Below are 46,821 nucleotides of genomic sequence, written 5' to 3' on the forward strand. Positions count from 1 at the left end.
CTGAGCGTCGCACGACGCCGACCCGAGTCGCGGCCGCGGTGTGCCAGGCACCGGCGTCGTCCAGATGATGCGGCCCTCACCCACGTCGACGGCCCACTGGTTCAGCGTGCCGCCCGCAGCGCCGGTCCAGATCAGGCCGGAGACCTCGCGAGTGTCAGGTACGGCGACCAGGTCACCGACCCACGTGGCCGGGTCCAGCTCGGCGCTCAGGTCGAACCGAGTCCCCAGGTCGACCTCCCACCGCTGGTCGCCGTTCTTCATGTCCAGACCGCGTACGACGGCACTGTTGCCCCCACACGCATCGACGACCACTGCCTGGTCGCCCATCAGCTCGCCCTGCGTCACGCCGCAGCGCAGTTGGGTCCGCCAATGCGTCGGGCTGCTCACGCCATGCGCCACGACGTAGTTGTCCTCCGCCACCAGCAACTGGTCCGCGTCGACCGCGAGTGCCGTGCCGTCGGTGTGCACCTCGGTGAGCACCTTCCCGCTCACCGCATCCAGTACGGCGTACGTCGGCAGGTCGATCCCACTCGGTGCACGGGTGCCGCCGTACGGAAGGTGTGCGGCCAGTGTGCGGCCGTCGCTGGAGACCAGGAGGCCCCGCGAACCGCTGGAGGCCGCGTCGTCGACGTCGGCGCGGGAGTACCGCCACCGGATCTGGCCGGTGTTCGCGTCGGACATCACCACGCCGTCCGGACGCAGTTCGGCGACGCCACCCGCCGTACCGGCGATGGCACCGGTGGCCGGCACCTCGCGGCTCCAGGCGAGGGCGCCGTCGAGCTGAACAGGCTGCTGCTCGGGCTTGGTGGTCGTAGTGGTGCTGACCGTGTTGGCCGTCTCCAGCCGGGCCTGCACGAACGGCTCACCGGCGGACACCACGATCCACGCCAGCAGTGACCCGCACACCACGGTCACAGCGAGGCCCAGCAGGCGCGGTGGTGCTTGTGCGTACGCCGGTGCCAGCCGCAGTCGCCGAGCCAACGCCAAGAGCGCGCCGGCGAGCACTAGCGAGACGGAGGCGAGCAGCAGGTAGGGCCAGCGCTCCGACATCGCCGCACCGGGCTGTGCAGCCGGCCAGCGCCACCAGCACAGGCCGACCGCGATCACACCGACCACTGCGAAGGTCAGCGCGGGGATGCTCACGAGTCGCGGCTGCGCCCGGCGGAACCATGCACACGTCAGGCCGGCAGACAACGCCGTACCGGCGATGGGGGCCCAGACCGGGAAGCCGGTGACCTGGTCCGGGTCGGCCGGCCACTTCGCCGCCGCGCCGAGACCACGGCCGAGCAGGACGGACGCAGCCACGACCGCACCGAGGGCCGCGCCGAGGTAAACGATCGGGATCAGCCCGCCGATCGGCCGGGCCGCCTCAGGGACCCAGGACTCGACCTCCCGGGTGAGGTTGTCCCGGGCTGCCTGTTCCCACGCGTCGTGGCCGCGCTGGGTCGCGTACAGCCGGGTCTCGGCCAGGCCTTGCAGGAACGACATCCGGCCGCGGGCGAAGTCCCGGTCGCCGATGTGCGCGTACTCCTGCCGGATGCCCTCGGCGTACTCGTCGTACCGCTCGGGGGGCATGCCGAGGATGCGCAGGTCGGCGTCGCACAGCACCGCGCCGTTCGCGTCGTCCGGCTCGCAGTCGTGCTTGGCGGTCAGCCGGACCAGCCGGCCGATCTCCTCGACCCGCTCGGCGTCGACGCCGTACGCGGCGAGCTCGAGCTCGGCCAGCTGGGCCGAGACCTCCTCGTTCTCGCCGGGGTCGGCCTTCGGGTCGTAGATCGCGTCGTGGAACCAGGCGGCCAGCCGGACCGTGTCGGCGTCGTCGGCCTGGTCGGCGAGCTCGTCGATGGTGGTCAGCACCTCGGTCAGGTGCCGCTGGTCGTGATAGTGGCGATGTTGCTCTGCGTAACGAGCCAGCAGGTCGTCGCCCAACGGCTGCGCGTGCGGCAGCAGGCGATTCCACTGGTCGCGCAGGTCCATGGCTGGGAGTCTCGCACCCGGCGGGAGCCTGCACCGACCGATCCGGCGCTGACGGATAGTCTCGTGGCCAAAGCGATATCGGCTCGTCACCTGACCACCGCGATGGGTGCGTCCGGCATCGAGTCCCACCGGTGCAACTGCGGTCCAGGTCATGTCTATACCGGCTGGTAAGGACGATCAGGTGGCCCGGCAACGAGATGGAGGACGGATGCGATTCGGCCTGGTAGGCACCGGCCCGTGGGCGAAGCTGACGCACGGGCCCGGGCTGCGCGCCGCCGCGGACGCCGAGTTGGTCGGCGTCTGGGGCCGCGACCGCGGCAAAACCGCCGCGATCGCCGCCGACCTCGAGGTCGCGCCGTACGGCGACTACGCGGAGTTACTGGAGTCCGTCGACGCGGTCGCGTTCGCCGTACCGCCGAAGGTGCAGGCGTCGATGGCGCTGGAGGCCGCCGCGATCGGCAAGCACCTGCTGCTGGACAAGCCGGTCGCGGACTCGCTCGACGACGCCCGGGCGCTGGCCGCCGAGGCCGCCGACGAGGGGATCGCGTCGGTCGTGTTCTTCACCCACCGGTTCGAGCCGCCGATCCGGAAGTTCTTCGCCGACGTGCAGGCCAAGGGCGGGTGGAAGGGCGGCTGGTCGCGGATCCTGGCCGCGCTCGACGAGCCGGGCAACCCGTTCACGGACTCGCCCTGGCGGCGCGAGCAGCGTGGGGCGCTGTGGGACGTCGGTCCGCACGCGCTGTCCAACCTGACCGCGATGCTCGGCCCGATCACCGACCTGACCGCTGTCGGCGGCGAGGGCGATCTGGTCCACCTGGTCGTGGTCCACGAGTCGGGTGCCACCAGCACCGCCAGCCTGTCCCTCTTCGCCCCGCCGGCCGGCAGCAACTTCGAGACCGGCATCTGGGGACAGACAGGTACGGCGCTCATGCCGGAGAGCGACACGGACCCGGTGGACTCGTTCGCGCTGGCCGTGCAGGAGCTGGTCGCCGCAGCCGAGTCCGGCGAGTCGCACCCGGTCGATGTGGCCTTCGGCGCCCGGGTGGTCGAGCTGCTGGCCGCGGCGGAGGAGCAGCTCAACGCAGCGCGATGACGGTGTCGGCGCCAGAGGTCAGGACCAGGTTGCCGATCGCACGGACGTCGCGGCTGCAGGAGATGCCGGTGGGGAGGCGGACCTGGCGGTAGCCGGTGCGGCTGATCACGTTGGCCCAGCAGGCGTCGGAGCCGCGGCTGAGTGAGATCACCCGGCCGTCGGCGGTGACCGTGACCTTCGCGCGCGGGTTGACCGGTGCGGCGGTCTGCCACGCGGTCTCACCGGTGCTCGCGTCGATCGCAGTGACCAGCGTTTGGCCGTTCTCCAGCTTCCGGGTCGCTGGACAGTCCACGACGATCAGGTAGCGGCCGGCTGCGTTCATCAGCGTGCGACAGGCCCACGTCCGTGGCACCGACCACCGCCACTTCGTCTCACCGGTCCGTGGGTCGATCGCGGTCAGCGCATCAGGTAGGTCGGAGTCGCCGCCGGGCTCGGCCACGACCACCAGACCGGCCACGACGACCGGCCGCCGGTACGTGTCACCGGACTGCTTGGTCCACAGCTTCTTGCCGGACTTCAGGTCGAGGCCGACCATCTCGTCGTCCTCATCACCGCAGCTGCGGCCGAGGAAGGTGACCACGGTGTCGGTGGTGGCGACCGCGCCGATCCCGGTGCAGCGGCCGGGCTCGAACGTCCACCGGTCCCGGCCGTCCGGGTCGACGCCGCGCAGCTTGTCGGAGCCGCGGGCGACGCGCTCGCCGGTCAGCAGCGGCTCGGCCTGCTGGATGACGTGGTCCCTGGTCCGACCCGGCCAGGCTGCCTTGCGTTCGCCGGTGTTGGCGTCGAGCAGCAGGTAGCCGACGTCCGCGAACTGGGCGAGCACGTAGTCGCCGTTCCCGGTCGCCACGATGTCCGGCTTCTCGTCGGAGTCGGACCGGCTGTAGCGCCAGCGCAATACGCCGGTGGCCGCGTCGAGCATCTCCACCACACCGGACTGCCTGGGTACGGCGATGCCGTAGCGGGTGCCGATCGCTTCCTCAGCGCCGGAGCCGAGCATTGACTTGCTGATCCATGCCACCGTGCCGTCCAGCGTGGAGGCGGTGGCCTTGCCGGCTGGGCGGTCGGTGTCCTCGACCCGCTCGTTGGAGCTCAGCACGTAGTTGCGAGCGAGCGGCTGGATGATCAGGAGCAGGGCCAGTCCGACCACGACTGGGATTACCAGCCAGGCGAGTTGTTGGCCGACGTTCCTGGGCGGGAGGAAGCGCGCGGATCGGGTGCGGAGGAGTGAGCCGACCAGTGCGGATGCGCCGGCTGCGAGCAGTAGGAGCAGGGCCGAGATGAGCAGGGGGACGCGGAGGCCGACGCCGACTGCTGGGTTGACTCTGGGCATCTGCGCCCAGGCGATGAGCAGTCCGGTGACTGCGGTGGCTACGACGGCGCCTGCGATGAGTAGGGCACGCTGAGTGGCGCTGCGGGCGCAGCGGAACAGCACTGGTGCGCTGAAGAAGGCGGCGATGGCCAGTACGACGGGCGGCCAGCCGATCGCGTCCTCGGCCGCCGGAACCTGCCAGGAGGCGCCGGACGCGGCGATGGCGACGACGGCGGAGGCGATCGCGCAGAAGGTGGCGGTCGCGGTGAGTGCGGCTTGCTGCCAACCACGCCAGGGTGCGGGGAGCTCACTGTCCAGGCTGGCCAGCTCAGTCTCCAGGTTGATGCGTGCGACCGGGCTGAGGCGTTGGCGGGCCAGTTGGGTGCGGTAGAGGTGGCCGTCGAGCAGTTGGCGCACCTCGTCGTACCGGTGCTCGAGTGCGGACCCGCGGTCGGCGGCGTCTCGCCGTACCTCTGCGGTGTGGACGGCGTAGCGGCTGGGGTCGGCGGCGAGGATGGCGTTGACGGCGTCGAGCAGTACGTCGCCGTTCGCGTCGCGGCGGGGTGGTGCGTAGGAGTCAGGTGGGGGTGCGGCCAGGTCGCCGGTGAGGCGGATCAGGCGGGCTACCTCGGCGATCCGGATGGGTGGTACGCCGTACTGCGGGAGGAGCTCCTCGGCGAGTCGGGCGGAGGCCTCGGCGTCCTCGGCGGGGGTGCCGCCGGGCTCGTGGACGGCGCGGTGCAGCCAGGCGGCCAGTCGCACGGAGGTGGGGTCGGTGGCGAGCTGGACGAGTGAGTCCAGCGCGGTGAGGACGATGTCGAGGTAGTAGTCGCGGTAGGCGCGGCGGTTGCGGTCGACGTACCGGGCGACCAGCTCGTCAGCCAGCTGGTCCGAGCCGGGCACCAGCTGGTCCCACCTCGCACGCAGCTCCACCACTGCAACAGTCTGCCAGCCACACCCCCACGACAAACGCTCGATCTCCCCACCGAGACCTTGCAGGCGCCGCTCAGTTGCCCGTTGGTGCGCCTACTGGCGGGCGGTGAGGATGCCGGTGAGGAGGCCGGGGTAGAGGGTGTCGAGGTCTTCGCGGCGGAGGGTGCTGATCCGGCGGGTGCCTTCGGTGTGGGTGGTGAGGACGCCGGCTTCGCGGAGGATGCGGAGGTGGTGGGCCCGGGTGGAGGCGGTGACGGGCAGCTCGATCTCGCCGCAGGCGATGCCCTCGGGGGCGTCGGCCAGGGCCCGGATGATCTGCAGGCGGACGGGCTCGCCGAGCGCCTGCAGGACCGACTCGACCCGGATCTCCTCCCGGTCCGGCTGCGGTAACGCCTTCCTTGTCATGTCCCCATAATACGACGCCTGTCGAACTTCGATGAACTTCGTAGTACGATCTTCATCGAACTAATCGTCCTCGTCCGGAAGGTCCTCGATGTCCGCACGGATCTACCTGCTCGGCGCCGGCGCGTTCGCGGTCGGCACCAGCGCGTACGTCGTGTCCGGTGTGCTGCCCGACGTCAGCTCCGAGCTGCACGTCTCACTGACGGCCGCGGGTCAGCTCGCCACCGCGTTCTCCCTGTCGTACGCCATCGGCGCCCCGATCCTGTCCACGCTGACCGGCCGCTGGGAGCGCCGTACCCTGCTGATCGCCGCGCTCGTGCTCGCCGCGCTGGGCAACTTGATCGCTGCCGTCGCCACCAACTACCCCGTGCTGATCGTCGGCCGGGTCGTGGCCGCCTTCGGCGCCGCGGTCTACACGCCGGCGGCGACCCTGTTCGCGACCGGACTGCTGCCACCGGAGGAGCGAGGTAGGGCAGTCGCGATCGTCTTCGGCGGCCTCACCTTCGCGCTAGTCCTCGGCGTCCCCGCCGGCACGCTGCTCGGCCCGACCCTCGGCTACAAGGGCGTGTTCGCCCTGATCACCGTCGTCGCCGTACTGGTCGCCATCGCCGAGCGCGCCGCCTTGCCCAAGGTGGCCGCGCCACCCGTGGTCAGTCTGCGCGAGCGATTCGCCGGTGTGACCGACCGCCGGGTGCAGACCGTTCTCGCGATGTCGGTCCTTGGAGTCCTCGCCGCGTTCAGCGTCTACATCTACGTCGTCCCGCTGCTCAAGCAGACCGTGCACCTCGGCGGCAGCGCAGTCGGCATCCTGCTGCTCGTCTACGGGCTGGGCGCCGTCCTCGGCAACCTGCTCGGCGGCCGGGCCACCGACCGCTTCGGCAGCCTCCGGACCCTGTACGGCGTCCTGATCGGCAGCATCGTGATGGTCGGAACACTCGACCTGACCGCCACGACCGTGGTCGGCGCGGCCACAGCGCTGTTCCTGTGGGGCATGTTCACCTGGGCGTTCAACCCGCCGATCCAGAACCTGCTGCTCGAGTTGGGTGGCGGCCTGCTGATCTCGCTGAACGCGTCGGCGATCTACCTCGGCGCCGGCCTGTCCGCAGTCGTCGGCGGCCTGGTCATCCAGCTGGCCGGAATCACCTACCTGCCTCTGGTCGCCGCCGTACTGGACATCGCAGTGCTCGGCCTGCTCGTCACCCTGCGGCGTGACCCGGCGCTCCAGCGGGTCGAGCATCTGGACGAAGAAGAAGCCCTCGTCGTTGTTGCCGACCAGTAGGTCTTGACAGCGCTGTCACGCTGACGCAGTGTTTCACCGATCCGCCCGATCGGTGAATGGATGATTCACGTGCGCGACCCCGCCCCTCCGCAGCCGCCGGCTGACATCGCCGACCGTGTCCGGGCGACGTTGCCGCGGCTGACCGGTGCGCTTCGCCTGGTCGCCGACACTGTGCTCGCCGAGCCGGAGCTGGTGGCCGAGCTGTCCACCGCGGCGCTGGCGGAGCGGGCCGGGGTCTCCCAGGCGAGCGTCACCCGGTTCGCGCAGGCGATCGGGCTGGCCAGTCACCAGCAGCTGCGGATCGCCGTCGCGACGCAGCTGGGCCGCGCGACCATCCCTGGCTGGAGCACGGACCTCGGCCCGGTGATCACCGATGACGACTCGGTCGCCCGGGTCGCCACGGTGGTCGCGAACGCCGACATCCGGGCCATCACCCAGACCGTCGACCAGCTCGACCTGGAAGCCCTCGACCGGGCCGCGCGCGCCCTCGCCGCGGCCCGGCGGATCGACGTGTACGGCGTCGGCGGCAGCTCGACCATCGCCGCCGAGCTCGAGATGCGGCTGTTCCGGATCGGCGCGCAGGTCCGGGCCTGGGCCGAGATCCACGGCGCCGCCACCTCCGCGGCCCTGCTCACCGCCGACGACGCCGTCGTCGCGATCTCCCACTCCGGTACGACGGCCGAGGTCCTCGAGCCCGTCGAACTGGCGCGGGAGCGCGGCGCGACCACGATCGGCATCACCAGTGACCCGCGGTCCCCGCTGGCCGGCGTGGTCGACGAGGTGCTGACCACCGCCGTACTCGAGACGTCGTTCCGCAGCGGTGGTCTGGCCGCGCGGCACTCCCAGCTCGTCGTCACCGACTGCCTCTACATCCGGGTCGCACAGCTGACCTCGGACCGGGCCGGTACGGCGATCGACCTCACCGCAGACATCAGCTCCAAACACTCCGTCCGCACTCGCCGCTCCCGAGGAGACAGACGATGAAGTCCCGCCTGATCGCGGGTGTGCTGGGCACGGTCCTGCTTGCCGCAGGCCTGGTCAGCACCCCGGCGACCGCCCAACCCGTGACCCCGAAGACCGTCCCCGCCCTGACCGGTTGGCAGTCTGCCGCCGGCACGTTCGAGCTCACCCGGCAGAGCCGCGTCCTGGTGGAGCCTCACCAGACGGCGGTGCACGACGATGCCGCCACCTTCACCGCCGACGCGAAGGAGTTGACCGGTCGCCTGCTCCCGGTGGTCCGCAGTACGTCGGCCGGTCGTGCCGGAGACCTGCTCGTGCGTCTCGACCCGGCCCGGGCGGATCTCGGCGCTGAGGGCTACGAGCTGACCGTCGGCAAGACCATCCACATCACCGCGAAGACCGACGCCGGCGCCTTCTACGGGACCCGCACGGTTCTTCAACTCCTGAAAGCGAAGACGATCCCGGCCGGCCGCGTCGTCGACGTACCGAAGTACGCCGAACGCGGCGTCGGCGTCTGCGCCTGCCTGATCAACGTCTCGACGGCGTGGTTCGAGCGGCTGGTGAAGGATGCGGCGTACCTGAAGCTGAACCAGTTGTGGGTCGAGCTGAAGGTGAAGAGCGACACGCATCCCGAGTCCGTCGAGTGGGGCTACTACACCAAGCCGCAGCTCGCCGCCCTGCAACGGCTGGCCGACAAGAACCACGTGACGATCGTGCCGGAGGTCAACTCGCCCGGTCACATCGAGCCGTGGATCCGCAACCGGCCCGATCTGCAGCTGACCGACAGCTCCGGCCAGAAGCAGGTCAGCCGGCTCGACATCACCAAGCCCGAGGCGTTCGACTTCCTCACCGACATCATCGACGAGAACCTGAGCGTGTTCCGGACGCCGTACTGGCACATGGGCGCGGACGAGTACATGCTCGGCTCCGACTACGCCCGCTACCCGCAGCTGCTCGCCTACGCGCAGCAGAAGTTCGGGCCGGACGCCGTGCCGCAGGATGCGTTCGTCGACTTCATCAACCGGATCAACGCCTACGTGAAGGCCAAGGGCAAGACGCTGCGGATCTGGAACGACGGCATCACCACCGCGGCCACGGTCCCGCTGGACCGCGACATCGTCGTCGAGCACTGGCTGGGCAGCGGCGTGAAGCCGAGTGCGCTGCTGGCCGACGGCCGCAAGGTGATGAACGCCGCCTACGCGCTCTACAACGTGCGCGGCGGGTTCAAGACCAACCCGCAGCAGCTCTACACGTCGGGCTGGTCGCCGTTGAAGTTCGACGGCGAGACGGTCGCCGACCGCACCGGGATCACCGGCGCCAAGATCACCCTCTGGCCGGACAACGGCTCCGGGAACACCGAGAACGAGATCGAGGCCGAGGTCCGGATGCCGCTGCGCTTCATCGCGCAGGCGACCTGGGGCACGCCGCAACCGGACCCGGACTACGCCACCTTCGCCACCCGCGCGGACGCGGTCGGACGCGCGCCCGGCTTCGAGAACGTCGACCGCACACCAGTTGCAGCAGGCACCTATTCGTTGACCTTCGGCGGCGAGTACCTGGGCGCCGACGGCGAAGGCGAGCAACTCACTCTGAGTGGAGTGGAGTCCGCCTGGGACGTGACGCCGACCACTGACGGCTACTACACGCTGACCAACCTGGCGTCCGGCCGCTGCGCCGAGTCCCGCCTCGGTACCCGCTACCTCAACACCCCACTGGAGCCCGGTACGGCGATCACCGCGCAGACCTGTGACGCGACCAACCGCCTGCAACGCTGGCAACTCGCCAAGTCGGGCGACCGCATAACGCTGGTCAACGCGATCACCCGGATGGTGGCGACGTTCGACGGCAACGGCCTGGTCCAGCAGCTCCCGGACGGTCACAGCTCGGCTCCGCTCACCCTGACCCCGGTGATCCGGTCGACGGCCGTCGTCGACCGCCAGACGATCACGCCGGGCACTCCCGCGACGCTGACCGTCACCGTCGCCAACACCACCGAGTCGACCGCCACCGGTATCACCGTGACGCCATCGGTGCCCGCCGGCTGGACCGTTGCGCCGAGCAAGCAGTCTGTGCCGGCGCTGGATCCGGGTGCCTCGAAGGACCTGGCGTTCACCGCGATCCCGCCCGCCGATGCCCCGGCGTCCACGGTCGCGCTCGGCGCAGTCACGTCGTACGTCCAAGGGCGTGAGCACCAGCTCGCGACTACGGCTGGTGTCCGGTTGAGTTGTGTGCCGGAGGCGAGTAGTCCGGTGGCGGTCACGTACGTCGACAGCGAGGAGACGGCCGGGGAGGACGGCCGGGCGGTGAACGCGATCGACGGAAACCCGGCGACGTTCTGGCACACCGAGTGGTCCGCGAAGCAGCCGCCGCCACCGCACGAGATCCAGCTCGACCTGGGCGCGGCGAAGTCGGTCTGCGCGGTGACGTACCAGACCCGGCTGAACGCGACCAACGGCCGGATCGCGGACTACGAGATCTACCTCAGCAGCGACGGGACGAACTGGGGCGAGCCGGTGGCCAAGGGCACGTTCGCGAACAGCCCGGACGCCAAGTGGGTGCCGATCGCGGCGACCACCGCCCGCTACCTGCGGCTGGTCCAGCTGTCCGAGGCGAGCGGGAACCCGTTCGGCACCGCCGCTGAGATCACCGTCGACGCGAAGTGAGGACGATGACATGCGAGCCGCAGTCGCCCTGCTCGCCGCTGCGCTGGTGGCGAGTGCGTTGACCACTGTCCAGGCCCGGGCGGCCGATCCCGACGTACTGGACGTCTCGTTCGGTGGATCGTTCTCGAGCGGCAACACGTACACGGCCGCGACCGGTGAGGTGATGGGTGGCACGGTCACCCGCCGGTCGGGCGGGGAGTCGCTCGACCCTGCCCGTGGTGTCGTCCTCGGTGGCGGTGCCGACGGCATCCGCTTCCGGCCGAGTACGGCGCTCAGCGGCGGCGCCATCCAGCGGTCGTTCCTGATCGAGACCGCCTTCACGCCGGACGCGGCGCAAGGATCGCTGGCCACGATCACCGCGATCGGCGGCGCGATCTTCGGCCGGTACAACGGCACGAACCTGCAGTACGGCTTCAGTGTCGAGAGCGGTGGGGAGTGGCGGGACGTCGTACAGACCGTGCCAGTGCCGTCCGCTGGAGAGCAGCATGTGCTCGCGCTCGCCTACGAGGTGACCAGCGGCGGTGCGACATTGCATGCGTTCCTCGACGGGCAGCAGTTGCCGGCCGCGGTCAGCACCGACGGCACCGCAACCTGGCATCCGGACGCAGGTGCGGACATCGGGATCGGCAACGAGGTGCACCCATCCGCTCTGCAGCGTGGGCTCGACGGCTCGATCCGGCAGGTACGGCTCGCGACGTTCAGCGGCGCCTTCAACCCGGCGGACCTTCGGCTGGCGAAGCCGGTGGTCTCGACGTCCAAGGTCGCGGTCGGGTTCGAGGGTGCGATCGGGGCCGACGGCAACTACCAGCCGGCGCTGGGGGAGAAGGCCGATCCGGTCCCGGTGGTCACCGGCGGTGTGGTGACCGAGCCCGGTCGGCTGCGGCTGTCCGGCAAGGGTGGTATCAGCTGGCAGGGATCTCAGCTGGACGGCGGGGTGCTGGCGGAGACCGTGGTGTCGCCGGATGTGCTTCGCCCGGGTGTCGGGCTGATCGACCTGCTGGGACTTGCCCAGTTGGTCGTCGGCACCAACGACATCGAGCTGAAGGCAGGCGGCGAGTCCATTCCGCTCGAGCTCGGAGCACCTGCGGTCAAGGAAGGCGTGCGCTACCACCGGTTCGGCCTGGCGATCGAGAACGGCGACACCGTGACGGCGCTGGTCAACGGGACTCCGGTGAGCAGGACGATTGCCGGTGAGTCGACCGGCCAAGTGCGCTGGCTGGACGGTGCGCGCGGTATGGCGTACGGCATCGGTGTCAGCACCTTCCTGGGTAAGCCGCCTGTGGAGGCACAGGCGCTGCAAGCACTCCCGTGTGTGGTCGGCAAGCTCAGCCCCGCCCGGACGATGCCCGTTGCGGAGGGGGAGTGCGCCACCTCGCTGGTGGCCAAGGCTGCGGCGATCCGCCCGGACGCCCGGCAGGTCGCGTGGCAGCGGATGGAGCAGACGGCGTTCCTGCACTTCGGGGTGAACACGTTCACCGGCCTGGAGTGGGGCCACGGCGACGAGGACCCGAACCTCTTCCAGCCGACCGGTCTCGACACCGACCAGTGGGCCCGCACCCTGCGTGACTCCGGCTTCAAGCTGGCCATCCTCACCGTGAAGCACCATGACGGCTTCCTGCTGTACCCGTCCCGCTACAGCAAGCACACTGTCGCCTCCAGCTCGTGGCAGGACGGCCAGGGTGACGTGGTCCGGGCGTTCGTCACGTCGATGCGCAAGTACGGCGTCAAGGTCGGCTTCTACCTGTCGCCAGCAGACGAGAACCAGTACCTGGACGGCGTCTACGCCAACGGCAGCGCGCACACCCCACGCACCATCCCGACCCTGGTCCCGGACGACGACCGGGCCGGCCAGGAGCTACCGCAATACACGCTGACTGCCTCCGACTACGGCGCCTACATGCTCAACCAGCTGTACGAGCTGCTGACCGAGTACGGGCCGGTGGACGAGGTGTGGTTCGACGGTGCGCAGGGCCGGATCCCGCCGGACAAGGTGGAGACGTACGACTTCCCCAGCTGGTACACCCTGATCCGGGAGCTCGCGCCGCAGGCGACGATCGCGGTCAGCGGACCGGACGTGCGCTGGGTCGGCAACGAGTCGGGCCTGGCGCGCCCGGACGAGTACAGCGTCGTACCGACGATCACCAAGCCGAACGGCGCTCCGGAGTACGCACTCGGGTACGCCGCCGCCGACCAGGGCAGCCGCAAGGCGCTGCTGGCCGGGCGGGACGCGGATGCGACCGAGCTGGCGTGGTGGCCGGCGGAGTCGGACGTGTCGATCCGCGAGGGCTGGTTCCACCATCCCGAGCAGGAGCCGAAGACGGTCGCGCAGCTGATCGACATCTACTACAAGTCGGTCGGCCGGAACTCGGTGCTGCTGCTCAACATCCCGCCCGACCGTCAGGGCCGGTTCGACGAGCGTGACGTGACCAGACTGGCCGAGTGGCGGGCGCAGCTGGCCGCGGACATGCCGGAGGACCTCGCCCGGCAGGCACGGGCGACCGGCGATGGCGTGAGCCCGCAGGCGGCGATCGACGGCAACCCGGACACCTCCTGGCGGAACCCGGGGACCGGCGCGCTCACGCTGACACTGCCCGAGCCGGCCACTGTGCGCAGGGTGTCGCTCGGCGAGGACATCCGGTATGGCCAGCAGATCGAGGCCGGGGTGGTCGAGGTGCGGACCGGCGAAGGCTGGCAGCAGGTGGCCACCTTCGGCGCGGTCGGGCAGCGCCGGATCCTGGCCCTGGAGACGCCGGTGGAGACCGGCGCAGTCCGCGTCCGGATCACCGGGTCCAGGGCGAAAGTGAGGCTTGCAACAGTCTCCGTTTTCTGACTGGCACCCCCGTTGAGGCAGGCTTAGCGGCATGCGTTTCCTGGCCGCGCTGATGCTGCTGACCTCGACGATGACGAGCGCCGGCGACCCCAACTCCGTGGTCGAGGGCTGGAAGACCTCACCGGTGTACGTCGACCCGACACAAGGCGTGCTCGTCTCCGACGAGGAGGCGGCGAAGCTGGCCGAGCGGGTCGAGGACTACGACCCGGCCATCCGGATCGCCGTACTGCCGGAGGAGGCGCTCGACGACGGGCGCCGGGACAAGCAGATGTCCGCGGAGGCGTTCGTGGACACGGTCGCTTACAAGCAGGCGTCGGACGGGATCTACCTGATCGTGTTCGGCGACCGGATCACCTGGGCGAAGGCGGTCGGTGTCACCTCACCGATCGACGGCGTGCTGGCCGAGGAGCTGCGCGAGCACGGCCGGTCCGACCCGGTCGGGACGCTCAACGGGGTGCTGGACCAGCTCGACGTACCCAAGTCGTCCAGTGGGGTGCCGGGCTGGTTGGTGGCGTTCCTGATCACTCTGGGCCTGCTTGCGGGAGGCGGCGCGGCGGTGTGGTGGTGGCGGTTGCGTCAGGAGACTGAGGAGGAGCCTGAGCCAGAGGAGGATCCGCAGCCGGACACGCTGGAGGAGCGGAGAGCCCTGGCGCGGGAGGAGGTCGCCCGGTTCGGTGCGGAGCTCGACTCCGCCGGCCTGACCAAGGACGGCCTCGGCGAGGAGGCGGCGACGGATCTGCAGGCGGCCCAGGCCGCGTACGCCGCCGCCACCCGAGTGATCGACGGCAAGCCCGACGACGACCAGCTGCGCGGGGTCCGCGCGACCGTCGGGTACGGCCGCTGGCGGCTGGCCTGTGCACAGGCCAGGGTCGAGGGTCGACCGGTGCCGCCGTTCCGGGCGCTCCGGCCGGTGCGGCGGTCAGGCGGCCTGTAGGACTGCGGGCAGGTCCTCGCTGTGCAGGACGGCCAGCGACGTGACAGCACGGGTCAGGCAGACGTAGAGGCGGCGGAGCCCGGTGCGCTCGTCGGCCTCACCGGCGACGATGCCGGCCGGCTCGACCAGGACCACGTGGTCGAACTCCAGACCCTTGGCCAGTGACGCCGGTACGACGTCCAGGTGCGCGTCGACGTCGTCCTCGTCACCGAGCACGGAGAACGGGATTCCCTTGTCCTGCAAGGCCTTCCGGGTCGCCGTGACCAGGGCGTCCGGGACGATCAGCCCGATCGATCCGAGCCGCGACGACACCTCGTGGACGGTAGACACGGCCGCGGTGAGGCTGTCCGGTACGCGCGTGATGGCCAGCTCACCGCGCGAGCGCCGTACTGCGGTGGGCGGGGTGAGGTGTGGGGCGATCGACGGCAGCAGGCGGGCGGCGTACTCGATCACTTGACCGGGCACGCGGAAGCCAGCGGTCAGCTCCTCGGTGTGGGCGCCGGTCTTGCCCAGATGCCCCAGCGCCTCGTCCCACGACGGTGTCGCCCACGGTGTGGTGCCCTGCGCGATGTCACCGAGCACAGTCATCGAGCCGGTCGAGCATCGCCGCCCGACTGCCCGCAGCTGCATCGCCGACAGGTCCTGCGCCTCGTCCAGGACAACGTGCCCGAGTGACGGCGTACGGTCGACCAGATCGGCGACCTCGTCGATCAGAGTGGCATCGGCGACGGACCACTTCGCCGCGCCGACCGACCGGGGCGCCTTGTCCCACTGCAGCAGCTCCTGCTCCTCAGGGGTCAGGATCCCGTCGGCGTGCTCGGCCAGCAACTCCGGGTCGGTGAACAGCCGGAACACCAGCTTCGCCGGGTCCACAGCCGGCCAGAGCGCCTCGGCGTACTGCTTGACCGGACGGCTGCGCGCGACCGCGTCCTGCACTCGGTCGTCGGGGGAGTCACCGGCCGCCTCCATCCGGAGCAGCACGGCGTGGGCCAGCCGCTGCGGCAACATCGCCCGACCGGCGCCGTACCGAATGCCTCGGGTCCGCAGCTCGCTGACCAGCTCCTCCGCCTGGTACGCCGCAACCCGCCAGCGATGCGCCCCACGCGGCACGACCAGCGCCTCCTTCGGCAGCTGCACCTGCGACCACACGGCCCGGTGCAACACCTCCGCCATCCGGGCGTCACCCTTCAGTACGTCGACCGCCGCCGGCCCCGGCCCGGTCACGCGGACCCGCGCGACCAGCTCCTCGACAGTCGTCTGCTTCGCCTCGATCTCACCCAGCGCGGGGAGGACGTCACCGATGTAGCGCAGGAAGCTGGCGTTCGGCCCGACCACGAGGACGCCGGCCCGGCTGAGCTGGTCCCGATACGCGTAGAGCAGGTACGCAGCGCGGTGCAGGCCGACCGCGGTCTTCCCGGTCCCGGGCGCTCCCTGGACGCAGATGGTGTCGTCGACGCCGGCCCGGACGATCACGTCCTGCTCGGGCTGGATGGTCGCCACGATGTCGCGCATCGGGCCGGAGCGCGGGCGCTCGATCTCGGCGTCCAGGATGTCGCTGTGCTCGTCGGTCGGCGCCGCGGCCGTCAGGTCCTCGTCCTCGAAGGCGGTCATCTCGCCGTGCGTGAAGCCGAACCGCCGCCGGATCCCGACGCCCATCGGCTCGGTCCGGCTGGCCCGGTAGAACGGCACCGAGATGTCTGCTCGCCAGTCCACCACCAGCGGCTCGCCCAGCGCGTCGTTCACGTGCCGGCGGCCGATGTGGAACGTCTCGGTGGTCGGCTCGAGGTAGTCCAGCCGGCCGAAGAACAGCGGCACCTCGGGGTCGTCCTCGAGCTCCTTCATCCGCCGCCAGATCGCGGCTTTCAGGAACTCCTGGTTGACCCGGTCGGCGCTGTGGATCTCCAGCGCGCCGGTCTTCTCCCGCATCACCGCCAGCGCGGCACGGGACGTCTTCAGGTAGTCCTTCTCGGCCTGGAGGGTGTCGGACGTATCAGGGGGCACAGCGAACCTCCGGCAAGGGGTGGGGGAAGCCCAGCTACGTTACTTGAGCACCCTGCTCGGGGAAACCGAATTTCGGGCTCGCAGGTCGTCGTGCAGGCCGGGACGGAGCAGCAGTGGGAGGCTGACCGCGAGCAGCAGCAGGGCGACGATCCCGTCCAGCCAGTAGTGGTTGGCGGTCACGACGACGACTCCGAACGTGATGATCGGGTGCAGCAGCCACAGCCAGCGCCAGCGCGTGCGGGTGATCAGGATCATCGACAGCGCGATCAGGGCGGCCCAGCCGACATGCAGGCTCGGCATCGCGGCGAACTGGTTGGCCACGCCGCCGGACCGCTCGGCGCCGTACACCGACAGGCCGAACTGCAGGCCGGTGTCGACGAACCCCGGCATCATCCGCGGCGGTGCGAGCGGGAACACGATGTGCCCGATCAGGGCCAGTCCGGTCAACGACACGATCGTCCAGCGGACGTGGGTGTAGGCCCGCGGTCGCCAGATGCTGAGCCAGAGCAACACGCACGCGGTCAGCGGGGCGTGCACGCTCGCGTAGTAGACGTTCGCTCCCTCGACCAGTTGCGGGAGCTTCAGCGCCGCGTGCTGGATCGATGCCTCGTTCGGCAGGTGCAGCCAGTTCTGTAGCGCGAGGATCTCCCGGGCATGGTCGAACGCCGACCCGGTGTGCTTCGCGGCGATCTGCCGGCCCGCGCTGTAGACCAGAAACAGCGTGGCCAGCAGGATCGCTTCCCGTACCACCCGCCAGACGACCGGCGCGGGCCGCCTGCCGGCGTCCCGCCCCTCGTCTTCCCCATCGATCCCCACCCGTTCGAGCGCCTGCGTCCCCATAACTTTCGACGGTACCTGGCGTTCGGTCGGGATTTGCCCAGGCGAAACCCTGGCGTTGCCCCTGGGCAATCCCCCGGGCGACAGTTCGTGACGCACCCGTCACCCGGTTGGGATCAACCCTTGACGGCCCCCGTCAGCACGCCCTTGGCGAAGTGCCGTTGCAGGAACGGGTAGATCAGCAGGATCGGGACGATCGAGACGACCAGGATGGCCATCTGGATCGACGCCTGCGGCGGCAGCAACTCGGTGCCGAGCTCGGCGCTGCCCAGCTGGGTGTCGTTGATGACGTACGTCCGCAATACCAGCTGCAACGGCCACAGCTTGCTGTCGTTCAGGTACAGCAGGGCGCTGAAGAACGCGTTCCAGTACGCCACTGCGTAGAACAGGCCGATCACCGACAGCACCGCCTTGGACAGCGGCAGCACGATGTAGCCGAAGATCTTCAGCTCGCCGGCGCCGTCCATCCTTGCGCTCTCGGTGAGCTCGCCCGGCAGGTTCATGAAGAACGCCCGCAGCACGATCACGTTGAACGCGCTGACCATCGTCGGCACGATCAGCGCCCAGATGCTGTCCAGCAGCCCGACCCCCTTGACCACCAGGTACGTCGGGATGATGCCGGGGGAGAACAACATGCTGAACAGGATCACCAGCAGGATCGGCCGCCCGGCCACGAACGACGGCCGGGACAGCGCGTAGGCGAGCAGGCAGGACACGGTGAGGCTGAGCAGCGTCCCGACCACGGTGACGAAGACGCTGATGAACAGCGCCTGCGTCACCACGCCGCCGGCGAACAGCGACTCGTACGCCGCGAAGCTGATCGACTCCGGCAGCAGCACCAGCCCGCCCGACTCGTTGATCTGCTTGTTCGGCGCCACGCTGGTCGAGATCACCCCGACGAACGGGAGGATCACCGCCGCGCAGAACACCAGCAGCACCAGGCCCTTGAAGATCCGCATCGGCCAGGACGGCATCGGCACGCCCTGCACGATCTTGCGTGTCATCGCTGGTACACCCCTTGCTCGCCGAAGATGTGCGCCACCTTGTTCGCGGCCAGCACCAGGGCCACGCCGACCAGGCCCTTCACCAGGCCGACCGCGGCGGCCACGCCCCAGGCGCCGCCGATCACGCCGTTGTTGTAGACGTAGGTGTCCAGGACCTCACTGACGTCCCGGCCGACCGCCTGCTGCTGCAGGATGATCTGCTCGAAGCCGACGGTCAGCGAGTCGCCGAGCCGCAGGATGAACAGCAGGATGATGATCCCGCGCAGCCCCGGCAGCGTGACGTGCCACAGCTGCCGCATCCGGCTCGCGCCGTCCACGCTGGACGCCTCGTACAGCTGGGAGTCGATCTGGGACAGCGCGGCCAGGAACAGGATCGTCGCCCAGCCGGTGTCCTTCCAGATGATCTGCGACGTCAGCAGCACGTGGAACAACTCGGAGTTCCCGATGATGTTGATCGTCGCCAGGTCATGCGATCGCAGGTAGTTGTTCAGCAACCCGCTGCCACCGAGCATCTGCTGGAACAGCGCGACCACGATCACCCACGACATGAAGTGCGGCAGGTAGAGGATGCTCTGCGCGATCCGCTTGATCCGCTCCGAGAACAGCGAGTTCAGCAGCAGGGCCAGCAGGATCGGCGCCGGGAACACGAAGACCGACTGCAGGCAGGTCAGGATCAGGGTGTTCTTCAACGCCCGCAGGAACGCCGGGTCGCCGTTGAAGATCACGCCGAAGTTCGACCAGCCGGACCAGTCGCTGCCGCTGATGCCTAGGAACGGCTGGTAGTCCTTGAACGCGATCACGTTCCCCAGCAGCGGCACGTAGTGGAACGCGATGATCAGCGCGGTCCCGGGCACCGCGAACAGCAGCAGCACCTTGTCCCGGAGCAGTCGCTGCCCCAGACCGAGCCGCTGCTGTCGCGTGGTGGATCGCTGGAGCATCTACTTCCCTGCCGCCTCGGAGAAGGCCTTCTCGAGCTCGCCGCGCATGGTGTCGCCGCCGGACGACTTCCAGGTCTGCACCGCCGCGGTCCAGTCCGACACCGGCTTCTTGCCCTGCACGATCTGCGACTCCAGGTCGGTCATCGTCTTGGCCAGCTGGGTCTGCTTCTTCGACTGGGTGTCGGAGTACAGGCCGTACGACGCGTCGTACACGAGCCGGTCCGCCACCTTCTGCTGGATGGCGTGCTGGTTCTGCGGCACGTCGGGCTTGCCGGCCCAGTACAGCGCCAGCGCGGAGTCGCTGATGTACTGCAGGCCGATGCCGGTCTCGACCACACCGGTCTTGGTCGGCACCGGGTCCGTGCCCTGCAACGCGTAGTGGCGGCCGGCGACGCCGTACTTGCGGAACAGGTACTCCTCGGTGCCGAACGGTGCGGCCATCCAGTTCGCGATCTTCAGCAGCGTGTCGGCCGAGTGCTTGCTGTCCTTGCTGAAAGACGTGATGTTGTTCAGCGCCGAGCCCATCCACGGCGCGCCCTGACCGCCGTCGAAGCCCGGTACGTCGAGCATGTTCACCGAGAACGCGTCACCGGCGGTGTTGTCGGAGTAGTACTGGTTCCAGGCGACGAAGCTGTCGTAGTCGAACGCCGCGATACCGCCGTTGAACCACTGCTTGCGGGCACTGGCCTTGTCGTTGAACGCGTCCGGGTTGATCACCCCGGCCTCGACCATCTTGCGGCCGGCCTCGAGCGCCTCGAGCTGCGCCTCGTGCTCGTACATCGAGGTGAACTTGCCGCCCTCCTCCTTCCAGATGTTGGGGATCATCAGCATCTGGCGGATGGTCGACAGCGGCACCCGGGTCCAGGCCCACTTGTTCTGCTTGGCCGCGGTCATCTCCTTGGCCAGGTCGAGGAACTCCTGGAAGTTCTTCGGCGCCGGGTCCTTGATGCCCTTCGCGGCCAGCAGGTCCGCGCGGTACAGCGGCAGCGACGTCCGGGACATGCCGCGCGGCACCGGGACGCCGTAGATCGCGCCGTTGAAGACACAGCCCTTCCAGTACTCGGTCGGGATGTTCGCCAGGAACGGGTACTTCTTCACCGCGTCACCGGACAGCTGCTCGGTCAGGTCCATGCACTTGGCCTTGACCAGGCCCGGGATCTGCACGGTGTCGACCGGGATGTTCAGGATGTCCGGCAGGTCGCCGCCGGCGATCCGGGTGGCGAACTTGTCCTTGTACTCGTCGTTCGAGGCCATGCTGATCTGCAGCTCGGAGCCGAGCCGCTGGTTGACCGCCTGCCAGAACTGGTTCTTGTCCGCCGCCGGCGGGATCGCGCCGGGGATGTTCGTCATGAACGTGATCGGCTTGCCGTCGCCGGGCGCCTCGGCGATCGCGCGGACCGGGTTCGCCGGGTACTTCAGGAACCCGTCCAGGACGACGTCGGTGCCGGGCAGGTCGGGCTTGATGTCGCCGTACTTGGTGTAGGTCGGCAGTTTCACGGCCAGGTTGGCGGCGGCCGTGTTCTTGTCCGAAGCACACCCGGCCAGCAGCGGCGTACCGGTGACCGCGACAGCGGCGGCGGCCAGGCCGCCGCCGAGGAATGTTCTTCTGCTGACTGGCATGAGGCCTCACTTCCATCGGAGGGCCACACCATGACATAGTACGTCCTATGTCTTCAAGAGTCGGCGCGCAGATCGTTTTCGATCCGGCGCACAGCGGCTACCACACGTTCCGGATCCCGTCCGTGCTGGCGCGGGGGCCGCTCGTGCTCGCCTTCTGTGAGGGACGGCTGCACGGGTCCGGCGACGCCGGCGAGATCGAGGTCGTGCTGCGGCGCTCCCTCGACGGCGGCCAGACCTGGCTGCCGCTGCAGGTAGTGTCCGCGGTGCCCGGCAAGACCTGCGGGAACCCGGTGCCGGTGATCGACCCGGCGAGCGGCGACATCGTGCTGGTCACGGTGCAGAACGGCGCCGACGCGGTGGAGATGTCGCTTGCCCGCGGCACCGATCCCGAGTCCGGGCGGCGGGTGTTCGTGCAGCGGTCCGCGGACGACGGTGCGACGTGGAGCCCGACGGTCGAGATCACCTCGCAGGTGAAGCCGGCCGACTGGGGTTGGTACGCGACCGGGCCGTGTCATGGGATCGCGCTGACGACCGGGCGTCTCGTCGTACCGGCGAATCACTCCTTCGTGCCGTCCGAGCCTGTCGACGACCTGATCCGGCTGAACGGCGGGCACTGCATCGTGAGCGACGACGGCGGTGTCACCTGGTCGGTCGGGTTCGTGGATCGCAACGACGGCGCGGAGATCAACGCCAACGAGACGACCGTGGCCGAGCTTCCGGACGGACGGCTGTACTTCAACGCCCGCAACCACCAGGGGACCGGGCCGGCCCGGGTGCACGCGTGGTCCTCGGACGGCGGTGCGACGCTCGACGCGCCGTACGCCGGGATCCCGGAGATCACCGCGCCGGGGATCCAGGGGAGCATGCTCGCGCTGCCCGACGGCCGCCTGTTGTTGTCGACACCCGTCAACCCGTCGAGTCGCCGTGAGCTGACCGTGTTCGTCAGCAAGGACTCCGGTCAGTCGTGGGGGCCTGAACTGGTCGTCCACGAGGGCATGGCCGGGTACTCCGACCTGGTCCTGCTGCCCGACGGCCGGGCCGGGATCTTCTACGAGGCCGGTGAGACCTCGTCCTTCGCCACCCTGCGCTTCGCCATGTTCGCCCTTTGAGGTTGGGAGACCCCTTGACCGACTCCGCCCAGTTGACCGGCGTCGTACCGCCGCTCGTCACCCCGCTCACACCCGAGTACGACGTCGACACCGCATCGCTGGCCAGGTTGATCGACCATCAGCTGACCGGTGGTGTGAACGGGGTGTTCGTGCTCGGCACCTCCGGCGAAGGCACGTTCCTGACCGACGAACAACGGCAGGTCGTGCTCGAGACCACCGTGACCGAGGTGGCCGGTCAGGTGCCGGTGCTGGCCGGTGTCATCGACACGTCGACCGCCCGCGCCGGCGCCCATCTGTCTGCCGCGATGAAGGCGGGTGTGGATGGGCTGGTCGCGACCGCGCCGTTCTACGCCGCCACGCATCCGGCCGAGATCGAGCGGCACTTCGTCCGGCTGGCCTCGCTGGCCGGGGACACGCCGCTGTACGCGTACGACATCCCGCCGCGGGCTGGGGTGAAGCTGCCGGCGTCGCTGATGATCTCGCTCGGTCAGCGCGGGGTCATCGCCGGGGTGAAGGACTCCAGCGGACAGGAGACGAGCCTTCGTCGGTTGGTGCTGGACCGGCGAGACGCCGGGCTGTCCGGGTTCGCGGTGATGACCGGCTCCGAGGTGACGGTCGACTCGTCGCTGGCCTTCGGTGTCGACGGCGTCGTACCCGGGTTGGGGAACGTGGATCCGGCCGGGTACGTGCGGTTGTACGACGCGGTTGCTGCTGGGGACCTGGCGGCGGCACGGGCCGAGCAGGACCGGTTGATCAGGTTGTTCGAGATCATCGACGTCGCGGATCGCGGGCGGATGGGGGCTAGCTCGGCCGCGCTAGGCGCGTTCAAGGCGGGGCTGTATCTGCTCGGCGTGATCGCTTGCCCGGTGACGGCGTACCCGTCGATCCCGCTGGACGACGCGGAGATCGAGGCGATCCGGCCCTTGCTCGAGCGCGCCGGACTACACTGAACGGTTCCAAGTTTCTGAGGAGGCCGGCAGTGACGACGGGTGGGCTCAGCCGGGCACGGGGTGCGGCGGGGAATCAGTCCTTCATTCGCGACCAGATGAAGTCGTACATCCTGGAGCGCGGGCTGAAGGCGGGTGACCCGCTGCCCAACGAGCAGGAGCTGATGGCTCAGCTCGGCGTCGGGCGGCACCCGTTGCGGGAGGCGATGAAGGCGCTGCAGGCGGTCGGCATCATCGAGATCCGGCACGGGTACGGGACGTACGTCGGCGAGGTGTCGCTGCAGTCGCTGGAGGACGGGCTCGCGTTCCGGATGTCGCAGTCGATGGCCGGCGACCTCCGCGACGTCCAGAACGTCCTGGAGGTCCGCCAGGCCATCGAGGTCGGCCTGGCGGACGACGTCGTCGCCCACTTCAGCTCCCACGGGTACGACACCCTGGAGCCGATCGTCCAGGCGATGGAGGCCAAGGCCGCCGACGGCAAGTACTTCCCCGACGAGGACTGGGCCTTCCACCAGGCCCTCTACGAACCCCTGGGCAACGCCCTCGTCATCGACCTGCTGTCAGTCTTCTGGCGAACCTTCTCCCAGGTCGACGCTCGTCTCCCCGGCGCCCGCTACTCCCCAGCCGACGCCGCCGCCTGGCACCGCGACCTCCTGAACACCCTCCAGACCGCCGACCCCGACGCCTTCGCCCGCTCCATGAAAAAACACTTCAACGGCATCCACACCCGCCTGGGCGAGTAGTTCGACAGGACGTACAGGTCCACTGAGGGCACGCCGGCCGGTCGCTGAGCGGGACGAGAACGGTCGGGCGGAGACACCTCCTGTCGAGCTGTTCCTGTGGACAAGGCACGACGCGAGTCGACCCATCTCGGGCACCATCCTTCGGATGGAAACGCTCGGCGAGATGCTGGTACGACGGGGTGGATGGACGACTCTGTCAGAGCTGCTGCAGGTGACATCCCGCAAGGCGATCGCGGCCGCGCTCGAGCGGGGTGAGCTGCAGCGAATCGCTCAAGGCGTCTACGCTGTGCCGGGCCTGCGGACGGACAAGGTGGCCGCTCTCGCGTACGACGGCGTCCTCTCGCACACCAGCGCTGCGGCAGCGCTGGGTCTCCCGCTCCTCGTGCAGCCGGAGAAGCCGCATGTCACCGTTCCGCCCAAACGCCGTCCACGCCCGGGACCGCCCGCGGTTCTGCACTGGGCCCCGACTCTCGTCGACGAACGCCGGCACCGGATCACGTCACTGCTGCGGACCGTCGTCGACTGCTGCCGCATTCTCCCGTTCGCGGAGGCACTCGCTGTCGCCGATGCCGCCCTCGCCACCGGACACCTCAGCCAGGACGAACTCCTTGCCGCGACAGCAGCGATGCGGGGTCCCGGATGCCCGAACGCCCGGAGGACGACGGCAGTCGCAACGGGCCTGTCCGGTAGCTTCCTCGAGTCCATGCTCAGGGCGCTCCTCATCGAGAAGGGCATCGACGGCTTCGAGCCGCAGGTCCTGGTATCCAACGGCCGCTTCCGGGCTCGGGTTGACCTGGGACATCGCGAGGCCCGGGTGGCGCTCGAAGCAGACGGCTGGGAGTTCCACGGATCCCGGCGCGACTTCGCTGCCGACTGCCACCGGTACGACGAGTTGGTGGCGGCCGGCTGGCTGGTGCTCCGGCTTACCTACGAACAGGTGATCGGCGCCCCAGAGTGGGTCGTCGCCACGATCCATGCTGCGCTGGCGCAGCGACTCGCCGGCTGACGGGACAAATGGACAGGAGGTGTCCGCACGAGCCCACCAACTGCCGCCGGCGGTCAGCGTCGCGATCTCCTGGCTGACCCGACACCTCCTGTCGAACTGCACCATTCAGCTCAGGCGAAGAGGTTCTCCGCGTCCACGATCTCCCCCTCCAACCTTTCCTTCCTTGAGGTCAGGCGAAGAGGTTTTCGGCGTCGACGATGGTGTAGGCGTAGCCCTGTTCGGCGAGGAAGCGTTGGCGGTGGGCGGCGAATTCGGCGTCGACCGTGTCTCGGGCGACTATCGAGTAGAAGCGGGCGGTGCGGCCGTCGCCTTTGGGGCGGAGGACTCGGCCTAGGCGTTGGGCTTCTTCCTGGCGGGAGCCGAAGGTGCCGGAGACCTGGATGGCGACCGACGCCTCCGGGAGGTCGATGGAGAAGTTGGCGACCTTGCTGACCACCAGCCGGGTGATCTCGCCGGCCCGGAACGCGTCGAAGAGCCGCTGGCGTTCGCGGACGGTCGTCTCGCCCTTGATCACCGGGCACTCCAGCCGCTCGCCGAGCTCGTCCAGCTGATCGATGTACTGGCCGATCACCAGCAGCGGCTCGTCCGCGTGGTGTTCGGCGATTCGCCGTACCAGCCTCGACTTCGCCGGGGTCGATGCGGCCAGCCGGTAGCGGTCCTCGGGCTCCGCGGTCGCGTACACGAACCGTTCCGTCTGCTCCAGGTCGACCCGCACCTCGACGCAGTCCGCCGGAGCGATCCAGCCCTGCGCCTCGATGTCCTTCCACGGCGCGTCGTACCGCTTCGGGCCGATCAGCGAGAACACGTCACCCTCGCGGCCGTCCTCCCGGACCAGCGTCGCGGTCAGGCCGATCCGCCGCCGGGTCTGCAGGTCGGCGGTCATCCGGAAGATCGGCGCCGGCAGCAGGTGCACCTCGTCGTACACGATCAGGCCCCAGTCGCGCGCGTCGAAAAGCTCCAGGTGCGTGTAGACACTCTTCCGGCGGGTCGTCATCACCTGGTACGTCGCGATGGTCACCGGGCGGATCTCCTTGCGGGCACCGGAGTACTCGCCGATCTCGTCCTCGGTCAGGCTGGTCCGGCGGAGCAGCTCGTCCTTCCACTGCCGCGCGGACACCGTGTTCGTGACCAGGATCAGCGTGGTCGCGGACGCCTGCGCCATCGCGGCCGCGCCGACGATCGTTTTGCCGGCTCCACAGGGCAGTACGACGACACCGGAGCCGCCGTGCCAGAACGAGTCGACCGCCTGCTGCTGGTACGGGCGCATGTCCCAGCCCTCACGTACCAGGTCGATCTTGTGCGTCTCGCCGTCGACGTACCCAGCGAGGTCCTCGGCCGGCCAGCCGAGCTTGAGCAGGGTCTGCTTGAGGTGCCCGCGCTCGGACGGGTGCACCAGGACGGTGTCGTCGTCGATGCGGGCGCCCATCATCGGCTTGACCTTGTTGCTGCGCAGCACCTCTTCCAGCACCGGCCGGTCGGTCGTCACCAGCACCAGCCCGTGCTGCGGGTGCTTCTCCAGCCGCAGCCGGCCGTAGCGGTCCAGGGTCTCGGCGATGTCGACGAGAAGCGAGTGCGGGACGGGGTAGCGGCTGTACCGCAGCAGCACGTCGATGACCTGCTCCGCGTCGTGCCCGGCGGCCCGCGCGTTCCACAGCCCCAGCGGCGTCAGCCGGTAGGTGTGCACATGCTCCGGCGCCCGCTCCAACTCGGCAAACGGCGCAATAGCCTTCCTGCACTCATTAGCGTCCGCATGCGCAGTCTCCAACAACAAAGTCTTGTCCGACTGCACAATCAAGGGACCGTCTGTCACACCCAACTCCCATCGTCGCCCCGACCTTCCATTGTGCCTGAGGCGATCAATCGACGGGGCGGGCGGTGGCTATTCGGTGGAGGGCGTAGGTGCGGGGTTGGTCGGCGCCTTCGTCGTAGGCGGTGAGCCAGCCGTCGGCTACTCGGACGGGTTCGACGATGCGTTCGGAGCTGGTGCCGTTGTGGTCGACGTAGGAGATCCACGTGCGGGTGTGGGCCTCGGCGGCGTTGGAGAGGATGCCGATGGTCTCGGCGGGGGCGGTGGGTTCGATCAGGCCCTCGTCGGTGGGGCGTTCGGCGGCGATGCGGTCGCCGGCGCGGACCTTCTCGATGACGGCCTTCACCTGGTCGTCCGTGAGGTCCAGATGGCTGTCGACAAAGTCCCGGCTGGTACGGCGACGTGGAGTCTCACCCCGTCGGGTCGCCGCGGTCGTCACGTGCACCACCCCGTCGAACGTCTCCGCCAGCGGCGCCAGACCGGCCTCGCGCAACCGGCTCAGCACCATGTCCGGCGGCGACGGCGACACCACGACCGTCGGCGCCAGTCGCCGGAACCGGATGCCCGGCAGGTTCGAGCTGAGCAGGTGCGTGAGCACGTCCTCGTCGTCACAGCGCAGGTACGTCGACGCCGTGCCAAGCCGGAGTACGCCGTGACGCCGCGCAACGTCGTCGATGAGGTACGTGAGCGGCTGCGGGACCGGTGTCCGGGAATGCTCGGCCAGCCACTTGTGCAGTTGGTCCGCGGTCCGTCCGAGGTCGAAGGCACGCCGTACTGAGCTCTCACTGAACCTGTAGACACCCGCACCACCGTGCGACTCCACATCGGCCATCGCGGACAACTCGTCCTGCACTACACGGACCAGTGGGCCCGGCGCGACCGCAGTGAGGTCCGCTTGCAGCAGCACCTCGGACACCGGCTCGGGGACCAGCGGGCTGATCGCCTCAGCCAGGTCCTCGGCGGTCGGCTCTGCCCCGAGCAGCGGCCGTGCATGCTTCGCCAGAGCCCCAAGGCCAGTCAGACCGAGCAATGCGGCCTCAGCGATCGTCCACTCGACCAGCTCGTCCCGGAACTGCCCACCACGCCGCGGCCGGTGCCAGGCGACCCAGGTGATCACAGACTCAGTCGCCGGCGCCGTACCAACTTCTGCCTCGGCCAATGCCTGCAACGCGAGCACTCGAATCTCCGGAGCGAGCAGCCGCTCCAGGTCAGGCGCGAGCGCGTTGATCAGCCGCTCACGTGCGGCAGCCGTCGCACCGCCACTGTCCCGCCGGCCGATCAGTCCGATCGCCCGGAGCCCGGTGAACCAGGCCATGACGAGCTGCGCCCACCGATGCGCCAGGCCCAGCTCCAGCCAGTCGTCGTACGAGCTCGTCGGTAGCCAGAGCTCACTGGTGCCGACCTCCACCGCCGCAACAAGCCCGGCGGCGTAAGCGATCTCCAGCACCGCAGCAGCCGTCTGCTCTTCCGCACCGATCTTGCCGGCCAGACTGCGCAGCTCCCGGACGCCTACACCGCCAGTGCGGAGCACAGGCGGCGGCTCAGTGCCGAGCTGCTCCAGCGCACGATCGACAAGACGCACCAGATCGAGCGCAGCACCGGCCGCCGCCCGATCGCCGATCGCAGCCGAGACCCGCTTGCCGTCCAACGGCGGCGGCACTGGCCGAGTCGACGCCAACACCCGCCCGCCACGCAGATGCAGCCCGATCTGCCGCGGCAGCACAACGGTGTTCGCATCCTTCGGTACGACGAGACCGCGCGCGAGCAACCGCTCGACCGGAGTACGCGCCGAGGCGATCGTCACCGGACGCTCAGCCTTCTCCACCGAACCGGTCGGCGGACCCCAGGTCAGCTTGTCCAGCACCGCACGCGCGTCCGGACCGGCCTCATCGATCAGCTTGTCCAGGTCACCGAAGTGCCGCGTCGTGACCGGCCCCAGCCCGGCAGGTGTCGGCCCGAGCAGCTCGTGCACCGCGCGGATGGGCCGCAGGTCGTCCTCGCCACCCCACACAAGCGCCAGGTCGAGCAGCTCCTCGATCCGCGGCCGGACCACGTCAACAGGCTGGTCGACACCAGCTGCCAAGTCCGCCAGGCGCACCGGCTCAGGCAACGCCGACAGCGACTCCAGCAGATCGACGCCGAACTCATCCAGCCGGTTGATCGCCCGTGCAGCCGACGCATTCGTCGTCGCCCGAGCCGCCAGCTGACCGGTGTCCGCAGGGATCGGCATCGCCAGGTCGGGCCGCCGCTGCAGCAACCGACCGAGCGCAGAGTCATCCCAGGTACGCAGTGCGTCGGCAAGGGTACGCGGGCGGCTCCGGTCGGCGGTGCTCATCCCTCCAACGGTACCTACTCCGCGGCTGCGGCGGTGCCGATGCGGTGGAAGCCGACGCGTTCGTAGACAGCGGCGACGGCCTTGGTCTCGGCAGAGAGCAGGATGAGGTCGACGCCGTTGGCGAAGGCGTGCTCGGCCAACACGCTGGTCACGGCGGCCGCCAGGCCGCGGCGGCGCATGGACGGGAGCGTGCCGACGCCGACGATCTCCGTTGTAATGCCGACCGGCTGATGCTGGCCGCTGGCGACCAAGCCGGCGTCGGTGAACGCGGCCGCGGACACCGTGACACCGCGGCGGACCCGGTCCAACACTGCCTCGATCAAGTCGTCGGCCACCTCAGACGCCTTCGCGTCGCGATCCTGCGGTCCGGCCGCGCCGACCGCCGTACCCGGGTCGCCGAAAGCGAGTGACGCGACCGCCCGGGCCTGCCGCAGTACGGCGTCGTCCGCCGGCAGGATCTCGCACCGGGCCTCCGCCGTGGCCGGCTGGAACTGGTCGCGCTCGAGGACAAGCAATGGGTGCTCGACCACGGAGAGCCCGGCCGCCGCGGCCGCCGGACCGAGCGACGGGCAGGTGTCGACGACCCACTCGAAACTCACCGGAATCCCGAGCTCCTCGCAGCGCGACCGCAGTACGGCGACATCGTCCGGCTTGATCGTGACCCCGGCGCCCGGCACCGGACGCGCGTAGTACGGCCAGACCGTCGTACTGCGGAAAAGCGTGAACGGACCGACCTGCTCGGCCACAGCGCCGGACAGCGGGACCGCGTGGAGATACTCGTCGACTCTGCTGATCATCGCGACGCAGTGAATCACCCGGGCGTGACCCGGCGCCAGAGATTATGTCGAAGTTCGCACACCGGCTCCGACGTCACCGACAACGCCCTGAGGAGGACGACATGCAGACGGTGACTTCGCCGGACGGTACGACGATCGCCTACGAACGCCAGGGCAGCGGCCCGAGGCTGATCCTGGTCCCTGGCGCGCTGTGCGACCGGAGCGCATTGCGGCCGCTGGCCGACGAGCTGGCCGGCGACTTCGACGTCGTGACGTACGACCGGCGCGGCCGCGGTGACAGCGGCGACCGGACGCCGTACGGCGTGCTGCGCGAGGTGGACGACATCGGCGCGCTGCTCACAGCCGTCGGTGGTACGGCGGCCGTCTACGGGCACTCATCAGGCGCAGGGCTCGTCGCGATCGCCGCGGGGACCGGGCTCCCGTTCACGCACGTGGTGCTGCACGAGCCGCCGTACGGACCGGACGACGTGGACACGGAGGAGGACGGCGCGGAGGTGATCGAGCTGATCACGCAAGGGCGTCGGCAGGAGGCCGTCGAGCTCTTCCTGCTGATGGCGGGCATGCCGAAGGAAGCGGCCATGGAGACCGCGGCCGCTCCGGGGGTCGCCGACCTCGCCCCGACCCTGGCGTACGACTTCGCCGTGATGGACCACGCCGCACCGGGTGGACGAGTGCCGGTCGACCTGCTCGCCAAGCTCATGCAGCCGACCCTCGTCGTCGCTGGGACCGCGTCGCCGCCGTTCATGGTCGACGCGGCGCACCGGATCGTGAAGGAACTGCCGGCCGCGTCACTGCGCGAGCTGGCCGACCAGGACCACGTCGTGCCGCCGGAGATCCTGGCGCCGGTGCTGCGAGAGTTCCTCAGTCCGCGATGATCTCGACCGACACCTTGTCCGGGTAGAAGGCCAGGTACTCGCGGATGTCGGCGACCGCGTCGTACGGCTGCTCGTAGGTCCAGACCGCGTTCACTCCGGTCTGGCCGGCGGGCAGGACGCTGTAGTACGACGCGTCGCCCTTGTACGGGCAGTACGTGTGGTGGTCGGTGCGCTCGAGGAGCGTCAGGTCGACGTCGTCCCGCGGGATGTACTGCACCGCCGGGTAGCTCGCCTCCTGCAGCGACAGCGCGTCCCGGGTGTCCGCGATCACCTGGTCACCGGCCTTCACCACCACTCGGTCCGGGTTCTTCGCGATCGTGATCGGGTGGTCCGGACCGGGAATCTTCTGCACAGCCATCAACGTCTCCCAAGAGCGTGGTTCACCGTCAACTTTTCAACAACCCGGGAGGGGTCGACGGCATTCCCGCTACAGCGGTTCGAGCTCGACCACGAGGCACGGGCCGCCGTCGAAGGCGCCGCCGTCGATGCCGAGGACCAGGCCGTCGGCGTACAGCAGCGGTTCGGTGAGGTAGGCCGGGTCGATGCCGAGCTGGTCGGCGATGATGCTGTGGCCGTGCACGATCCGGTGGCCGCCGAGGTGCTGGAGCATGATCGACGCGACCTGCGGCCCGCTCCGGCCGCGGAACGCGTACCGCGACGTCATCCGCCGCCAGACCTCCCACCAGACCACGATGTCGTCACTGTGCAGGTCCGCGCTTGCGGCGGCGTTGATCTGGTCGATCGTGTCCCCCCACTCGACGTACTCCATGGTGTCGGAGTGCATCAGCAGGTGACCAGCGTCCAGCCCGAGCATCGGGCGGTCGAGCAGCCACTCGACGTCGTCGTCGGTGAGCAGCTCCTGGTCGCGGGCCTGGCCGCCGTTCAGGGCCCAGGAGCGCTCGAAGCTGCGGGTGGTGATCCCTTCGTGCGGGACGAACAGGTCGCCGAACTTGTGCATCCCGAGCGCGAGGATCTCGTGGTTGCCGAGCAGCACCCGGATCGCGTCGTCCGGCGCCTGCTCGATCAGCTTTCGGACGATGCGCAGTACGCCGATCCCGTCCGGGCCGCGGTCGAAGAAGTCGCCGAGGAACCACAGCCGCGCGTCCGCCGCGGACCAGTTGCCATCGGCATCGGTCAGCCCGGCCGCCTGCAGCGACGCCTGGAGCTTCTCCGGGTGACCATGGATGTCGCTCACCGCATAAACAGAGGTCATGTCATCCCCTGAAGGTGAGAACGATGAGTACGACGTTCAGCACCGGGACGGCGGTCGCTACCAGGCATGCGGTGAGAGTAGTCGCCCTTCGGCTGACAAGGTCGCCCATGACGCGCCGGGATCCGGTCGATCGGAGCGTCCGGCTCGGATCGATGCCAATCACAAGGACGAACAGCGTGATCACCCGCCGCACCGCCTGCGGAACGTGCCGACGCCGGCGTCTTCCAGTGGCGGTCGGTGACGAGCGCGGCGTCCATGGGAGAAGTCTCCCCGACGCCGCAACCCCCGCGATCAGGTGCCGGTGGTCGAAGTCCCCAGCACCTTGCTCGCCTTCGCGGCCGCGTCGACGAACGGCTCCTCGATGTCCGAGGTGTCGAAGTTCATGCTCAGCAGCACGTCGCCGAGCGCGGCGAACGCGAACGTCACCTCGAGCCCCGCCAGCGGCCCGCTCGCCGCCGAGAACCGGACCGCGACCGGAGTGGTGCCGGCCTTGGGCGCAGCCACCTCGGTGACCGTGACCGTCGAGCTGCCGACGCCTTCGATGCTGAGCTTGGCCTTGCTACAGGCCTTCACCGCCGCCTTGACGGAGGCCAGGTAGGCGGTGTTCGCCGCGGCGGACGGCATCGCCTCCAGGGTCTCGCCGACGAACGGGCCGTTCTGGCCGCCGGAGAACCCCCTTGTCGCCCCGACCTTCGCGCCGGCCGTCGCGTCGGCGTTGAACAGCTGCACCAGCTTCGCGCACTTGGAGTTCGTCGACGACAGCTCGGTCCCGTCGTCGCCCTCCGCGTCCGGATCGATCGCGAACCCGGCGGGCAGGTCCTCGAGTGCCAGCAGCGCCTTGGTCAGCGTCGCCTTCGTCCGGGCGACTGGCGCCTTGGACGGTGGCGCCGCCGGAGTCGTCGGTACGGCGCTCGGCGTACTGCTGCTCGCGGTCGGCGTCGGAGTCGGCGTCGGCGAGGTCGCCGAGCCCCCGGCTGTGTCGGAGCCGCCGCAGGCGACCAGGGTCAGTAAGAGGACGGCCGGGACGACGGCTCGCTGCAGCACCATGAGTTCCCTCCCCAGGAAAGTTGCGACGAGTCTAGACCGGAATCCGGTGCATCACGCCCAGGAGAAGTGCACCTGCAACGAGACCTCAATGGACTGGTCGCCCGGGCTGATGCTGACCGCCGCGTCGAAGCCACCACCCAGCGACTTGCTCTGCAGTTGCTCGCGAACGGGAAAGTAGCCTTGCGACTCGGAGATCGACGTGACCGACCCGAGCGAGTAGCCGGACAGTCCGGCCAGCTCCTCGGCCTTCTCCCGCGCCTGGCGGAACGCGAGCTCGCGCGCCCGGGTGAGCAGCGGGCCCTTCTCCTGCACGTCGAACTGCAGATAGTCGAGCCCGAGGCTGTTGCCTGCGGCATCCACCGCGGCATTGAGCAGCCGACCGAACCCGGTCAGGTCCGTGGTGGTGACCGTCAGGCTGTGCGACGCGTGGAAACCGCTCGGTGCCGCCATCTCCTTGTACTGCGGGTGCACCTGGACCGAGCTGGTCGCGATGTCGGCGGCCTCGACCCCCTGCTGCCGCAGCGCCGCGATCACCGCGTCCGTCCGTTGCGCCACCTGCGAGACCGCCGCCGCCACGTCGGCCGCGTCATGGCCGACGCTCAGCGTCATCCGCAGTACGTCCGGCGGCGCACTCACCTGTCCCGACCCGACAACGCTCACCCCAGTGTCCATGCCATGCAGTCTGTCATTTCTGGTCACCTGGTGTCGGCCGACGCGTAAACCGGCCGCCGGAGACTGCACCGTCACTGCCACCCCCAAGGAGACGCTGATGCGCCGAAGGATCCTCGTTCCCACCGTCCTCGCCGGTGTCCTGCTGACCGGCCTCACGACCGCCAACGCCACGCCGAAGGACTCCGACGTCACCCGGGCGTTCGAAGCCACCACCCGCAGTACGGGGTGGACCCAGGTGGCCCGGATCCCGTTGCGGTTCCCGACGTACCACCCGCAGGGGTTCGCGCTGGTGGGTGACCGGATCTTCCTGTCCAGCGTGGAGGTGACCGAGGCGCCGGTGCGGTACCCGCAGCCGGTGGACGGGTACGACAGGAGCCCGGGCAAGGGGGTCGGGCACCTGTTCGTCCTGGACCGGCAGGGCAACCTGCTGAAGGACATCAAGCTCGGCGAGGGTACGGCGTACCACCCGGGCGGGATCGACTTCGACGGCAAGGACGTGTGGATCCCGGTCGCGGAGTACCGGCCGAACTCACGCGCGATCGTGTACACCGTGGACCCGAAGACCTACCGCGTCACCGAGCGCTTCCGGGTCGAGGACCACGTCGGCGGCGTGGTCCGCGACCGCACCACCGGCCAGGTCCACGGCGTCAGCTGGGGCTCCCGCACCCTCTACGACTGGACGCCTGCCGGTCGCCAACTGCAGTCCGCCCCGAACGAGAGCCACCTGCTCGACTACCAGGACTGCGACTACGTCTCCCGCGGCAAACAACTCTGCGGCGGCGTCACCGGCCTCCCCACCCCCACCGGCGGCACCTACGACCTAGGCGGCCTGGCCCTCCTCGACCTCAAGTCGAACCGCATCCTCCACGAGATCCCCTTCCCCTACTTCAGCCCCACCACCCGCCACAACGCCACCCGCAACCCCGTAGCCCTCGAAACCACCCCCACCAAACTCCGCCTCTACACCGCCCCCGACGACGGCGAAGACCCAGCCGGCACCGAAATCCAAATCTACGAATCCCCCCTCAGCTAGCCGGGCGCGACGGACTGGGCTGATTCCAGCAGTCGCGCAGCCCAGTCGGTGCTCTTGGCTGCATCTGCGGCCGACACCCCGGCCGCCTGGTACTGAGACTTCGACTTCAGCTTCAGCAGGCGGGACAGCGTCGTACTGCTGTCGCGCCTTGCTGAGCTGAAGAATGCGGGAGCGGCAGGGCTTCGAGGAACTCGCGGGCCTTTGCCAGATGGGCTCGGGCTTCGTCGAGAGCTGCCACTAACCGGCCTTTCGGGTGAGGGTGCGTTGGGGTGATCTGCCGGCGACCGGCACGGCGTCGCGGCGGAGCTCGCTGACTAGGCGCTCGCCTCGGTCGATCAGGTCGCGGATCTCCTGTGCGCTGTACTCCACGACCTGACATGCGTTGCCGGACCAGAGTGTTGCGCGATCGGTGAGCGTCTCCACCTGCTGCAGCCACCGCGGATCGGACTCGTCGACCTCGTCCGGGCGCACGACCAGGAGGTCCAGGTCGCTGTCGGTCCCGCCCTGGCCGCGAGCGGTTGACCCGAACAGCCACACCGCCTTGGCCGGCACCGCCCATGACTCCGCCTCGGCCTTGAGTCGTTCGAGCAGTAGCTCGCGAAGCCGCGCGAGCGTGTCGATGGCTGAGTAGGCGACGTGGTCACGGTTCAGCGTGTACAGCTTTGCGCGGCCGGCCGGCTCGGACAGGACGATGCCGTTCCGGACCAGTTCGTCGAGCACCTTCTGCACCCCGCTGGGACTTGCCGAGATGCGGAGCAGACCGGTGACCGCGCGCCCTGTCAGTGGTTTGTCGGTCCGGGCGAGAACGCCGAGAACGCGACCGTGCAGCCCTGGGACGACGCTCGACACTGGCTCGGGGAATTGCACGGCGACCACCTCCGACTGCCCACTATATCAGCCATATGCCCACTTTTCAGAACAATGCTCAGCTAGCTCGGCGGATTATTCGGGCGGGGATGTTGTGGTGGTGGCAGAGGGCCAGGAGGGCGGTGCCGTCGATGAGTTGGAGGGGTTTGCCGGTGGCGAACTGGTAGCTGGAGGGGCCGAAGCCGCTGGTGGTGATGAGGATGCCCTTGGTGGCGCCGGCGTCCACGACGGTGCCGAAGAGGTCGCGGACGGCGGACGGCGGCACGGTGCGGGTCCAGAGCTTGGCCTGGACGACGAACTTGCCGCCGGTGATCGGCCGCGGGTCGTACGCGACGCAGTCGATGCCGCCGTCGTTGCCGCGGCGGAACAGCCGTGTCTCCAGGCCCATCCGGGTGAGCAGGTTCTGGACCAGGTGCTCGAAGGCCTCCGGGCTCAGGTCCAGCAGGTTGGGCCGGCTGTCGAGCTCGCTGATCACGTCGACCGGCTCGATCGTGCGCGGGTCGGCGAGGTCGAACTCGAGCACCGGCTCCACCGGCTGCAACTCCTCCGGGTGCCCTGACACCTCCGCGGAGAAGTAGTGCCGCACACAGGCGACCGGATCGAGCTGGTCCAGCACGAGCGCCTGGAACTGCTCCTTGGTTGCCCGCAACGTGATCAGGCACGGCCGCACCGTCTGCCCGGTCGGCAGGTCGACCGACTCGAGCATCCCGTTGAACACCACCGTGTCCACCACGCCGTACCGGTCGCTCCCGAAGATCAGGTGCAGGGCCCGCAACGCCAACTGGGCAACGAGTTGCTGATACAGCACCCGTATCTCCTGCGACGGTCGCGGCACCGCCACCACGGCATCCTTCGACCGGTCGTACAGGTACGACGCCTCGGCCGGTACGACGTCCACGCCCGGAAGCTCCCACTCGACGGCCAGCAGGGTCGACTCCGGGACGTACCCGACCCGGCGCCGGCGCTGGAAGTCGAGCGGCTCCGCCATCCGATCGAGTGCCTTCTGGAAGTACTTCGTGACCGCAGCCCGGTCCCGGCCCTCGACCGCACGCTGGTAGGCGTCGACCCGGGCGTGCTGATCCGCGGTCGCCTCGTCGAGCCGGCGCTGTTGCTCGACCTGGTCCCGCAGCGCGCGAGCCACGCGCTCGCGGCGGTTCTCCTCGGCCGCCCGGTGCCGCTCGATCGCCTCGGCGAACCGGTCCTCCGCGTCGGCGAGTCGACGCGCGAACCTCCGGTCGGCGCCCCACCAGCGGAAGTGGCCCGGTGGGTGGGGCACGAACGCATCCCAGACCGGCCCGGGATGCGCTTCGAGATCGGCCGGCGAGACCGCCGGTGGGGCCCGCCGCGGGGCGCGTTTCAGGGTCTGCAGGTCGGTGCCGTCGACATCGATCGCGAGCGCGTCGCAGAGCACGTTGCCCAGGGCCCGGACACGTTCGACCACCGCAGCGGTTCGCTGGGCCGCCTCCGCGGTGCGTCCCGGCGGCCGATCGCTGCGGGCCTGACCTTCCAAGGAACGGCCCATGCCTCACACCTCTCCAAACCAATGTAACCACCCCACCACGCTCCGCGACGGAAATGACGGAGAGTTGGTAAGGACATTGCTTGCCGTCCACCCCCTGTTTCCTGCTGCACGTGCACTTGCAGGCGCACCTGGCCCACGTGACGATTGCCCTTATGAGCCTGCCTTCCTACGCGTCCGGGGTGTCCGAGGTTCCGTTGCTGGGGGAGACGATCGGCGCCAATCTCAGACGCACAGTGCGCAGGTACGGCGACCGCGACGCCCTCGTGGAGGTCCAGACCGGAAGGCGCTGGACGTACGACGAGTTCGGCGCCGAGGTGGACGTGGTCGCACGTGGCCTGCTGGCCCGCGGCATCGCGAAGGGTGACCGGGTCGGCATCTGGGCGCCGAACTGCGCCGAGTGGACGATCACGCAGTACGCGACCGCCACGATCGGCGCGATCCTGGTGAACATCAATCCGGCCTACCGGACCCATGAGCTGGCCTACGCGCTGAACCAGTCCAGCGTCCGGCTGCTGATCTCGGCCACCGAGTTCAAGACCAGTGACTACCGCGCGATGGTCGACGAGGTGCGCCCGGACTGCCCGGCGCTGGAGGAGACCGTCTACATCGGCACCGGCGACTGGGACGAGCTCCGCTCGGCCGCGGACCGGATCCCGGTCGGCGAGCTGCACGCCCGGGAGGCCGAGCTCACCTTCGACGACCCGATCAACATCCAGTACACCAGCGGGACCACCGGCTTCCCGAAGGGCGCCACGCTCAGCCACCACAACATCCTCAACAACGGCTTCTTCGTCACCGAGACCATCGCGTTCACCGAGCAGGACCGGCTGTGCATTCCGGTGCCCTTCTACCACTGCTTCGGCATGGTGATGGGCAATCTCGGCTGTACGACGCACGGCGCCTGCATGGTGATTCCCGGGCCGGCCTTCGACCCGGCCGCGACCTTGCGAGCCGTCCAGGAAGAGCGGTGCACCGGGCTGTACGGCGTACCGACGATGTTCATCGCCGAGCTCGGGCTACCCGACTTCGGCCACTACGACCTGACGAGCCTGCGGACCGGCGTGATGGCCGGATCGCCGTGCCCGATCGAGGTGATGAAGCGGTGCGTCGCGGACATGCACATGGCCGAGGTGGCGATCTGCTACGGCATGACAGAGACCTCGCCGGTGTCGACCCAGACCCGTCGCGACGACGACCTGGACCGCCGTACGTCGACCGTCGGCCGGGTGATGCCGCACGTCGAGGTGAAGCTGGTCGACCCGGCCACCGGGCTCGTGGTCGAAAGAGGTGAGCCGGGTGAGCTGTGCACCCGCGGGTACTCGGTGATGCTCGGCTACTGGGACGAGCCCGAGAAGACCGCGGAGGCGATCGATCAGGCCCGCTGGATGCACACGGGCGACCTGGCGGTGATGCGCGAGGACGGGTACGTGAACATCGTCGGCCGGATCAAGGACATGGTGATCCGCGGCGGCGAGAACGTGTACCCGCGCGAGATCGAGGAGTTCCTCTACACCCACCCGTCGGTGGCCGACGTCCAAGTTGTCGGCGTACCTGATGACAGGTACGGCGAGGAGCTCTGCGCCTGGATCAAGCTCAAGCCCGGCGCCGACCCGCTGGACGCCGACGCCGTCCGGACCTTCGCCACCGGCAAGCTCGCGCACTTCAAGATCCCGCGCTACGTCCTGCTGGTGGACGACTTCCCGATGACGGTGACCGGCAAGGTTCGCAAGGTCGAGATGCGCGAGAAGTCGGTGGAGCTACTCGGACTCGCGTGACCTCAGGTACGTCGCGAACGCCTGCAGGGAAGGGGTGTCCTCGCCGCGGCGCCAGATCAGGCCCAGGGCCGATTCGGCGACGCCGGTGATCGGGATGTTGACGATGTCGGCCCGGCGGTTCTGCTCGGCGCTGCGGTGGCACAGCAGCATGCCGCCGCGGTCGGCGGCGATCAGCGACAGGCCTTCCTGCAGCGTCCGGTACTCCGGGCCGCGTTGGATCAACGCGCCGGCCGGCGTCTGGGTCGGCGCCTGAGCCTGGCGCCAGTAGCCGGGTGCCGGCCCGGAGACGGCGATCAGCACCTCGCCGGCCAGGTCCTCGACGTCGAGATACTCGCGGCCGGCGAGCGGGTGCCGGGTGGAGACTGTGAGCGTCTGCGGCTGGCGGGAGAAGACCGGGCCGAGGACGAGATCGTCTTCCGCGACGGGCATCATCACGACGGCCGCGTCGACCTCGCCATGACGCAGCGCGCCGAACGGGTCGTTCAGGGGGAGCTCGACGGTGTCGATCAGGCAGTTCGGGTTGCGTGACTGGAACTCCGACACTGCCGCCAGGATCTGGTCGTTCGCCGTTCCCTGGAAGCCGATCCGGAGCTGGCCCTTCACGCAGTTCGCGTAGTCGCGGGCGTTCTCGACCACCCGCTCCAGCGCGGCGTACGCCGGTCGCAGCGAGGTGAGGAACTCCTTGCCCAGCGGGGTCAACGCGACCCGGCGGCTGGTTCGCTCGAACAGCGGCCCGCCGATCCGGCGTTCCAGCGACTGCAGCAGCTGGCTGACGCGGCTCTGCGAGAGGTACAGGCGTTCCGCCGTACGGCCGAAGTGGAGCTCGTCCGCGAGCACCAGGAAGCACTCCAGCTCGCGGATCTCGACCGCCATCTCCGACCTCCCGATCAATTAGCTCAGCTAATACAAGCATGACCAGATCGCCGTTGTTCCGCACCACTGGCTGGCCGAAACCTTGAAGTATGACGACGATCTGCGCCGACCAGGTGATCCCGAGGACCGGTGGCTGGGCTGCTTCCGGGACCATGGCCGCCACCGTGTTCACCGTGGTGACGGCCGAGATGTTGCCGGTCGGCCTGCTCACCCCGATGAGCACGAGCCTCCAGGTCAGCGAAGGCACAGCCGGCCTCACTCTGACGGTCACCGGCATCGTCTCCGCTTTGGCTGCGCCGCTGTTGCCGCTGGTGCTGGGCAAGCTGGACCGCCGCACCGTCATGGTCGGCCTGCTGGTGCTGCTCGCCGCGGCCGGGCTCCTCGCGGCCGCCGCGCCGAACTTCGGCACGCTGATGGCCGCGCGGGTCCTGATGGGGATCTCGATCGGCGGCGTCTGGCTGTTCACGGTCGGTCTCGCGCGGCGCGTCGTACCCGAGCACGCGGCCGGTCCGGCGACCTCGCTCATCTTCAGCGGCATCGGAATCGCTTCTGTGCTGGGGATTCCGGCCGGTGTGTACGTCAGCGAGCTGGTCGGCTGGCGCTGGGCCTTCGCCGCCGTCGGCCTGGTATCCGGCGCGTTGGCCGTCGCCCTCGCGTTTCTCCTGCCGCCGCTGGCCGCGGAGAAGGCCGTCCGCCTGAGCGACGTCGGCGAGGTCCTGAAGCTCAAGCAACTCCGGGTCGGCCTCGCGCTGGTCGCGCTCCTCGTCACCGGCCACTTCGCCGCCTACACCTACATCCGCCCGTTGCTCGAGAAGCAGGCCGGCATCGCCCCGGCCCTGATCGGCACACTCCTCCTCGCGTACGGCGTCGCCGGCATCGTCGGCAACTTCGTCGCCGGCGCACTCCGCCCGGCGCGTGCGATCGCCGTGATCGCGGTCGGCATCGCCGCGGTCGCCGTACTCATGCCGTTCGCCGGCACGACCATCGCCGGGGCCCTGATCCTCTTGCTGGCTTGGGGTTTCGCGCACGGAGGTACGAGCGTCAGCACCCAGGCCTGGGGTCACGCCGCGGCTCCCAGGGCCCCGGAAGCGTCGTCCGCCGTACTGGTCGGGGTCTACAACGGCTCGATCGCGCTGGGCGCCTTCGCCGGCGGCCAGGTCGCCGACCACGCCGGTACGACGACCGTCACCTGGCTGCCCGCCGTCCTGGCCACTGCCGCGCTAGTCGTGGTCCTGGCGAACCGCCGCCAGCGCGGCTGAGTCCTCGTCGCCGAAGTCGTCCTCGAGCTTCTCCGGTGAGTAGTCGAGGTCGATCCCGGCCACGTCCGCGCCGACCGCCGACTCGATCGCGCCGAGGCGCCGGGTCGCGCGGTCGCCGGCGTACGTCATCAACGCGGTCGGGTTGATCTCCGGCGGCAGCTCGGGGGAGTTGTCCAGCGCCCACTGGATCTGGGTCAGCGCGTGCGGGAGGAGCTCCTCCATCGTGTCGGTGACGACCTGCCAGTTCGACGCGTCGGCGGCGACGTGCCGCCGGCAGGTGAACGTGCCCCAGGCCATGTGCCGGCGTTCGTCGTCGCCGATCTTCCGGATCAGCTCCTGCATACCGGGCAAGACGCCGCGTGCCGTGCAGAGCAGGTTCCATGCGTGGTAGCCGGTCAGGGCCAGAGTCCCTTCCACCACGTGGTTGTAGGTGACACTCGCGCGGACCTGGTTGGCCGGGGACGGGTCGTCGGCGAGCGACTTCAGCGCGACCGGCAGGGCTTCGTAGAAGATCGCGCGGTAGCCCGGGTTGTTCTCGACGTAATGGTGCAGGTCCTCGGTGACGCCCACCGCGTCCAGCCAGAGCCGGAAGACCGCGGTGTGCTTGGCCTCCTCGAAGCAGAACTGGGTCAGGTACATCTCGTCGCCGAACCGTCCCTCGGCCGCCATCGCCTGCAGGAACGGCTGCAGGTCCTCGGTGACCGCCTCCTCACCGGCGATGAACTGGGCGCAGAGCAGCAACGCGTTGTCCTTGTCGTTGTCGCTCAGCTCCTGCCAGTCCTTCGCGTCCTGGCTGAAGTCGATGTCGCGCGGGTTCCAGAACTTGCGGTTGCCCTTGTCGAACAGCCGCAGCGGCAGCGCGTCCCAGTTGAACCCGCCGGACTTCAGCGAGTTGAAACCCTGCCGGTGAAGGGGATTCGTGGTCGTTGTCACTACTGCCTCCTGGCTTCGGACAACTGCGCCTGTTTGCTGAGAAAGGGGCTGAGGACGCGAGCCAGCTGCGCCGCCACCGCCGCCGGGGGAGGGCCTGGCGTGACGATGTGGCTGAGGACGACGCGCAAGGCGACGTCGACGCAGCTGGTCGCGTCCTCCGGTGGTACCTCCGGCCAGTGCTCCCTCACGTGCTCACCCAGCCGTAGGTGGGCCACCTCCAGCACCTGCTGCCCCCGTGTGGTCAGCAGTTGGCTGGCCTGGTCCGATCCCGGCTGGCCCAGCGCCGCCTTCACCAGCGGGTTCTCCCCGGCCAGTGTGAGTGCCCGCTCGACCGCGGCCCGCAGGCCGTCGATCGGATCGGACTCCTCGGCGAGCGCCGCGTTCACGTCCAGCAGGAACCGCTCGGTCTCGCGTGCCGCAACCGCCTGCAGCACGCCCCACTTGTCGCCGAACTCGTTGTAGACGGTCTGCCTGGAGACGCCGGTACGACGGGCCACGTCGTTCATCCGCAGTCCGTCGTACCCGCCCGCGACGATCGCGTCGTAGGCGTTGTCCAGCAGCTCGTCGCGCAGCCGGCGCTTGGTCCGATCAGCGAACGAGTCCATGACCACGAGGGTTTACATATCTCTCCCAAATGTCAAGAGTCCGGACAACTTATGCGCGATTGTCAAGTGATCTCGGGATACCAGCGGAGCGGCCCGGCGGGAGCACGTAGGGTTGGGGACGTGTCAACCGCCGAGATCCAGCCTGCTGCCGCCACCTTCGACGTGCCGGAGCTCGTGGTCGGGTTCGACCTGGACATGACGCTGATCGACTCCCGGCCGGGGATCCAGGCCGTCTGGGACCTGCTCGCCGCGGAGACCGGCGTCGCGATCGACAGCGACCTGGTGGTGAGCCGGCTCGGGCCGCCGCTGACCTGGGAGATGGCGAACTGGTTCCCGCCGGAGCAGGTCGACGCGATGGTCGCCCGCTACCGCGAGCACTACCCGTCGCACGCGATCACCGGCAGTCTGCCGCTCCCCGGTGTGCTCGATTCACTGGCCGCCGTACGGGCGTTACGCGGTCGGACGATGGTGGTGTCCGCGAAATACGCGCCGTCCGTCGTGCTGCACCTCGACCACCTCGGGCTCGACGTGGACGAGCCGGTCGGCGATCTGCACGGCGCCGAGAAGGGCACCGCGCTCCGCGAGCACAAGGCGACGATCTACGTCGGCGACCACACCGCCGACATCGACGGCGCGCGGGCAGCCGGTGCGGTCGCGGTGAGCGTGGCGACCGGGCCGTTCACCGCCGACGAGCTCCGTGCGTACGGCGCTGACGTCGTACTGAACGATTTGACCGAGTTCCCGGCCTGGCTGGACGTGTACGTGCTCGAGCAGCGGCTGGAAGCGTTGATGCGGCGGCTCTCGAGCTACCCGAGCATGGTGGTCGCGTTCAGCGGCGGCGCCGACTCGGCGTTCCTGCTCGCCGCCGCGGCTCGAGCGATCGGGCCGGCCAACGTGGTCGCGGCCACCGCGGTGTCGCCGAGTCTGCCGGTGGCCGAGCTGGAGCCGGCGGCGCGGTTCGCGGACGGCATCGGCGTACGGCACGTCACCCCGCACACGCACGAGATGGACCGCGAGGGGTACCAGGCCAACGCCGGCGACCGGTGCTACTTCTGCAAGGCCGAGCTGGTGGAGACGCTGCAGCCGATCGCGGACGAGTTCGGCATCACCGCGATCGCGACCGGGACGAACGCCGACGACGCGATCGCCGGCTTCCGGCCGGGCATCCGGGCCGCGTTCGAGCGGGGTGCGATCACGCCGCTGAAGGACGCCCGGCTGACCAAGGCGCAGATCCGCGAGGCGTCTCGGAGCTGGGGGCTGGAGACGTCGGACAAGCCCGCGGCCGCCTGCCTGTCGAGCCGGATCGCGTACGGCATCCGGATCACGCCGAACCTGCTGGCCCGGGTCGACCGGGCCGAGCACGCGGTCCGCTCGCTGCTCACGCCGTACGGCGTCGAGAACGTCCGGGTCCGCGACATCGGCGACACGGCGAGTATCGAGATCGACGCCCGGCTGCTGGATCAGGTCGACCACCAGCCGCTCGTCGACGCCGTCGTGGCCGAGGGATTCCCGGCCGCCCGGGTCGATTCGCGCGGGTTCCGGTCGGGGTCGATGAACGAGCGATTGAAGGACCCGGAGAAGTACCGCTGATGATGCGGAACGGTTGTCTGCTCAGGTAGTTTTCCGGAGGCGCCCAGGCGCGGGTTCACGTACTCTGGGTAGCCGATCGGGCATTGCGCCCGTCCCCTGTTCCGACGATTGACAGACGAAGAGGTCACCGTGCCCGTTGGCAAGGTCAAGTGGTATGACTCCGAGAAGGGGTTCGGCTTCCTCAGCAAGGAGGAGGGCGGTGACGTCTACGTCCGTGCCGATGCCCTTCCCGCGGGTGTCACCAACCTCAAGCCGGGCCAGAAGGTCGAGTTCGGAGTCGTCGAAGGACGCAGGGGCGAGCAGGCTCTGCAGGTGCGGCTGATCGACCCGCCGCCGTCGGTGGCGAAGGCGATGCGGCCGAAGCCGGAGGAGATGCAACTCGTCATCGAGGACCTGATCAAGCTGCTCGACAACCTCGGCGAGGGCTACCGCCGCGGCCGTCACCCCGACAACAAGGCCGCCCGCCAGGTCGCCACCGTACTGCGGGGCGTCGCCGACAAGCTCGACTTCTGAGCCTTACGGTTTCTCAGCCTTGCGGTCGATCCGGGCCTGGATGCCGTCGAGCACGCTGTCCAGGCCGAAGATGAACTCACTGGGGTCACCCTCGTCGTCGTGGCCGCCCGGCTCCACGAGCCCGGCGATGATCGCCGGAAACCGTTCCGGGTCGGCCAGCAGCCTCAGCCTGGCGTTGTAGAGCCGATCCGCCTCCTGGGCCTCCTCGGCCGAGCGGCTCTGCATGTCCGCGGTGATCTGCACGGCGCCGCGCACGTAGATGTTCACCAGCAGCATCGACGACACCCGCTCGCCCGGCGCCAGGGCGGTGTCCTCGAACGCACGCAGTCCCTGCTCCATCCAGGCCAGCTGGTTCGGTGACAGCGGCGGCTCGAACACCGGCACCCGCAGGATCCACGGGTGCCGCACCATGGCGTCCCGGAACGCCTCGGCCCAGGCGGTGATCCGCTCCCGCCAGGTCGCCTGCTCCAGCACCGGCGGCTCCCCGAACGCGTGGTCGAGCATCACGACGTACAGGTCGTCCTTGGCGTCGACGTACCGGTAGAGCGACATCGTGGTGAAGCCGAGCGCGGCCGCCACCTTGCTCATCGAAACCGCGGCCAGCCCGCCGGAGTCGGCCAGCGTGATCGCGGCCCGGGCGATGTCGCTGATGTGGAACGCCGGTTTCGGCCCCGGCCGCTGCCGGCCCTCGATTCCCCAGAGTTGCTCCAGCACCCGCGGCAGGTCGGTGGTGGTGTCCATGCGTCGCAGTCTATCTGTTTACGGCATAGACAGTCATGGTCTATGGTCTGTGTATGGCGCACACAGTGTGTGCCGTACACAGATAATCGGAGGGGTGTCATGGGGACGACGGAACGGGCGGGACGCAAGGAGTGGATCGCGCTCGGCGTGCTCGCGCTGCCGCTGCTGCTGGTCTCGATGGACGTCTCGGTGCTGTACTTCGCGGTCCCGTTCGTCTCCGCGGACCTGGGCGTGTCGGCCACCGAGCAGCTGTGGATCTTCGACATCTACGGCTTCGTGCTGGCCGGGCTGCTGATCACCATGGGCTCGCTCGGCGATCGGATCGGGCGACGCCGGCTGCTGCTGTTCGGTGCGGTCGCGTTCGGGCTGGCGTCGGTGGCGGCGGCGTACGCGCAGAGCCCGGAGCAGCTGATCGCCGCCCGCGCGATCCTCGGGATCGGTGGTGCGACGTTGATGCCGTCGACGCTGGCGCTGATCCGGAACATGTTCCACGACCCGGCCCAGCGGTCGAAGGCGATCGCGTTCTGGAGCGCGGTGATGCTGGGCGGGATCTCGCTCGGGCCGGTGCTCGGCGGGTTCCTGCTGGAGCACTTCTGGTGGGGTTCGGTGTTCCTGATCAACACCCCGGCGATGGTGCTGCTGCTGATCCTCGCGCCGCTGCTGCTGCCGGAGTTCAGGACGCCGGACGCGGGCCGGTTCGACCTGATCGGGTCGGCGTTGTCGCTGGCCGCCGTACTGCCGGTGATCTGGGGGATCAAGGAGCTCGCCGCGCACGGGGTGTCGGCGCTGCCGGTGGTGGCGATCGTGGCCGGCGCGGTGTTCGGGGTGCTCTTCGTGCAGCGGCAGCGGACTGCGTCGTACCCGATGATCGAGCTCGGGATGTTCCGCAGCCGGGCGTTCAGCGGTTCGCTCGCGGCCAACACGATCGGCACGCTGGCGATGGTGGGGAACGCGATCTTCATGACGCAGTACCTGCAGCTCGTGCTCGGTCTGAGCCCGTTCAAGGCGGCGCTGTGGGCGCTCGCTCCGACCGTGTTCGTCGGTGCCGCGGCGCCGGTTGCGGCGATCCTCGCGCGGCAGGTCGACCGGGCGTACGTGATCGGTGGCGCCTTCGTGCTGGCGGCTTCCGGGTTCGTCGTACTGACTCGGGTGGGACCGGACTCGCCGCTCGCGCTGATCCTGGTCGGCTCCGGACTGCTCGCGGCCGGGCTCGTGATGGTGATGTCGCTGGTCACCGAGGCTGTCGTCGGATCAGTCGCCCCGGAGCGGGCCGGTTCGGCGTCGGCGGTGATGGAGACCTGCAGCGAGTTCGGCGGCGCACTGGGGATCGCGATCCTCGGCTCCATCGGTACGGCGGCCTACCGCGCCGACCTCCCGCCGGAGGTCGCGGCCCCAATCCGCGAAGGCCTCCCATCAGTCACCGCCGCGGCCGCCCACCTGCCCGCCCCGGCCGCCGAGGCCATCCTCACCACCGCCCGCCACGCCTTCACCCACAGCCTGAACGTGGTAGCCATCGTCGGCGCCCTCCTCCTCCTGACCACCGCCATATCCGCAACCCTCACCCTCCACGGCACCACCCCCAACCCCGAACCCGCCAACAAGCCCCCCGCAATGGCATAACCCCCACCCGGCCCGCCCGCCGCCCGCCCCGCCCGCCGCCCGACTGCGTTCGAGGGGATATCCGGGCTCTTGTGACTGATGTGTGGTTGGTATGGCGGGTGTGCTGGTCTGGCTGGGCCATGGGTGAGTCTGCGGTGGCGGCGAGACGGGAGGGCATGC

Annotated in this window: 38 protein-coding genes (1 of these 38 only partly in view); 17 read left to right on the forward strand and 21 right to left on the reverse strand. The window is 69.4% G+C overall.

Going from position 1 to position 46,821, the window contains the following annotated elements:
* Positions 1 to 1,977, reverse strand: partial view of a hypothetical protein gene (locus ACIBGM_RS29000; protein ID WP_396387298.1) — the 5' portion only. The gene continues 405 nt to the left of window position 1, outside the view; only the first 1,977 of its 2,382 coding nucleotides appear in the window; its start codon is at positions 1,975 to 1,977; its stop codon lies beyond the left edge, outside the window.
* A gap of 208 nt (positions 1,978 to 2,185) precedes the next feature.
* Here ACIBGM_RS29000 and ACIBGM_RS29005 point away from each other — a divergent pair, with 208 nt between their 5' ends.
* The gene (locus ACIBGM_RS29005; RefSeq protein WP_396387299.1) at positions 2,186 to 3,070 is read left to right on the forward strand and encodes a Gfo/Idh/MocA family protein; all 885 of its coding nucleotides are present in this window, start codon (positions 2,186 to 2,188) and stop codon (positions 3,068 to 3,070) included.
* Here ACIBGM_RS29005 and ACIBGM_RS29010 read toward each other — a convergent pair.
* A complete protein-coding gene (locus ACIBGM_RS29010; RefSeq protein ID WP_360531107.1) occupies positions 3,054 to 5,315 on the reverse strand; it encodes a PQQ-binding-like beta-propeller repeat protein in 2,262 nt (753 codons plus the stop codon). The two genes, ACIBGM_RS29005 and ACIBGM_RS29010, sit on opposite strands and share 17 nt — an antisense overlap.
* A 90-nt stretch (positions 5,316 to 5,405) precedes the next feature.
* Positions 5,406 to 5,717, reverse strand: a complete 312-nt coding sequence (locus ACIBGM_RS29015) for a helix-turn-helix domain-containing protein (RefSeq protein ID WP_360531110.1) — start codon at positions 5,715 to 5,717, stop codon at positions 5,406 to 5,408.
* An 88-nt stretch (positions 5,718 to 5,805) separates the two neighbouring features.
* Between ACIBGM_RS29015 and ACIBGM_RS29020 the strand changes: the two genes are divergently transcribed.
* The 5 genes from ACIBGM_RS29020 to ACIBGM_RS29040 are packed head-to-tail and all read left to right on the forward strand — an operon-like array spanning position 5,806 to position 14,380.
* Complete coding sequence (locus tag ACIBGM_RS29020) at positions 5,806 to 6,993, forward strand: MFS transporter (protein WP_360531113.1); 1,188 nt, start codon at positions 5,806 to 5,808, stop codon at positions 6,991 to 6,993.
* A 60-nt stretch (positions 6,994 to 7,053) separates the two neighbouring features.
* Positions 7,054 to 7,977 (forward strand): MurR/RpiR family transcriptional regulator, encoded by a 924-nt coding sequence (locus ACIBGM_RS29025; protein WP_396387300.1) that lies wholly within the window; start codon positions 7,054 to 7,056, stop codon positions 7,975 to 7,977.
* A complete protein-coding gene (locus ACIBGM_RS29030) occupies positions 7,974 to 10,616 on the forward strand; it encodes a family 20 glycosylhydrolase (RefSeq protein WP_396387301.1) in 2,643 nt (880 codons plus the stop codon). Before ACIBGM_RS29025 ends, ACIBGM_RS29030 begins: the two co-directional genes overlap by 4 nt.
* A 10-nt stretch (positions 10,617 to 10,626) precedes the next feature.
* The gene (locus tag ACIBGM_RS29035; protein WP_396387302.1) at positions 10,627 to 13,446 is read left to right on the forward strand and encodes an alpha-L-fucosidase; all 2,820 of its coding nucleotides are present in this window, start codon (positions 10,627 to 10,629) and stop codon (positions 13,444 to 13,446) included.
* Positions 13,447 to 13,477: 31 nt separating this feature from the next.
* Positions 13,478 to 14,380, forward strand: a complete 903-nt coding sequence (locus ACIBGM_RS29040; protein ID WP_396387303.1) for a hypothetical protein — start codon at positions 13,478 to 13,480, stop codon at positions 14,378 to 14,380.
* On the opposite strand, the gene ACIBGM_RS29045 is transcribed toward ACIBGM_RS29040, so the two are convergent.
* From ACIBGM_RS29045 to ACIBGM_RS29065, 5 genes are all read right to left on the reverse strand, one after another.
* Positions 14,366 to 16,381 (reverse strand): HelD family protein, encoded by a 2,016-nt coding sequence (locus tag ACIBGM_RS29045; protein ID WP_396387304.1) that lies wholly within the window; start codon positions 16,379 to 16,381, stop codon positions 14,366 to 14,368. The genes ACIBGM_RS29040 and ACIBGM_RS29045 overlap by 15 nt on opposite strands.
* A 39-nt stretch (positions 16,382 to 16,420) precedes the next feature.
* The gene (locus ACIBGM_RS29050) at positions 16,421 to 17,221 is read right to left on the reverse strand and encodes a phosphatase PAP2 family protein (protein ID WP_396387305.1); all 801 of its coding nucleotides are present in this window, start codon (positions 17,219 to 17,221) and stop codon (positions 16,421 to 16,423) included.
* 113 nt (positions 17,222 to 17,334) lie between these two features.
* Positions 17,335 to 18,222, reverse strand: coding sequence for a carbohydrate ABC transporter permease (locus ACIBGM_RS29055; protein WP_360531135.1), 888 nt, complete (start codon positions 18,220 to 18,222; stop codon positions 17,335 to 17,337).
* The gene (locus tag ACIBGM_RS29060) at positions 18,219 to 19,160 is read right to left on the reverse strand and encodes an ABC transporter permease (protein WP_396387306.1); all 942 of its coding nucleotides are present in this window, start codon (positions 19,158 to 19,160) and stop codon (positions 18,219 to 18,221) included. The genes ACIBGM_RS29055 and ACIBGM_RS29060 overlap by 4 nt, the downstream gene beginning before the upstream one ends.
* Entirely contained in the window at positions 19,161 to 20,780 is a 1,620-nt protein-coding gene (locus tag ACIBGM_RS29065) for an ABC transporter substrate-binding protein (protein WP_396387307.1), read from the reverse strand.
* Positions 20,781 to 20,827: 47 nt separating this feature from the next.
* Between ACIBGM_RS29065 and ACIBGM_RS29070 the strand changes: the two genes are divergently transcribed.
* From ACIBGM_RS29070 to ACIBGM_RS29085, 4 genes are all read left to right on the forward strand, one after another.
* Positions 20,828 to 21,889 carry an exo-alpha-sialidase gene (locus ACIBGM_RS29070; RefSeq protein ID WP_396387308.1) on the forward strand — a complete coding sequence of 354 codons (1,062 nt, stop codon included), beginning with the start codon at positions 20,828 to 20,830 and terminating at the stop codon, positions 21,887 to 21,889.
* Positions 21,890 to 21,903: 14 nt separating this feature from the next.
* Positions 21,904 to 22,839: a dihydrodipicolinate synthase family protein gene (locus ACIBGM_RS29075; protein WP_396387309.1), complete on the forward strand. Its 936-nt coding sequence runs from the start codon at positions 21,904 to 21,906 to the stop codon at positions 22,837 to 22,839.
* Between the two features lie 29 nt (positions 22,840 to 22,868).
* Complete coding sequence (locus tag ACIBGM_RS29080) at positions 22,869 to 23,579, forward strand: FCD domain-containing protein (RefSeq protein WP_360531150.1); 711 nt, start codon at positions 22,869 to 22,871, stop codon at positions 23,577 to 23,579.
* A 145-nt stretch (positions 23,580 to 23,724) separates the two neighbouring features.
* Complete coding sequence (locus ACIBGM_RS29085; protein WP_396387310.1) at positions 23,725 to 24,585, forward strand: DUF559 domain-containing protein; 861 nt, start codon at positions 23,725 to 23,727, stop codon at positions 24,583 to 24,585.
* A gap of 169 nt (positions 24,586 to 24,754) precedes the next feature.
* On the opposite strand, the gene ACIBGM_RS29090 is transcribed toward ACIBGM_RS29085, so the two are convergent.
* From ACIBGM_RS29090 to ACIBGM_RS29100, 3 genes are read right to left on the reverse strand one after another with little or no spacing between them, the layout of a single operon-like run.
* The gene (locus tag ACIBGM_RS29090) at positions 24,755 to 26,395 is read right to left on the reverse strand and encodes a DNA repair helicase XPB (protein ID WP_396387311.1); all 1,641 of its coding nucleotides are present in this window, start codon (positions 26,393 to 26,395) and stop codon (positions 24,755 to 24,757) included.
* Positions 26,396 to 26,441: 46 nt separating this feature from the next.
* Positions 26,442 to 28,727: a helicase-associated domain-containing protein gene (locus tag ACIBGM_RS29095; protein WP_396387312.1), complete on the reverse strand. Its 2,286-nt coding sequence runs from the start codon at positions 28,725 to 28,727 to the stop codon at positions 26,442 to 26,444.
* Positions 28,728 to 28,741: 14 nt separating this feature from the next.
* Positions 28,742 to 29,524: a GNAT family N-acetyltransferase gene (locus ACIBGM_RS29100; protein WP_396387313.1), complete on the reverse strand. Its 783-nt coding sequence runs from the start codon at positions 29,522 to 29,524 to the stop codon at positions 28,742 to 28,744.
* A gap of 101 nt (positions 29,525 to 29,625) precedes the next feature.
* On the opposite strand from ACIBGM_RS29100, the gene ACIBGM_RS29105 reads away from it, so the two are divergent.
* Complete coding sequence (locus ACIBGM_RS29105; RefSeq protein WP_396387314.1) at positions 29,626 to 30,399, forward strand: alpha/beta fold hydrolase; 774 nt, start codon at positions 29,626 to 29,628, stop codon at positions 30,397 to 30,399.
* Here ACIBGM_RS29105 and ACIBGM_RS29110 read toward each other — a convergent pair.
* From ACIBGM_RS29110 to ACIBGM_RS29125, 4 genes are all read right to left on the reverse strand, one after another.
* Entirely contained in the window at positions 30,386 to 30,757 is a 372-nt protein-coding gene (locus ACIBGM_RS29110; protein ID WP_396387315.1) for a DUF427 domain-containing protein, read from the reverse strand. The two genes, ACIBGM_RS29105 and ACIBGM_RS29110, sit on opposite strands and share 14 nt — an antisense overlap.
* A gap of 69 nt (positions 30,758 to 30,826) precedes the next feature.
* Complete coding sequence (locus ACIBGM_RS29115; protein WP_396387316.1) at positions 30,827 to 31,612, reverse strand: metallophosphoesterase; 786 nt, start codon at positions 31,610 to 31,612, stop codon at positions 30,827 to 30,829.
* Between the two features lie 291 nt (positions 31,613 to 31,903).
* Positions 31,904 to 32,659: a hypothetical protein gene (locus ACIBGM_RS29120; RefSeq protein WP_360531174.1), complete on the reverse strand. Its 756-nt coding sequence runs from the start codon at positions 32,657 to 32,659 to the stop codon at positions 31,904 to 31,906.
* Positions 32,660 to 32,710: 51 nt separating this feature from the next.
* On the reverse strand, positions 32,711 to 33,331 hold the full coding sequence (locus ACIBGM_RS29125; protein WP_396387317.1) for an SIMPL domain-containing protein: 621 nt from the start codon (positions 33,329 to 33,331) through the stop codon (positions 32,711 to 32,713).
* Positions 33,332 to 33,428: 97 nt separating this feature from the next.
* Here ACIBGM_RS29125 and ACIBGM_RS29130 point away from each other — a divergent pair, with 97 nt between their 5' ends.
* Positions 33,429 to 34,364 (forward strand): DUF6454 family protein, encoded by a 936-nt coding sequence (locus tag ACIBGM_RS29130; protein WP_396387318.1) that lies wholly within the window; start codon positions 33,429 to 33,431, stop codon positions 34,362 to 34,364.
* Positions 34,365 to 34,601: 237 nt separating this feature from the next.
* Here ACIBGM_RS29130 and ACIBGM_RS29135 read toward each other — a convergent pair whose 3' ends face one another.
* Both ACIBGM_RS29135 and ACIBGM_RS29140 read right to left on the reverse strand, forming a co-directional pair.
* Positions 34,602 to 35,231, reverse strand: coding sequence for a nucleotidyltransferase domain-containing protein (locus ACIBGM_RS29135; RefSeq protein WP_360531183.1), 630 nt, complete (start codon positions 35,229 to 35,231; stop codon positions 34,602 to 34,604).
* A 58-nt stretch (positions 35,232 to 35,289) separates the two neighbouring features.
* A complete protein-coding gene (locus ACIBGM_RS29140; protein ID WP_396387319.1) occupies positions 35,290 to 36,753 on the reverse strand; it encodes a restriction endonuclease in 1,464 nt (487 codons plus the stop codon).
* 152 nt (positions 36,754 to 36,905) lie between these two features.
* Here ACIBGM_RS29140 and ACIBGM_RS29145 point away from each other — a divergent pair, with 152 nt between their 5' ends.
* Positions 36,906 to 38,528, forward strand: a complete 1,623-nt coding sequence (locus ACIBGM_RS29145; protein ID WP_396387320.1) for an AMP-binding protein — start codon at positions 36,906 to 36,908, stop codon at positions 38,526 to 38,528.
* Here the strand turns inward: ACIBGM_RS29145 and ACIBGM_RS29150 are convergent.
* On the reverse strand, positions 38,511 to 39,401 hold the full coding sequence (locus tag ACIBGM_RS29150) for a LysR family transcriptional regulator (protein ID WP_396387321.1): 891 nt from the start codon (positions 39,399 to 39,401) through the stop codon (positions 38,511 to 38,513). The two genes, ACIBGM_RS29145 and ACIBGM_RS29150, sit on opposite strands and share 18 nt — an antisense overlap.
* A gap of 89 nt (positions 39,402 to 39,490) precedes the next feature.
* Here ACIBGM_RS29150 and ACIBGM_RS29155 point away from each other — a divergent pair, with 89 nt between their 5' ends.
* Positions 39,491 to 40,660, forward strand: coding sequence for an MFS transporter (locus ACIBGM_RS29155; RefSeq protein WP_396387322.1), 1,170 nt, complete (start codon positions 39,491 to 39,493; stop codon positions 40,658 to 40,660).
* On the opposite strand, the gene ACIBGM_RS29160 is transcribed toward ACIBGM_RS29155, so the two are convergent.
* A complete protein-coding gene (locus ACIBGM_RS29160) occupies positions 40,622 to 41,593 on the reverse strand; it encodes a R2-like ligand-binding oxidase (RefSeq protein WP_360531198.1) in 972 nt (323 codons plus the stop codon). The two genes, ACIBGM_RS29155 and ACIBGM_RS29160, sit on opposite strands and share 39 nt — an antisense overlap.
* Positions 41,593 to 42,198 (reverse strand): TetR family transcriptional regulator, encoded by a 606-nt coding sequence (locus ACIBGM_RS29165; protein WP_396387323.1) that lies wholly within the window; start codon positions 42,196 to 42,198, stop codon positions 41,593 to 41,595. Before ACIBGM_RS29165 ends, ACIBGM_RS29160 begins: the two co-directional genes overlap by 1 nt.
* A gap of 120 nt (positions 42,199 to 42,318) precedes the next feature.
* Between ACIBGM_RS29165 and larE the strand changes: the two genes are divergently transcribed.
* Complete coding sequence (gene larE / locus ACIBGM_RS29170; RefSeq protein ID WP_396387324.1) at positions 42,319 to 43,788, forward strand: ATP-dependent sacrificial sulfur transferase LarE; 1,470 nt, start codon at positions 42,319 to 42,321, stop codon at positions 43,786 to 43,788.
* A 129-nt stretch (positions 43,789 to 43,917) separates the two neighbouring features.
* Positions 43,918 to 44,301: a cold-shock protein gene (locus ACIBGM_RS29175; protein WP_360531207.1), complete on the forward strand. Its 384-nt coding sequence runs from the start codon at positions 43,918 to 43,920 to the stop codon at positions 44,299 to 44,301.
* 3 nt (positions 44,302 to 44,304) lie between these two features.
* Here the strand turns inward: ACIBGM_RS29175 and ACIBGM_RS29180 are convergent, their stop codons facing one another.
* On the reverse strand, positions 44,305 to 45,042 hold the full coding sequence (locus ACIBGM_RS29180; RefSeq protein ID WP_396387325.1) for a TetR/AcrR family transcriptional regulator: 738 nt from the start codon (positions 45,040 to 45,042) through the stop codon (positions 44,305 to 44,307).
* A gap of 99 nt (positions 45,043 to 45,141) precedes the next feature.
* Here ACIBGM_RS29180 and ACIBGM_RS29185 point away from each other — a divergent pair, with 99 nt between their 5' ends.
* Positions 45,142 to 46,662: an MFS transporter gene (locus tag ACIBGM_RS29185; protein ID WP_396387326.1), complete on the forward strand. Its 1,521-nt coding sequence runs from the start codon at positions 45,142 to 45,144 to the stop codon at positions 46,660 to 46,662.
* Positions 46,663 to 46,821: the final 159 nt, after the last annotated feature.

The sequence above is a fragment of the Kribbella sp. NPDC050470 genome (genome assembly GCF_044458365.1).
In the GTDB taxonomy this organism is placed as follows: Bacteria; Actinomycetota; Actinomycetes; order Propionibacteriales; family Kribbellaceae; genus Kribbella.

What these genes read in the sequence shown, in the direction of transcription:
- ACIBGM_RS29005 (WP_396387299.1), top strand. Translation starts at nt 2,186, where the DNA reads ATGCGATTCGGCCTGGTAGGCACCGGCCCGTGGGCGAAGCTGACGCAC.
- ACIBGM_RS29015 (WP_360531110.1), bottom strand. Translation starts at nt 5,717, where the DNA reads ATGACAAGGAAGGCGTTACCGCAGCCGGACCGGGAGGAGATCCGGGTC.
- ACIBGM_RS29020 (WP_360531113.1), top strand. Translation starts at nt 5,806, where the DNA reads ATGTCCGCACGGATCTACCTGCTCGGCGCCGGCGCGTTCGCGGTCGGC.
- ACIBGM_RS29025 (WP_396387300.1), top strand. Translation starts at nt 7,054, where the DNA reads ATGATTCACGTGCGCGACCCCGCCCCTCCGCAGCCGCCGGCTGACATC.
- ACIBGM_RS29030 (WP_396387301.1), top strand. Translation starts at nt 7,974, where the DNA reads ATGAAGTCCCGCCTGATCGCGGGTGTGCTGGGCACGGTCCTGCTTGCC.
- ACIBGM_RS29035 (WP_396387302.1), top strand. Translation starts at nt 10,627, where the DNA reads ATGCGAGCCGCAGTCGCCCTGCTCGCCGCTGCGCTGGTGGCGAGTGCG.
- ACIBGM_RS29040 (WP_396387303.1), top strand. Translation starts at nt 13,478, where the DNA reads ATGCGTTTCCTGGCCGCGCTGATGCTGCTGACCTCGACGATGACGAGC.
- ACIBGM_RS29050 (WP_396387305.1), bottom strand. Translation starts at nt 17,221, where the DNA reads ATGGGGACGCAGGCGCTCGAACGGGTGGGGATCGATGGGGAAGACGAG.
- ACIBGM_RS29055 (WP_360531135.1), bottom strand. Translation starts at nt 18,222, where the DNA reads ATGACACGCAAGATCGTGCAGGGCGTGCCGATGCCGTCCTGGCCGATG.
- ACIBGM_RS29060 (WP_396387306.1), bottom strand. Translation starts at nt 19,160, where the DNA reads ATGCTCCAGCGATCCACCACGCGACAGCAGCGGCTCGGTCTGGGGCAG.
- ACIBGM_RS29065 (WP_396387307.1), bottom strand. Translation starts at nt 20,780, where the DNA reads ATGCCAGTCAGCAGAAGAACATTCCTCGGCGGCGGCCTGGCCGCCGCC.
- ACIBGM_RS29070 (WP_396387308.1), top strand. Translation starts at nt 20,828, where the DNA reads ATGTCTTCAAGAGTCGGCGCGCAGATCGTTTTCGATCCGGCGCACAGC.
- ACIBGM_RS29085 (WP_396387310.1), top strand. Translation starts at nt 23,725, where the DNA reads ATGGAAACGCTCGGCGAGATGCTGGTACGACGGGGTGGATGGACGACT.
- ACIBGM_RS29095 (WP_396387312.1), bottom strand. Translation starts at nt 28,727, where the DNA reads ATGAGCACCGCCGACCGGAGCCGCCCGCGTACCCTTGCCGACGCACTG.
- ACIBGM_RS29100 (WP_396387313.1), bottom strand. Translation starts at nt 29,524, where the DNA reads ATGATCAGCAGAGTCGACGAGTATCTCCACGCGGTCCCGCTGTCCGGC.
- ACIBGM_RS29105 (WP_396387314.1), top strand. Translation starts at nt 29,626, where the DNA reads ATGCAGACGGTGACTTCGCCGGACGGTACGACGATCGCCTACGAACGC.
- ACIBGM_RS29110 (WP_396387315.1), bottom strand. Translation starts at nt 30,757, where the DNA reads ATGGCTGTGCAGAAGATTCCCGGTCCGGACCACCCGATCACGATCGCG.
- ACIBGM_RS29115 (WP_396387316.1), bottom strand. Translation starts at nt 31,612, where the DNA reads ATGACCTCTGTTTATGCGGTGAGCGACATCCATGGTCACCCGGAGAAG.
- ACIBGM_RS29120 (WP_360531174.1), bottom strand. Translation starts at nt 32,659, where the DNA reads ATGGTGCTGCAGCGAGCCGTCGTCCCGGCCGTCCTCTTACTGACCCTG.
- ACIBGM_RS29125 (WP_396387317.1), bottom strand. Translation starts at nt 33,331, where the DNA reads ATGGACACTGGGGTGAGCGTTGTCGGGTCGGGACAGGTGAGTGCGCCG.
- ACIBGM_RS29130 (WP_396387318.1), top strand. Translation starts at nt 33,429, where the DNA reads ATGCGCCGAAGGATCCTCGTTCCCACCGTCCTCGCCGGTGTCCTGCTG.
- ACIBGM_RS29140 (WP_396387319.1), bottom strand. Translation starts at nt 36,753, where the DNA reads ATGGGCCGTTCCTTGGAAGGTCAGGCCCGCAGCGATCGGCCGCCGGGA.
- ACIBGM_RS29145 (WP_396387320.1), top strand. Translation starts at nt 36,906, where the DNA reads ATGAGCCTGCCTTCCTACGCGTCCGGGGTGTCCGAGGTTCCGTTGCTG.
- ACIBGM_RS29150 (WP_396387321.1), bottom strand. Translation starts at nt 39,401, where the DNA reads ATGGCGGTCGAGATCCGCGAGCTGGAGTGCTTCCTGGTGCTCGCGGAC.
- ACIBGM_RS29155 (WP_396387322.1), top strand. Translation starts at nt 39,491, where the DNA reads ATGACGACGATCTGCGCCGACCAGGTGATCCCGAGGACCGGTGGCTGG.
- ACIBGM_RS29165 (WP_396387323.1), bottom strand. Translation starts at nt 42,198, where the DNA reads ATGGACTCGTTCGCTGATCGGACCAAGCGCCGGCTGCGCGACGAGCTG.
- ACIBGM_RS29180 (WP_396387325.1), bottom strand. Translation starts at nt 45,042, where the DNA reads ATGGACACCACCACCGACCTGCCGCGGGTGCTGGAGCAACTCTGGGGA.
- ACIBGM_RS29185 (WP_396387326.1), top strand. Translation starts at nt 45,142, where the DNA reads ATGGGGACGACGGAACGGGCGGGACGCAAGGAGTGGATCGCGCTCGGC.